This is a genomic window from Ruegeria sp. HKCCD7559 (genome assembly GCF_013110575.1).
Lineage (GTDB): Bacteria > Pseudomonadota > Alphaproteobacteria > Rhodobacterales > Rhodobacteraceae > Ruegeria.
In genome coordinates this window covers 57,672-114,238 of record NZ_WVQU01000010.1, presented here as the reverse complement: position 1 = coordinate 114,238, position 56,567 = coordinate 57,672, and the positions used below count along the sequence as shown (strand labels likewise).

59 protein-coding genes (1 of these 59 only partly in view) are annotated in these 56,567 nt (G+C 57.0%); 48 read left to right on the top strand and 11 right to left on the bottom strand.

Annotation, left to right across the window (positions count from 1 at the left end):
- The 5 genes from GS605_RS19160 to GS605_RS19140 all read left to right on the top strand — a co-directional run.
- The coding region (locus tag GS605_RS19160; protein ID WP_305851969.1) for a cytochrome c-type biogenesis CcmF C-terminal domain-containing protein at positions 1-759 on the top strand (759 nt) is incomplete at its 5' end.
- A gap of 4 nt (positions 760-763) precedes the next feature.
- Entirely contained in the window at positions 764-1,333 is a 570-nt protein-coding gene (locus GS605_RS19155; RefSeq protein WP_170417873.1) for a DsbE family thiol:disulfide interchange protein, read from the top strand.
- Positions 1,330-1,818: a cytochrome c-type biogenesis protein gene (locus GS605_RS19150; protein WP_170417876.1), complete on the top strand. Its 489-nt coding sequence runs from the start codon at positions 1,330-1,332 to the stop codon at positions 1,816-1,818. The genes GS605_RS19155 and GS605_RS19150 overlap by 4 nt, the downstream gene beginning before the upstream one ends.
- The gene (gene ccmI / locus GS605_RS19145; protein WP_170417878.1) at positions 1,815-2,963 is read left to right on the top strand and encodes a c-type cytochrome biogenesis protein CcmI; all 1,149 of its coding nucleotides are present in this window, start codon (positions 1,815-1,817) and stop codon (positions 2,961-2,963) included. The genes GS605_RS19150 and ccmI overlap by 4 nt, the downstream gene beginning before the upstream one ends.
- 114 nt (positions 2,964-3,077) lie before the next feature.
- Positions 3,078-3,536: an ATPase gene (locus tag GS605_RS19140; protein ID WP_170417881.1), complete on the top strand. Its 459-nt coding sequence runs from the start codon at positions 3,078-3,080 to the stop codon at positions 3,534-3,536.
- A 9-nt stretch (positions 3,537-3,545) separates the two neighbouring features.
- Here GS605_RS19140 and GS605_RS19135 read toward each other — a convergent pair whose 3' ends face one another.
- The 3 genes from GS605_RS19135 to GS605_RS19125 form a co-directional block, all read right to left on the bottom strand.
- Complete coding sequence (locus tag GS605_RS19135) at positions 3,546-5,642, bottom strand: protein-disulfide reductase DsbD (RefSeq protein ID WP_170418009.1); 2,097 nt, start codon at positions 5,640-5,642, stop codon at positions 3,546-3,548.
- Between the two features lie 117 nt (positions 5,643-5,759).
- The gene (locus GS605_RS19130) at positions 5,760-5,933 is read right to left on the bottom strand and encodes a hypothetical protein (protein WP_170417885.1); all 174 of its coding nucleotides are present in this window, start codon (positions 5,931-5,933) and stop codon (positions 5,760-5,762) included.
- Between the two features lie 39 nt (positions 5,934-5,972).
- Positions 5,973-6,284: a DUF2933 domain-containing protein gene (locus tag GS605_RS19125; protein WP_255612174.1), complete on the bottom strand. Its 312-nt coding sequence runs from the start codon at positions 6,282-6,284 to the stop codon at positions 5,973-5,975.
- A gap of 374 nt (positions 6,285-6,658) precedes the next feature.
- On the opposite strand from GS605_RS19125, the gene GS605_RS19120 reads away from it, so the two are divergent.
- The 9 genes from GS605_RS19120 (at position 6,659) to GS605_RS19080 (ending at position 13,542) form a co-directional block, all read left to right on the top strand.
- Positions 6,659-7,312 (top strand): L,D-transpeptidase, encoded by a 654-nt coding sequence (locus tag GS605_RS19120; RefSeq protein ID WP_050605720.1) that lies wholly within the window; start codon positions 6,659-6,661, stop codon positions 7,310-7,312.
- 634 nt (positions 7,313-7,946) lie between these two features.
- A complete protein-coding gene (locus tag GS605_RS19115) occupies positions 7,947-8,537 on the top strand; it encodes a L,D-transpeptidase (protein ID WP_170417888.1) in 591 nt (196 codons plus the stop codon).
- Between the two features lie 67 nt (positions 8,538-8,604).
- A complete protein-coding gene (locus GS605_RS19110; protein ID WP_170417891.1) occupies positions 8,605-9,054 on the top strand; it encodes a cytochrome c in 450 nt (149 codons plus the stop codon).
- Between the two features lie 153 nt (positions 9,055-9,207).
- Positions 9,208-9,390, top strand: coding sequence for a hypothetical protein (locus tag GS605_RS19105; RefSeq protein WP_157054267.1), 183 nt, complete (start codon positions 9,208-9,210; stop codon positions 9,388-9,390).
- 60 nt (positions 9,391-9,450) lie between these two features.
- Positions 9,451-10,020, top strand: a complete 570-nt coding sequence (locus GS605_RS19100) for a cytochrome c (RefSeq protein ID WP_170417895.1) — start codon at positions 9,451-9,453, stop codon at positions 10,018-10,020.
- 9 nt (positions 10,021-10,029) lie between these two features.
- Complete coding sequence (locus GS605_RS19095) at positions 10,030-10,929, top strand: cytochrome c (protein ID WP_170417899.1); 900 nt, start codon at positions 10,030-10,032, stop codon at positions 10,927-10,929.
- 39 nt (positions 10,930-10,968) lie between these two features.
- Positions 10,969-12,339 (top strand): multicopper oxidase family protein, encoded by a 1,371-nt coding sequence (locus GS605_RS19090; protein ID WP_170417903.1) that lies wholly within the window; start codon positions 10,969-10,971, stop codon positions 12,337-12,339.
- Positions 12,339-12,812, top strand: coding sequence for a c-type cytochrome (locus tag GS605_RS19085; protein WP_171724989.1), 474 nt, complete (start codon positions 12,339-12,341; stop codon positions 12,810-12,812). The genes GS605_RS19090 and GS605_RS19085 overlap by 1 nt, the downstream gene beginning before the upstream one ends.
- 37 nt (positions 12,813-12,849) lie before the next feature.
- Positions 12,850-13,542, top strand: a complete 693-nt coding sequence (locus GS605_RS19080) for a DsbA family protein (RefSeq protein ID WP_170418016.1) — start codon at positions 12,850-12,852, stop codon at positions 13,540-13,542.
- 37 nt (positions 13,543-13,579) lie between these two features.
- Here the strand turns inward: GS605_RS19080 and GS605_RS19075 are convergent, their stop codons facing one another.
- A complete protein-coding gene (locus GS605_RS19075) occupies positions 13,580-13,777 on the bottom strand; it encodes a heavy-metal-associated domain-containing protein (RefSeq protein ID WP_170417905.1) in 198 nt (65 codons plus the stop codon).
- Between the two features lie 173 nt (positions 13,778-13,950).
- Here GS605_RS19075 and GS605_RS19070 point away from each other — a divergent pair, with 173 nt between their 5' ends.
- The 6 genes from GS605_RS19070 (at position 13,951) to GS605_RS19045 (ending at position 24,409) form a co-directional block, all read left to right on the top strand.
- Positions 13,951-16,461, top strand: a complete 2,511-nt coding sequence (locus GS605_RS19070; protein ID WP_170417908.1) for a heavy metal translocating P-type ATPase — start codon at positions 13,951-13,953, stop codon at positions 16,459-16,461.
- Between the two features lie 15 nt (positions 16,462-16,476).
- A complete protein-coding gene (gene cueR / locus GS605_RS19065; protein ID WP_152460772.1) occupies positions 16,477-16,863 on the top strand; it encodes a Cu(I)-responsive transcriptional regulator in 387 nt (128 codons plus the stop codon).
- A 617-nt stretch (positions 16,864-17,480) separates the two neighbouring features.
- The gene (locus GS605_RS19060; RefSeq protein ID WP_170417912.1) at positions 17,481-19,676 is read left to right on the top strand and encodes an efflux RND transporter periplasmic adaptor subunit; all 2,196 of its coding nucleotides are present in this window, start codon (positions 17,481-17,483) and stop codon (positions 19,674-19,676) included.
- Positions 19,673-22,852 (top strand): efflux RND transporter permease subunit, encoded by a 3,180-nt coding sequence (locus GS605_RS19055; RefSeq protein WP_170417917.1) that lies wholly within the window; start codon positions 19,673-19,675, stop codon positions 22,850-22,852. The genes GS605_RS19060 and GS605_RS19055 overlap by 4 nt, the downstream gene beginning before the upstream one ends.
- Positions 22,853-22,881: 29 nt before the next feature.
- Positions 22,882-23,223 carry a copper-binding protein gene (locus GS605_RS19050; protein WP_170417920.1) on the top strand — a complete coding sequence of 114 codons (342 nt, stop codon included), beginning with the start codon at positions 22,882-22,884 and terminating at the stop codon, positions 23,221-23,223.
- A 565-nt stretch (positions 23,224-23,788) separates the two neighbouring features.
- Complete coding sequence (locus GS605_RS19045) at positions 23,789-24,409, top strand: trans-aconitate 2-methyltransferase (RefSeq protein WP_170417923.1); 621 nt, start codon at positions 23,789-23,791, stop codon at positions 24,407-24,409.
- 73 nt (positions 24,410-24,482) lie between these two features.
- Here the strand turns inward: GS605_RS19045 and GS605_RS19040 are convergent, their stop codons facing one another.
- Both GS605_RS19040 and GS605_RS19035 read right to left on the bottom strand, forming a co-directional pair.
- Entirely contained in the window at positions 24,483-25,880 is a 1,398-nt protein-coding gene (locus GS605_RS19040) for an ATP-binding protein (protein WP_050605707.1), read from the bottom strand.
- Positions 25,877-26,602, bottom strand: a complete 726-nt coding sequence (locus tag GS605_RS19035; protein ID WP_170417925.1) for a response regulator — start codon at positions 26,600-26,602, stop codon at positions 25,877-25,879. The genes GS605_RS19040 and GS605_RS19035 overlap by 4 nt, the downstream gene beginning before the upstream one ends.
- Before the next feature lie 172 nt (positions 26,603-26,774).
- On the opposite strand from GS605_RS19035, the gene GS605_RS21120 reads away from it, so the two are divergent.
- The 9 genes from GS605_RS21120 to petA all read left to right on the top strand — a co-directional run bounded on the left by GS605_RS21120 (position 26,775) and on the right by petA (position 35,153).
- The gene (locus tag GS605_RS21120) at positions 26,775-27,290 is read left to right on the top strand and encodes a calcium-binding protein (protein ID WP_170417928.1); all 516 of its coding nucleotides are present in this window, start codon (positions 26,775-26,777) and stop codon (positions 27,288-27,290) included.
- A 251-nt stretch (positions 27,291-27,541) separates the two neighbouring features.
- Entirely contained in the window at positions 27,542-28,264 is a 723-nt protein-coding gene (locus GS605_RS19025) for a TVP38/TMEM64 family protein (RefSeq protein ID WP_331252139.1), read from the top strand.
- Complete coding sequence (locus GS605_RS19020) at positions 28,261-28,629, top strand: hypothetical protein (protein ID WP_157054266.1); 369 nt, start codon at positions 28,261-28,263, stop codon at positions 28,627-28,629. Before GS605_RS19025 ends, GS605_RS19020 begins: the two co-directional genes overlap by 4 nt.
- Positions 28,630-28,713: 84 nt before the next feature.
- The gene (locus GS605_RS19015) at positions 28,714-29,073 is read left to right on the top strand and encodes a hypothetical protein (protein ID WP_152460765.1); all 360 of its coding nucleotides are present in this window, start codon (positions 28,714-28,716) and stop codon (positions 29,071-29,073) included.
- Positions 29,074-29,205: 132 nt separating this feature from the next.
- A complete protein-coding gene (locus GS605_RS19010) occupies positions 29,206-30,255 on the top strand; it encodes a YncE family protein (RefSeq protein ID WP_170417931.1) in 1,050 nt (349 codons plus the stop codon).
- Between the two features lie 132 nt (positions 30,256-30,387).
- Complete coding sequence (locus tag GS605_RS19005; protein ID WP_170418025.1) at positions 30,388-32,673, top strand: copper-translocating P-type ATPase; 2,286 nt, start codon at positions 30,388-30,390, stop codon at positions 32,671-32,673.
- Positions 32,670-34,004: an APC family permease gene (locus GS605_RS19000; protein WP_255612171.1), complete on the top strand. Its 1,335-nt coding sequence runs from the start codon at positions 32,670-32,672 to the stop codon at positions 34,002-34,004. Before GS605_RS19005 ends, GS605_RS19000 begins: the two co-directional genes overlap by 4 nt.
- The gene (locus GS605_RS18995; RefSeq protein ID WP_170417934.1) at positions 34,001-34,279 is read left to right on the top strand and encodes a DUF2933 domain-containing protein; all 279 of its coding nucleotides are present in this window, start codon (positions 34,001-34,003) and stop codon (positions 34,277-34,279) included. The genes GS605_RS19000 and GS605_RS18995 overlap by 4 nt, the downstream gene beginning before the upstream one ends.
- A 325-nt stretch (positions 34,280-34,604) precedes the next feature.
- Positions 34,605-35,153 (top strand): ubiquinol-cytochrome c reductase iron-sulfur subunit, encoded by a 549-nt coding sequence (petA, locus tag GS605_RS18990; RefSeq protein WP_050605700.1) that lies wholly within the window; start codon positions 34,605-34,607, stop codon positions 35,151-35,153.
- A 292-nt stretch (positions 35,154-35,445) separates the two neighbouring features.
- On the opposite strand, the gene GS605_RS18985 is transcribed toward petA, so the two are convergent.
- Complete coding sequence (locus GS605_RS18985) at positions 35,446-36,696, bottom strand: MFS transporter (RefSeq protein ID WP_170417937.1); 1,251 nt, start codon at positions 36,694-36,696, stop codon at positions 35,446-35,448.
- On the bottom strand, positions 36,683-37,711 hold the full coding sequence (locus GS605_RS18980) for a lysylphosphatidylglycerol synthase domain-containing protein (RefSeq protein ID WP_170417940.1): 1,029 nt from the start codon (positions 37,709-37,711) through the stop codon (positions 36,683-36,685). Before GS605_RS18980 ends, GS605_RS18985 begins: the two co-directional genes overlap by 14 nt.
- Positions 37,712-37,800: 89 nt before the next feature.
- On the opposite strand from GS605_RS18980, the gene GS605_RS18975 reads away from it, so the two are divergent.
- Positions 37,801-38,214, top strand: coding sequence for a heavy metal-responsive transcriptional regulator (locus GS605_RS18975; RefSeq protein WP_170417943.1), 414 nt, complete (start codon positions 37,801-37,803; stop codon positions 38,212-38,214).
- Between the two features lie 284 nt (positions 38,215-38,498).
- A complete protein-coding gene (locus tag GS605_RS18970; protein ID WP_170417950.1) occupies positions 38,499-38,975 on the top strand; it encodes a DUF411 domain-containing protein in 477 nt (158 codons plus the stop codon).
- Positions 38,976-39,186: 211 nt separating this feature from the next.
- Here GS605_RS18970 and GS605_RS21115 read toward each other — a convergent pair whose 3' ends face one another.
- The gene (locus GS605_RS21115) at positions 39,187-39,405 is read right to left on the bottom strand and encodes a GDCCVxC domain-containing (seleno)protein (protein ID WP_237215937.1); all 219 of its coding nucleotides are present in this window, start codon (positions 39,403-39,405) and stop codon (positions 39,187-39,189) included.
- Positions 39,406-39,409: 4 nt separating this feature from the next.
- Positions 39,410-39,841: a hypothetical protein gene (locus GS605_RS18965; RefSeq protein ID WP_253283354.1), complete on the bottom strand. Its 432-nt coding sequence runs from the start codon at positions 39,839-39,841 to the stop codon at positions 39,410-39,412.
- A 37-nt stretch (positions 39,842-39,878) separates the two neighbouring features.
- Between GS605_RS18965 and GS605_RS18960 the strand changes: the two genes are divergently transcribed.
- From GS605_RS18960 to GS605_RS18950, 3 genes are all read left to right on the top strand, one after another.
- Positions 39,879-40,298 (top strand): MerR family transcriptional regulator, encoded by a 420-nt coding sequence (locus GS605_RS18960; RefSeq protein ID WP_170417953.1) that lies wholly within the window; start codon positions 39,879-39,881, stop codon positions 40,296-40,298.
- A 648-nt stretch (positions 40,299-40,946) separates the two neighbouring features.
- Positions 40,947-42,581, top strand: coding sequence for an RcgA family putative transporter (locus GS605_RS18955; RefSeq protein WP_171724987.1), 1,635 nt, complete (start codon positions 40,947-40,949; stop codon positions 42,579-42,581).
- Complete coding sequence (locus tag GS605_RS18950; protein ID WP_171724986.1) at positions 42,574-43,557, top strand: alpha/beta hydrolase; 984 nt, start codon at positions 42,574-42,576, stop codon at positions 43,555-43,557. The genes GS605_RS18955 and GS605_RS18950 overlap by 8 nt, the downstream gene beginning before the upstream one ends.
- A gap of 42 nt (positions 43,558-43,599) precedes the next feature.
- Here the strand turns inward: GS605_RS18950 and GS605_RS18945 are convergent, their stop codons facing one another.
- Positions 43,600-44,115 carry a hypothetical protein gene (locus GS605_RS18945; RefSeq protein WP_171724985.1) on the bottom strand — a complete coding sequence of 172 codons (516 nt, stop codon included), beginning with the start codon at positions 44,113-44,115 and terminating at the stop codon, positions 43,600-43,602.
- A gap of 424 nt (positions 44,116-44,539) precedes the next feature.
- Here GS605_RS18945 and GS605_RS18940 point away from each other — a divergent pair, with 424 nt between their 5' ends.
- From GS605_RS18940 to GS605_RS18875, 14 genes are all read left to right on the top strand, one after another.
- Positions 44,540-44,893, top strand: coding sequence for a hypothetical protein (locus tag GS605_RS18940; protein ID WP_170717111.1), 354 nt, complete (start codon positions 44,540-44,542; stop codon positions 44,891-44,893).
- Between the two features lie 117 nt (positions 44,894-45,010).
- Positions 45,011-45,424, top strand: a complete 414-nt coding sequence (locus GS605_RS18935; RefSeq protein WP_171724984.1) for a thermonuclease family protein — start codon at positions 45,011-45,013, stop codon at positions 45,422-45,424.
- A gap of 593 nt (positions 45,425-46,017) precedes the next feature.
- Positions 46,018-47,367, top strand: a complete 1,350-nt coding sequence (locus GS605_RS18930; protein ID WP_171724983.1) for a DUF1173 family protein — start codon at positions 46,018-46,020, stop codon at positions 47,365-47,367.
- Positions 47,360-47,998: a lytic transglycosylase domain-containing protein gene (locus GS605_RS18925; RefSeq protein ID WP_209227442.1), complete on the top strand. Its 639-nt coding sequence runs from the start codon at positions 47,360-47,362 to the stop codon at positions 47,996-47,998. The genes GS605_RS18930 and GS605_RS18925 overlap by 8 nt, the downstream gene beginning before the upstream one ends.
- 225 nt (positions 47,999-48,223) lie before the next feature.
- The gene (locus GS605_RS18920) at positions 48,224-48,526 is read left to right on the top strand and encodes a TrbC/VirB2 family protein (protein ID WP_171724982.1); all 303 of its coding nucleotides are present in this window, start codon (positions 48,224-48,226) and stop codon (positions 48,524-48,526) included.
- Positions 48,526-48,816 (top strand): VirB3 family type IV secretion system protein, encoded by a 291-nt coding sequence (locus GS605_RS18915; RefSeq protein WP_171724981.1) that lies wholly within the window; start codon positions 48,526-48,528, stop codon positions 48,814-48,816. The genes GS605_RS18920 and GS605_RS18915 overlap by 1 nt, the downstream gene beginning before the upstream one ends.
- Before the next feature lies 1 nt (position 48,817).
- Entirely contained in the window at positions 48,818-51,244 is a 2,427-nt protein-coding gene (locus GS605_RS18910) for a hypothetical protein (protein ID WP_171724980.1), read from the top strand.
- Positions 51,245-51,256: 12 nt separating this feature from the next.
- Entirely contained in the window at positions 51,257-51,436 is a 180-nt protein-coding gene (locus tag GS605_RS18905; RefSeq protein WP_171724979.1) for a hypothetical protein, read from the top strand.
- Positions 51,437-51,460: 24 nt separating this feature from the next.
- Positions 51,461-52,219 (top strand): type IV secretion system protein, encoded by a 759-nt coding sequence (locus tag GS605_RS18900; protein ID WP_171724978.1) that lies wholly within the window; start codon positions 51,461-51,463, stop codon positions 52,217-52,219.
- Positions 52,219-52,605, top strand: coding sequence for a hypothetical protein (locus GS605_RS18895; protein ID WP_171724977.1), 387 nt, complete (start codon positions 52,219-52,221; stop codon positions 52,603-52,605). Before GS605_RS18900 ends, GS605_RS18895 begins: the two co-directional genes overlap by 1 nt.
- The gene (locus GS605_RS18890) at positions 52,602-53,681 is read left to right on the top strand and encodes a type IV secretion system protein (protein WP_171724976.1); all 1,080 of its coding nucleotides are present in this window, start codon (positions 52,602-52,604) and stop codon (positions 53,679-53,681) included. The genes GS605_RS18895 and GS605_RS18890 overlap by 4 nt, the downstream gene beginning before the upstream one ends.
- Before the next feature lie 60 nt (positions 53,682-53,741).
- Positions 53,742-54,479: a virB8 family protein gene (locus tag GS605_RS18885; protein ID WP_171724975.1), complete on the top strand. Its 738-nt coding sequence runs from the start codon at positions 53,742-53,744 to the stop codon at positions 54,477-54,479.
- Entirely contained in the window at positions 54,479-55,303 is an 825-nt protein-coding gene (locus tag GS605_RS18880) for a TrbG/VirB9 family P-type conjugative transfer protein (protein WP_171724974.1), read from the top strand. Before GS605_RS18885 ends, GS605_RS18880 begins: the two co-directional genes overlap by 1 nt.
- On the top strand, positions 55,303-56,567 hold the 5' portion of the coding sequence (locus tag GS605_RS18875) for a TrbI/VirB10 family protein (protein WP_171724973.1). 25 nt of this gene lie beyond the right edge of the window; the window shows 1,265 of its 1,290 coding nt (coding positions 1-1,265); its start codon is at positions 55,303-55,305; its stop codon lies beyond the right edge, outside the window. Before GS605_RS18880 ends, GS605_RS18875 begins: the two co-directional genes overlap by 1 nt.

Here is a 56,567-nt window from a genome sequence, read left to right as displayed (position 1 = left end):
TGGAAGCGGGCGGATTTGCGCGGTGTTCTGTCCCGGCTCAAATGGGTGGCCGGGGTTAGCCTGCTCGTAGCGTTGCTTGTGTGGTATCTGGATACCGGCGGCCCAGCCTTGGCGGTAGTGTCGATCGGCCTTGCGGTTTGGTTGCTGGGCGCTGTGCTGACAGAGTGGGCCAGCCGAATTAAGCTGGGTGAGGCACCGTTGGCCGAGTCCCTGCGTCGGGCCCGCAGCCTACCGCGTTCTCATTACGGCATGGTCGTGGCCCATGCGGGGTTGGCTGTCTGTATGATCGGCTTTATCGGGTCCAGCGCTTGGAAATCCGAGGTCGTGACTTTTGCCGAGCCCGGAACACAGATTGAGATAGCAGGGTTCGACGTGCGTTTTGACGGTGTGGAACAGCTTCGCGGTCCGAACTATCTGTCTCGCGCGGCCACACTGACGGTATTTCGCGATGGCGCTTATGTCACCACGCTTCAACCCGAGCGCAGGGCCTATCTCGTGGCGGGTACCAGTACGACCGAGTCAGCAATTCGAACGACGTTGGCAGGGGACCTTTACGCCTCAATATCGGAACCGGCGGCGGAATCAGAACAGAGCAAATGGACCCTGCGTATCTTGTATGAGCCATTGGTGGTCTGGATCTGGATAGGTTCAGGATTGTTAGCATTTGGTGGTGTCTTGTCACTCTCCGATCGGCGTCTACGCGTCGGTGCACCACGAAAACGGACTGGGCAGAGCTCCGTTGCGGTGGCGGCGGAGTAGGGCAATGAAACGTCTATTTGCACTGTTCCCAATTACGATTGCCGGCATCCTGGGTGCCTTCCTGCTATGGGGACTGAATCCCGATCGCGATCCAAACGAAATCCCGTCTGTTTTGATCTCGCAGCCGGTGCCTGAGTTCGACTTGCCGCCGGTCGAAGGGCTGGATACCCACGGGCTGTCCAGTACCGATCTGGTGGAAAATGACGGGTCAGCTCCGATCGTGGTCAACGTGTTTGCGTCCTGGTGCGTGCCCTGCCGGGCCGAACATGCGGTGCTGACGCGTATGGTACGCGATGAGGGCATTCGCCTGATGGGCATTAACTACAAAGACAAGCCGCAGGACGCGCGGAAATGGCTCGACGATCTGGGCAACCCTTATGAGCGCATCGGTTCCGACCTGGACGGCCGAGCCGGGATCGAATGGGGGATTTCCGGCGTGCCGGAGACCTTTGTGATTGATGGCGCGGGCAAGGTCGTATTCCGTTTTGTCGGCCCGGTGCTGGGCGACGAGGCAATTTCAAAGATGCGCACCGCGCTGGATCAGGCGCGGGCGGCCGGAGGAGAGGCGTCATGATACGTCGCATTGTAATTACCGCGGTCACTCTGGCGATGCTGGTGTCGCAGCCGGCATTCGCGGTTGAGCCCGACGAGATACTTGCAGATCCGGTATTGGAAGAGCGGGCCCGGGCGATTTCGAAACAGGTGCGATGCGTGGTGTGCCAGAACCAAGACATCGACAGTTCTAACGCTGGCGTGGCGCGCGACCTTCGTCTGCTTGTGCGCGAACGGCTGGTGGCAGGCGACACGGACCAGCAGGTTATGGACTTTCTGGTTGCGCGTTATGGCGACTATGTTCTGTTCAACCCGCCATGGAAGCCATCAACTTACATTCTGTGGGTTGCGCCTATCGTCATCCTGGGGCTGGGTGGTATCGCGACTGCAGCGGTATTGACCCAAAATGCGCGCCGATATCGGAAGTCGCGAAAACAAGAGACGGAACGCGGCGCGAGCGAAGAACGGAATCCCGAAAACCATTCACTCACGGAGCCGCACGCATGATCTGGATTATCTTTTCATTCATGGCCGTGGCGGTGTTTCTGACGCTCGCCCTCTCCGGCCTGGGGCGCAAGACCTCGGACTTGTCGAGACGCGAAAGCGCCTCTGCCATCTTTTCCGACCAGATCGGCGAAGTGGAGAAGGACCTGGAACGAGGAATTATCTCAGCCGAAGAGGCCAAGGCCGCCAGAGCCGAGATAGAACGTCGCCTGAAGGCGATTGACCGGCAATCGGACGACAAAGCGATAATGGGCCATTCCGGGCGTGCGCTGATTTTACTTGCCGCGCTGGTAGTTCCAGCGCTCGGAGCCGGTCTTTATTGGCAACTGGGTAGTCCCTACATCCCCAGCCAGCCATTTGCCCAACGCGAGGGGGAGCAGGCCGAAGCCCGTGAAATCGCCGACCTTGCCGTGCGCCTGAAGTCGCGGCTTGAGGCGGATGAAACCGGCGGGCCAACCGAGGGATGGGTGTTGTTGGCTCAGACCTATATGCGTATGGGACGCTTTGGAGATGCCGCAGACGCGTTCGAGGGGTTGCTGGACCGACCCAATGCGAATTCAGCGCTGGTGTCGCAATATGGCGAGGCGTTGGTCTATGCCGATGACGGTGTCGTTACGCCCAAGGCCGATCGGGCGTTTGAACGAGCCTTGGAACTGGACCCATCGAACCCAGCAGCGACATTCTACAAAGCCATTGGTCTGGAGCAGGCTGGATCGCCTGATAAGGCCTATGACCTACTGAAGACGCGGATGGACGCCGAAGAGGAGTTCCGGCCATGGATGGAGAGTTTTGTGGCCCAGCTTAACCGCATCGCCCCGTCGATCGGACGGGCTCCGGTGAATCTGGCGGCTTTTGCCCCTTCCATGCCCGGCCCAACTGCCGATCAGGTGGCGGCGGCCGAGGAGATGTCAGACGAAGACCGGCAGGCCTTCATCCGCTCGATGGTCGAACGGCTTGCGAGCCGGATGCAGGAAAACCCAGGCGATCTGGACGGCTGGATGCGGCTGGGCAACGCCTATTCGGTGCTGGGCGAGACCGACGGCGCCCGGAACGCCTATGGCAGGGCAAGGGATCTGGCGGATGACCTGCCGCAGGGGGATCCGCGCAAGGTGGCAATCGACCGGGCATTGCTGGAACTGGGGGGTTGATTCCCGCAGCCCGGCGTGGATCGGGCCGGCGCCGACTTCGCGCTGATGCCCAGTGAGCCATCTGGAAAATTCCGGTTTAGGCTATCGCATGCCGATCTTTAGGAGGTTGAGACCATGAAAGTTGAAACGTTTTCTGATCTAATTGTCTGGACGCGGGAAATGCATCATTGGCTCGCCGAATGTTTGGCCCACTGTTCGACACAGTCAGAGCAGGAGCTGGCCAGGATGTTGCTTACCTACCTCGCCGATCATGAGGCTGCTCTGGAGAAAATCGTCGATGGTTTCGTGAAACGAGCCGATCCCAAAGCGCTCAACACCTGGGTATATGACTATTTGGGCAATGAGCCGATCGACCCACATCGCGCCTGCGACAGGCCGTTCGCACAGATGAGCGTCGATGAGATCTGCGAAGCGGTCTTCGATCTTCACAATCAGGTGATCGACTTATATCGGTATTTGCACGGGCGTGCCGAGATACCCGAGGCACGCGAACTCTTTCAGGCGATACTGGATATGGAAGAGCACGAGACCATGCGTTTAGCGCAGCAGAGCAACCGCGTCCGGGATATGTGAACTCCGGGGTCAGGATCCGCTTTCCACGGCTCCGCCCGCAATCGGCGCGGCCTGTTCCATCGCGTCGAGAATGGCGTTCGTGGTCAAGATCTCTGGCAGGGCGATGCCTTCGGGGGCCGACGGGCCGTAGACGATGTTGAAGGGGATCCCGAACCGTCCATTGTCCTCAAGGAAACGGGCGATCACATCGTCGGGGCGGGTCCAGTCGGCCTGCATCGGAATTGCTTTGTCCGATTGCAGTGTTGCCAGAACCTCGCCGCGTTCCAGCACCAGCGCTTTGTTGGCCTTGCAGGTCAGACACCAGTCGGCTGTGACATCGACGAAAACCACCTCGCCGCGCGACACAAGGCGGGCGATTTCGGGGCGGCTGAAGGTAATCCAAGGGATCTCTCCGGCTGGTTCAAGCAGCCTGGACCGGTCTTTGCCGGCAATCGCAACCGGTGCGGCAAACGCTGCGGTCAGCGTCAGCAACAGGGCTGTCCAGCGCAAAACGGGTGGCATCATCGTACTTTTCCAGATCAACAGGACCAGAACAGTTGCAGCCAGCACGGTAGCAGTTGCAGCAGTGTCTCCGGCCACCCCGACCATCACCCAGACCAACCAGCCGATCGTGGTCAGCAGTGCCGCCGACAGGGCCCATTTTAATCCCACCATCCAACGCCCCGGTTTAGGCAGAGCGGCGGTAAGTTTCGGGTGCACTGCAACCAGCAGGTAAGGAATGGCCAGCCCGACCCCCATTGCGGTGAAGATCGCCACGATATCCACCGGTCGGCCGGTCAGGGCAAAGGCCACCGCCGTGCCGAGGAAGGGGGCCGAGCAGGGCGTCGCCAGAACTGCTGAGAAGGCTCCGGTCAGGAAATCCCCGACCAGCGACACGCGGCCCTTTTCGACATGGGCAAGCCGGGTGTTCAGCGACTGCGGCAGCGTGATCTCGAACAAGCCCGCGAGGCTGGTTGCAAAAACCGCCAGCACCACGATCATCACCGCAAGGAAAAGCGGATTCTGGAACTGGATGCCCCAGCCGACGGAATAGCCCAGCGACCGCGCCGCAATGGTGATAGCCGCCAACAGCCACATGAATGTCAGGATTCCGGCTGCCGAAGCCAGGAACCCGGCGCGAATCTGAGCCGCAGAGCGGTCGCGAGCCTTTACCGCCGAGGAAAGCTTGATCGAAAGCACTGGCAGTACGCAGGGCATGACATTCAGAATCAACCCGCCGCCCACCGCCAGCAAAATGATCCAGACCAGCGCGCTGGCTGAAGTTTCGGCGGCCGCGATCTCATATGGTGGCGGGGTAGGGGGAGCGTCGGTACGGGGCGAAAACTCGGCCACGCGGTTGGTGTCGGTAACCGTGACGGACAAGGCGGGGGGGTCCTGTGCCAGAGCGAGGACCGGGAACTGCACCCATAGCTGACGCCTGTCGCCAGCGAGCCGGATGTCGGGTGCACCAAACGCGGTGTCACGTCCCATGTCGGGAAAGACATCAGGCGCATCAAAGGGCAGGTCGCTGGTGAAATTCAGCGTCAGCATCTCGGACTCGGTATCCAGGGTCGCGGCGTCGGACTTCATTCCGCTTGTGTTTCCCGTGGTTGGCACCCGCGACAGAAAGGCATTTATAAGCCGGGCCGAGTCCTGATCCCGACCCGTTCCCTGAGTCAGCGACAAGTCCAGCGAAAACTCGACCGGCACACAGATATCGGAACAGATCAGCGTTGTCACAGCGGCCTTCAAGTCAACTGGCGCTCCGGGGTTCTCGAGTGTGACGGTCAGCGGAAAGACCACTTCGTCCTTGTACCCGAAATTCTCGATCCCGAAGGCGCGAAAACGGATCGGCGCGGGCCAGTGAAACTGTACGTCGCTGACGTTTTGCGAGCCGTTCCAAGTGATCTTGGGCGGAATTCCCACCTCACCAGGCGACTTCCAGTAGGTTTTCCAATCTTCGCCCAGTTTCAGATGCAGTCCTGCAGTGATCGTCTTGACGTCAGGCGCGATCCCGTCCTGCGCGGTAATTATGTGTGCGACCAGGGGCTCTGATTCATACGCTTGGGATGTAGCTGCAAGGCTTGTCCCGGCGGAAGTCTGGCCAAAGATTAACCCCAAGATCATAATACATAAATTTAGGAGTGTTCTTGCCATTGCGCGTTGCCATCGGTTGTTTTGCACCCGTCTCTGCCAGATTCCAGCGCTGGAGGGTCAACGAGCCGGAATGTCACATCCCCACGATCAGCTCACGAAACCTTCGCGCCCGTCTTCGCAGATGAAATAGGCCCCGCCATCCGCGCCCTCCCATTGAACCCGGCAACCTTGGGGCAGGGCGTATTCAGGCTGCGGCGGTTGCAGCGGGCATAGTTTAGGGCGTGGTGCGCAAGCCGCCAGCGAAAGAGCGGCCAGCGACATGGCGGCCAACCTTGAGCACCAAAGCTTCATGATTGAAGATTATTGCCGGTGTACTGGGTTCGGTCCGACCGCGGCGTCTGTTGCCTTTGGTCTTTCCGATTCAGATTTGTTCGAATGACAGGATTTTTCCATCGCCTTGTGCATAAAGAAATGGGCTCCGAGGCACAGGATCAACGGTGCGAAAAGACCCAAGGAGTCAGAAAGCCCACCAACCGTCCCGCCGGCGATCAAGTAGAGAGCGATCGGCGTTATCATGGCAATGCAACATACCATCATGCCCCATTTCATTATCTTGCCGCCGCTAACCGGTACTGACGCCTGCGGCGCGTTTGCAGTCTGTTTTTCTTTCACATTCAACTCCAAAATTTGGATTGGAGACCTCTGCTAACGCCTTCCCACGATGGAAGGTCAAGCTGTTTTGGCGCGAAGCGAATTTGACGCTGTCAAACCAGTCCAGCATTTGCTTGGGCCTTACTTGGTGCATAGACACGGCCGGAACAGGGAAGTTTTTAGGGGTATGAACAGCAGGCATTGTCGTCCCGACGCCTGGTGAAGTTTCAGGTTAAACACGAAGCTGCCTAGGTCACTTTAAGCCTTGAAAACTCGCGGGTGGGTCGAAGCGATATCGAACGAATAATTGAATGGACAAATCTTCCCCCGTCGCGGATTGTCTAATCCCCTGGGTACTAACTCCAGACACCAACCAGCCAATAGGAGCGCTATCAATGCTGACCAGACGACATTTTGTTGCAGCCTCGCTCGCCATTTTCTCTCAGCCGGTTTTTGGAGTGACGTCGGCGGCGGCCTCGCAATGGTCGGAGTGGGATGCGCAAGTAACTCCAGCCAATTTTGATCCCGCAACATCCAATCCCTGGGGTTTACACCCACGTTTCCTGCCTCAGCGTGTGCAAACCAATCGACCACTTACTCCGGGTGACATTCATGTCGACGCGGTGGCACGATATCTGTATTTCATCGAAGACGGTGGCACAGCAATGCGTTACGGCGTAGCCATTGCCCGAGGCAATCTTTACGAGCCCGGAGTCTACACGATCAAGCGAAAGGCCAAATGGCCGCGTTGGACTCCTACAGCCGAAATGATTGAGCGCGACCCTGATGAATATGCGCAATTCGCAGATGGTGTGCCCGGTGGGCCGACAAACCCATTGGGATCAAGGGCGTTTTATCTGTTCGAAGGTGGTCGCGACACATACCTGCGAATTCACGGAACGCCTTATCCAAGATCTATCGGAGGTCGCGCAAGTTCTGGCTGCGTAAGGATGGCGATGCCACATATCATCGGGCTTTATGATCGTGTCAGGCCAGGGTCCACGGCTCATCTCTACCCTCCCGAGCGGCTTCTGACCGCGACCAGCTGACAGGCGCTTGTCAGGCGCGCGTACAGATTGGGCGCCCTTCAATAGTCCTAAGTGGTAGGTAGGTTGTTTCAACTGGCCCAACATAGCGATACCAATAGCAACCGTCCTCAGGCATGATTTTCACTGCGTTCAGGTCCTGGCCCGGAGCAGCAATCTGGGCTACGGCGTCAGGAACTTGGGAAAGCGTTCCGGGCTCGCTATCTGCAGATATTGACGTTGTTTCGGTACAAGCGCCGATGAACAAAAGTGCGGCCAGTGCTTGGAAAGCTTTCCTGAAGGACATGGTGTTTAGTCCACTGTGATTGTCATTTGTAGTGCCTGCTACCCTCGCATCGACGGGTGATCACATCAATTCACCAAGAACTAAGCAATTGTTAGCGTTGCTTTTTTGTGTTCGGTTGATTCAAGAAAGTCAGGTTTTGCTTAAAGCAGCCTGGAGTTACGTCCAAGAAAAATTGCTTTTCCACAATGACTTGATGATTTGGGTCCGCCTTCTAAGGAAATATCCCTGCGCCAACGGCAACGACAATTCAGACGAGACATCCCATATGAAATGTCATTTGCGTGTTGACCTTCCAGCGCAGGAACCGGGCATACGAGTTATTTGAGTCGGAAAAAAAGAATAAACTTTGGGATGGCAGGCATGAAACGGAGCAAAGAAGGAAAGGTTGTTACGCGACGTGGAGTGATTGCCGCGTTTGCTGCGACGACGCTTTTTCCAGCACCGGCCGTTTGGGCCCAATCAACGGCAACTGAGGGGACGCGCCGCAATGTTTCCTCATTCCGCGTTGCTAAATGGCAGGACCACTTTGATACGCTTAAGAATGGTGTGATCCTGTCCGATACACAGTCCAAGGTCCTGCAATATTGGTCGGAAGACGAAAGCGTCTACCGAATGTATCCAACCAGCGTACCGCTGACGGAAGACCTTACAAGGCTGGGCTACACCACAGTTACTCGCAAGGTCGAAGGGCCGTCTTGGCGACCGACACCAGCAATGAAAAAGCGCAACCCCGCTTGGCCCGATTATGTGGGCCCGGGTCCGGAGAATCCTCTGGGGACACATGCACTTTATTTGAGCTGGCAATACTACCGGATCCACGGCACCAACGACACGCGCAAGATCGGGAGAAGATCCTCCAACGGCTGCATTGGCTTGTACAACGAGCAGATTGCGGAATTGTTCGAACTGGCCACTGTGGGCACTCAGGTAAAACTGATCTGACCTTGGTCAGGCCGATTTTTTTTGCGCGCGTTGAACCTAAGAACTGACAATCATGTGAAGAACAGAGATGGATAAACTTACACTCTTGATCGGCGGAGTAGTGATCGCAGGCGCCGCCGCGTTCGTCTACAACTTAAATCAGCAACCAACAGGTCACTCGATGACGCCGCCCGATACGTCAGCACTGGAGCAAGGAGACCCAATCGAAAACGTCACTCTGCCGGACCAGCTAAGCGAATTTGCGGCCGTCGGCAAAGTGGCATTCGACGCCAAATGCTCGGCGTGCCATGGCGCGAATGCAACAGGTCTGGAAGGCCTTGCACCACCTTTGGTGCATAAAATCTATGAACCAAGCCACCATTCGGACGAGTCATTTTATGTGGCAGTCCAGAATGGAGTTCGGGCACACCATTGGAAGTTCGGCAATATGCCGCCGGTCGATGGCTTGACCCGTGCGGATGTGAAGGGCATCGTGGCGTATATCAGAGAGCTGCAGCAGGAAAACGGGATTTTCTGAAGGTGACGAGCCGAATGGGCAGTGCAATTCGTTACATCATACTGTCAATGGTGCTGACCATTGGCGGGCTGCTTGTGACGGCCGATTCTGCTCATGCACATGGCAGTGGTTCTCAGCACGTGATTGACCAAACGGACTCCGCGGACGTTGAGCATGTCAAGCAGGGTCATCCCGGACATTGTCATGGCGGAACGATTTGCAACGCTGTTGGTCTATTTTCGATGGGTCCACCACCGCCTGGCCCCCAAGATACTGAACAAAGATACTCGATCCCTCGAGCCCAATACCGGGTTCTCGGTATCGCGGCGTTTGACCCACCACCGCCGCGTGTCCTGATCTGACCAGTCGAATTGCGCTCAACCTGGGCGCGTCGAAGCAGACGACAAGGACAAAACAATGAACATTCTGAAAATGACCACAGGCGTTGCCCTGGTTTCTCTGTTTGCAGCCGCCGCCCTGGCGCATGGTGGCGCAACCGGCATCGTCAAAGAACGCATGGATGGTATGTCCGCGATGAAGGACAGCATGAAGATCCTTACGCCGATGATGCAGGGGAAAACGCCCTACAATGCGCAAACGGTACGAAGCGAGGCCAAGAAAATCGGGCGTCACGCTGGCGAGAGCATGACAAAGCTGTTTCCAGAGGGATCTGATGGCAAACCCTCGGAGGCCAAATCGGAGATCTGGCAGGATTGGGGTTCATTTGCAGAGTTAGCCAGGCAGTTGGAATCCTACTCTGAAGGCCTTGTGCTTGCGGCGGACAACGGGTTGATGATGTCCGGGTCGGGCCATGGTTCGGGCATGATGGGCGGCGCATCCATGATGGGTGGCGGTTCTATGATGGGTGCCGGAATGATGGGCGGCAGTCCAAACCAGGCACAACTTTCTGAAATGCCGGCAGATGGTGTGTTCATGATGCTGAGCCAGACATGCTCGGCGTGTCACACGCAATTTCGGTCGGAATAGGAATGCGTCATGAGACCGATATTCCGATTGGGCCTTGCTGCCGCCGTAGCGGCGTCAGCGGGACTTGTTGCTGTGATGGCTTGGCCGATTGGCCAGCCCTTACAAGCTCTCGACATTCAGGGTGACGTTAACCGCGGGGCGTATCTGGCAAGGGCAAGTGGTTGTATCGCTTGCCACACAGATTTTGCCAAAGGGGGCGCGGCCTTGGCCGGTGGGGTGGAGTTGGATACCCCGTTCGGCACGCTCTTTTCGCCGAACCTGACCACAGATCCCGATCACGGGATCGGTGATTGGACAATCGAGGAGTTCGCCCGCGCGGTGCGTCAAGGCGTATCACCCGGCGGACAACCCTATTACCCGGCCTTTCCTTATCCATTCTATGCCAATTTCACGGATCAGGACATCGCCGATCTCTGGGCCGCATGGCAAACAGTTCCACCGGTAGCGGAACCGTCAAAAGAACAGGAAATGGCGTTCCCCTTCAATCAGAGATGGGGCCTGAAGCTGTGGCGCGCGGCTTTTCTGGAACCACCCCGCACTGATCCCGTGCCGGGCAATGACGAAGTGTGGAACCGGGGCCGGCTACTGGTCGAAGGTGCCACACATTGTGCGGCCTGCCACACCGGGAGGAACCTGGCTGGCGCAAGAAATTCGGACACGGAACACTTCAAGGGAAGTGACTCTCTGCCGGGCGGTGACAAGGCACCGGCCATCGACTTTGAGACCCTGCAAAAGCGTGGTTGGACGGTAGATGATTTGGCCTACGCGTTGCGCACCGGCGTCATGCCTGATGGCGATGTCTTCGGCGGCGCCATGGGAGAGGTCGTAAACTATGGCACCAGCTTTCTGACAGACGAAGACCGGAAGGCAATGGCGACCTATCTGCTGGATGTGCACGACGGGGGGTAATCGAGTGAGAGATCAAATTTTCTTTGGAGGGAAGTCCTCATGAAGCTCAATCGCAGGCAATTCGTTGCAGGCACGTCGGCACTAATCGCAGTGCCGACTATCGGGAGGGCGGCTACCGCCCCCCGAATAATCGAGGCGCGTTCAGGATTGGCACGTGTTGCCCCCGACAGCTATCCTGAAACCGAGATATGGGGATATGATGGCGGTGTTCCGGGCCCCGAAATTCGTGCCCGGCAGGGCGAAACGGTTCGCCGGACACTCCTGAACTCACTGCCTCAGCCTACGGCAATCCATTGGCATGGACTGCGGGTTCCAAACAACATGGATGGGGTGCCGGGTCTTACACAGGAGGCTGTACCAACAAGCGGCGAGTTTCAGTATGACTTGCCTCTGAAGGATGCAGGAACCTTCTGGTACCACTCTCATAACCAGTCAACGGAACAAGTGGCCAGGGGCCTTTACGGCGCGTTCATCGTCGACGAAATGGACCCGCCGGACACGGATCATGACATTACGATCCTGCTGGATGACTGGAGGTTGGGTCAGGACGCCCAAATCGTCGATGATTTCGGCGCGATGCATGACTGGACGCATGCAGGCCGAATGGGAAACTACGTTCACGCACACATATCGCCCATGACAGAAGTTCTGACAAACCAGCGTTTGCGACTTCGAATGGTCAACGTGGCAACTGATCGGATCATGTATGTCTCAGTAGGTGGCGCAAACGGGAAACTGGTCGCTTATGATGGCATGCCTGTAAGGCAGCCAGAGGATTTTGAAACCCTTGTTTTTGGGCCTGCACAGCGAGCAGACTTAATTGTTGATGTCACAGCGGAATCGAACGAAGCCGTTCAAATAACTCTTCACGAACGCGATGAATCGTTTGTCATTGCTGAAATCCCGGTTTCGGGAAGCGGTGCATCCGCAAACCGCGGTGCAATAGAAGCCCTGCCACCCAACCCTGTTTCCTTTCTCGAAGATGTTTCTGACGCTTTGACAATCCCATTAGTGATGGAAGGCGGGGCGATGGGCGGACTGCGTCAAGGCACTTTTAACGGCCAGGTCATGAGCACCAATGAATTGGTTCAGGAAGGGCAGATCTGGACATTCAACGGTGTCGCCGGGTTACCTGAAAACCCCCTTGCTGCCGTTTCGCGTGGCGACATAGTCCGGATTCAGATGCAGAACGACACCGTCTTTCCGCACGCTATGCACTTGCACGGGACGCACTTTCAGGAAGTTCTGCCAAACGGCAACCTAGGGCCGCTGCGGGACACAATCCTGGTTGACCGGATAGAAAAGCGGGAGATTGCGTTCGTTGCGGATAACCCGGGGGATTGGCTGTTTCATTGCCATATGCTGTCGCATCAGGCCGCTGGTATGAAGACCTGGCTGAGCGTGGCATGATGAACAAGAGTTCGGCGAAATGGGTGTCACTGGCTGCTGTAGTGATCATTGTCGCGGTCGCTGGCTGGGGCCTGAGTGGGCGTGCGCAGAACAGTGCATCAGCGGATTCGGCACGTGGTGCAGTTTTGTACGCCGAAAACTGCGCGTCATGCCACGGGGCAAATTTGGAGGGTCAGCAGGATTGGCAAACACCTGATCCGGATGGCGTCTTGCGGGCGCCCCCGCATGACCGAACCGGGCATACCTGGCATCACGGCGACAAGCTGTTGTTCGACTATACAAAGTTTGGCGGGGACCAAACTTTGAAACAGATGGGTGTCGCTGACGTCAAAAGCGGCATGCCAGGCTTCGGGGACACTCTGTCGGATCAGGATATCTGGGACATCCTCGCCTTCATCCAGGAGAGTTGGCCGGATCGGGAACGCAAGCTGCAAGAGCAACGCACCGAAGCAGAACAAACGGAAGGAAACTGATGTGAAACGAATACTTGCAGGCTTAGTCGCTATCGCCATGTCGATTGGCATTCCTATGGCACGCGCCGACGAGCTGTCTGACTCCGATGTAAAACGGCTGGCTCTCGAAGCCATTTTGGAAAACCCTGAGATCATCATGCAGGCGATTCAATTGCTTCAACAGCGCGAGGATCAGGCAAAAGCCGAAGCAATTGGAAGCGTCTTGGAAAATCAGCGTGAATTGCTGGAACAGGATCCGAATGCGCCTGTAATCGGAAACCCGGAAGGCGATGTAACCGTGGTCGAGTTTTTCGACTATAACTGCCCATATTGCAAACGCGCTGCCCCGGTCGTGAAGAACGTAATCGCGGGCGATTCCGATGTGCGAATTGTTTATCGAGAATGGCCCATACTTGGAGAAGGTTCCGACTTCGCGGCACGCGCTGCGCTGGCCTCACGAAACCAGGGAAAATACGAAGAATTTCATTGGGCGCTTATGGCTCTGAACGGTCGTGCCACTGAGGCCAGTGTACTGAAAGTTGTTCGGGAACTTGGCCTGGACGAGGATCAATTGCGCGCAGATATGGAAGCGCCGGAAGTCGACGCGCATATTCAGATTTCCATGGAATTGGCCCGACAGCTTGGCTTCAGTGGCACTCCTTCGTTTGTGATTGGAGATGCGCTTGCCCCGGGTCTGATCACCGAAGATGAAATGACCCGGTTAATCGTGGCAGTCAGAGACGCAAGATAGAACCAAGGGGGCGACAGCATGTGCGCTCCTAAGTTTATCATGCGATCGTGGCTTCGTATCCCTCGGACTTCAGCGCTGCAAGGATATGATCAAGTGAATTGGTGCTTAAGACACGTACCCTGCGGTTTTCCATGTCAAAGTCCAACTGTGCGGAGGAATCCACCGTGGCAACGGCTTTTTCGATAGCTGACTTGCAGTGCCCGCAGCTCATATCCGGGATATTTAGGGTCGTCATGGATGTTTGCTCCTGTGTTCCGTCGTCCCGGCTAAAGTATTCCAGCACAGGAAGGTCAAGTCGTGATTATTGGATCGTCAAAATTAGTGGCAAAGAAAGTCAGCCCCATCCCTTGACCTTCCACTTGCTGGAACCCTTATGTTTCCCGTCAGCAGAACATTGGTGGTGACAATATGACTGAAATTTCACATGCAAGGTTTCAAGTTCAGGGTATGAGCTGTGCGTCCTGCGTAGGGCGGGTTGAGCGCGCGTTGAAAGATGTGCCAGGGGTAGATGCCGCTTCGGTTAATCTCGCCAGCGAAAGCGTTCAGGTCGATTTCCGCGATCCAGCCGATAAAGCGGCCATTGCTGATGCGTTAAACAGCGCCGGATATCTGGCACGGACGGAAGAGGTAACGCTGGATATTCAGAACATGTCCTGCGCATCGTGCGTGGGGCGCGTTGAACGGGCATTGCAAGCAGATGATGGCGTCTTGTCCGCGTCGGTCAATCTGGCCACCGAAAGTGCAACTGTACGTTATGCTGAGGGAGTCACAACACCCGAAGCCATCGCGGCGCTTGCGGCATCTGCTGGCTATCCGGCGAGCCTGCGATCCGCGACGCAGACCGAACCACAAGACCGCAAAGCCAAAGAGATTCGCCAATTGGCCCGGCGAACAAGCTTTGCCGCCTTGCTCGCTTTGCCGGTCTTTATCCTTGAAATGGGCTCGCATGTTATTCCGGGCATGCACCACCTGATAGCGAGCACGATCGGCATCCAGAACAGCTATTACCTGCAATTCCTTCTAACCACGATCGTTCTTTTTGGGCCAGGTTTGCAGTTCTATACTAAGGGATTCCCTTCCTTGTTCAAAGGCGCGCCGGACATGAATTCTCTGGTGGCTCTGGGCACTTCGGCGGCTTATGGGTTCTCGCTTGTTTCCACCTTTGCGCCGGGTGTTCTTCCCGCCGGAACCGCAAACGTCTACTACGAGGCCGCAGCGGTGATCGTGGTTCTCATATTGCTGGGGAGGTTCCTCGAGGCGCGCGCCAAGGGGCGAACTGGTGAAGCGATCCGAAAACTGGTCGGTCTGCAGGCAAAAACAGCGCGCGTTGAGCGCGACGGATCGGTTGTCGAGCTACCGATCGAGCAGATCGTTGTAGGGGATATTGTGCACGTTCGACCGGGCGAAAAAATCGCGGTGGATGGTGCCGTAGTGACCGGCGCGTCATATGTCGATGAAAGCATGATCACCGGCGAGCCGGTTCCTGCCGAAAAGACCGAGGGCGCAACTGTGGTCGGCGGAACAGTTAATGGCGCGGGCGCATTGACGTACCGGGCTGAAAAGATCGGCGCAGACACTATGTTGGCCCAGATCATTCAAATGGTCGAACAAGCACAGGGTGCCAAGCTTCCGATTCAAGGCTTGGTTGACCGCATCACGCTGTGGTTCGTGCCGGTAGTGATCGCTGTGGCCGTAATGACTGTGCTGGTTTGGATGTTGTTCGGACCCGATCCTGCGCTCAGCTTGGCGTTGGTAGCCGGGGTTGCGGTACTGATCATTGCTTGCCCCTGCGCCATGGGGTTGGCCACACCCACCTCAATCATGGTCGGCACCGGCCGCGCGGCCGAGATGGGTGTCCTGTTTCGAAAGGGCGACGCCTTGCAAATGCTGCAGGAAACCACCGTTGTTGCGGTGGACAAGACGGGGACCTTGACCGAAGGGCGTCCGGAGCTGACCGACCTGATTGTGGCCGAAGGATTGGCCGAGGATGAGGTTCTGCGCCTTGTTGCTGCCGTTGAGGTCACATCCGAACATCCGATCGCCACGGCCATCGTGCGCGCGGCTGAAACCCGTGGTCTGGAGCTTTCGAAGCCAGAAGACTTCACGTCGATCACCGGTTACGGGGTAAGCGCCTCAGTCGAAGGCCATACAATCCTGATCGGGGCCGACCGCCTGATGAGTCGCGAAGGGGTTGAAATGGGCGCGTTGTCTGATCGGGGCGCTGAACTCGCAATCAACGGAAAGACTCCACTTTATGCCTCCGTAGACGGAGTTATCGCAGCCGTCATCGCCGTGGCGGACCCAATCAAGACCACCACGCCAGACGCAATTGAAGCTTTGCACGGACTGGGGCTGAAAGTAGCGATGATTACCGGCGACAATACCGCTACAGCCAAATCCATCGCGGCGCAGCTTGGCATCGATCATGTCGTGGCCGAGGTTCTGCCAGAGGGTAAAGTATCCGCGTTGCAAGATCTGCGCTCAAATGGCGGAAAACTGGCCTTTGTGGGTGATGGCATCAATGATGCCCCCGCTCTGGCGGCGGCTGACGTAGGAATTGCGATCGGGACAGGCACTGACATCGCCATCGAGGCGGCTGACGTCGTTCTGATGTCAGGCGACCTGACAGGCGTGGTCAACGCCTTCGATATTAGTCAGCGCACCATGCGTAACATCCGCCAAAACCTGTTCTGGGCTTTCAGCTACAACACGCTGCTCATACCGGTTGCAGCGGGGGTGCTCTATCCGTTTGGCGGCCCGTTGCTGTCGCCGGTTTTGGCTGCAGGTGCCATGGCGCTGTCCAGTGTATTTGTCCTGACCAACGCGCTGCGGTTGCGCTGGGTTAAGCCGATCAAAGTTGGGCGAGAACAGATCTCGCAGAATGAAGAGCAGGCGCTGCGATCAGCGCCTGCTGAATAGAATAGGAGAACCGCTGTGAATATCGGAGATGTAGCAGAACGTTCGGGTCTGCCTGCCAAAACCATCCGTTATTACGAGGATATCGGATTCATCAAACCCAGGCGCAGTCTGAACGGGTATCGACATTTCGACGAAAAGGAACTGCACAAACTGGCCTTCATCGGGCGGGCCCGCTCATTGGGCTTTACCATTGAGGATTGCCGTTCACTACTGGCGTTGTACGAGGACAAAGAACGCGCAAGCGCGGACGTGAAGGATATCGCCAAACAGAACCTAAAAGAAATAGATGCCAAGATCGCGGACCTGAAGGCCATGCATGCTACACTGTCTCATTTAATCGATGAATGTGCCGGAGACCACCGTCCCGACTGCCCGATCCTGAAGAACCTCGGCCAAACTTAGATGCGCTCATCGTATGAACTGCCTCCTATTTTGGCAGTTTGTTACGTGTATTCGCGGGAATCCGCTTCATTTCGATACAGCGCACCAACTCACCTGTTTTTTCCTCCGACTGGCTTGAACACTCGTTACGTTCGTCCTAACTGCACGGGATGAAGTGGAAGTTTTTCTCAGTGTTGCGAATGACGTTTCTGACATGCGTCTGCTTGGCGATGACCTTCGTCGGCACTGTTGTGGTCGCGAGCAGTGACGTCAAAAACAGTAGCACCTCTGAGCCTCACGGCGTTTCAATGGCTGCAAAGTCATCAGACTTCAAACACGACCATAGCGGTTTGCATCCGACGACTGGCCAAATCCACACGGATAGCCACGTAAATCACAGCGGAGAATGTCATTCCGGTATCTGTTGTGTTGGCGAATATCCGACCCACGTAGGACTTGCGGTTTTGGCTGAAGCTTTTGGCCAGAAAAACCGTAACATGGATTCCGACATCCACAACTCTCAAGCGCCTCTGACGCCCGATCGTCCTCCACAAATCTCCTAACATCCACAGGCCCGTCAGCGCGGGTTTTCATGTTGTTTCGGTTCGAGCATGCACTGCGACCGTCAGGAGATTATTATGCGTGGAAGATATGCGGCACTATCAGTACTTGCCTTGGCGATTGGCCTGGGTGGAGGTGTCTTTCTTGAAAGACTGTACCTGAATCCAATTGATCAGGGCCAGTCGAACGAACCAGAGGTCCTTTATTGGGTAGCACCGATGGATCCGAATTTTCGGCAGCCTGGACCTGGAAAATCGCCGATGGGTATGGACTTGATCCCGGTTTATTCTGGGCAGGAACCTACCGGCGACCCTGAAGAAGTCACCCTGAGCGCTGCGGAAATCAACGCAATTGGTGTGCGAACTGCGGTTGCACGCATGACTGATATCGAACCTCGCATCGAAACGGTGGGTTTCGTCGGCTTTGACGAACACCTGACCAATCACGTTCATACGCGTGTTGAAGGTTGGATTGAGCAACTGAAAGTTCGAGCGGTCGGTGATCGCGTTGAGAAGGGGCAAGTTTTATTTGAACTCTTTTCACCACTGATCGCAGCTGCGACCGGCGATCTTGTACGCGCAGTCGAAGCTGGTGACCCGCGGATTTTGGACGCGGCGCGCAATAAGTTGATCAGCCACGGTATGTCCGCTCGTCAGGTTGCTGAGATTGAGGCGGGCGGTGAGTTGGTTCGAAATGTGGAAATTGAGGCACCTCAAAACGGTGTCGTCATAGCTCTGAATGCCGCCGATGGCATGTACCTGCAGCCAGGCACGCTTGCTTTTTCGGTAACCGATCTTTCTGAAGTATGGCTGATCGTTGATGTATTTGAACGAGATATTGCACGTTTGTCGGAAGATATGCGCGCGATAGCAAGGTTCGAGCACCTACCCGGTCGCACCTTCGAAGGCGACATCGACTATGTTTACCCTGAGCTTGATCCGCAAACCCGAACTCTTCCCGTAAGGCTTAGTTTCGATAACACCGACGGCGTGCTGCGGCCGGGCATGTTTGGCAGTGTTAGCCTTATACCGGATGAAAGCCGAAATGTTCTCACTGTTCCATCAGAGGCGTTAATTCGTACCGGTTCGGCGGAACGCGTCATCTTAAAAACAGGCGATGGTACTTTTCGCCCGAGACTGGTGACTACAGGTCTTCGAGACAGTTTCGGCGAGGGGGGTCGAACAGAAGTTCTGCAAGGGCTTGAACCTGGTGAGGAAGTTGTCGCATCCGCACAGTTTCTAATCGACAGTGAAAGTGCTTTGAGCGCCGGTTTCACCCGAATGGCACCAACGGATACCGAACCAGCACGCGGGGCAGGCACCCTGGTTTCACTCGATGCCCAAAATCGTATGGCAACTGTTCGTCACGATGTTCTCGAAAGCCTCGATTGGCCCGCAATGACTTCGCAGTTTCCGGTGAGGTCTGGTGTTTCGCTCGACAGCTTGAGTGCAGGCGACGCAGTCGCTTTCGTGATCGCACGGGGTGCGGATGGGCTTCTGAGCCTGATGGAGCTTGCACCAGACGATGGTATTGCCGGAACTGGTGCCGGAATCGCGCGCGCCGTCACTTCAGACGGCAAATTGACGCTTGAGCACGGACCGATCCCCGAGCTCGGTTGGGCCGCCATGACAATGGATTTGCCTGTTGTAGGAGTAGATCTCACTACCGTGCCAATCGACATGCCAATTGAGTTTGATCTGGCTGAGGGAGAAGGGGGGATGTTCTCGATTGTGGCAATTCGCGAAGAGGGCTCGCCGCCGACGGATTCCGTTGAACCCGAAGAAACCGACACGCCTTCTGCTCCACCGATTGTAGTCACCGGCACGATCAACCTCGTTAATGCTGAGGCGGGAACGGCAACCATCACTCACGGGCCGATGACTGAGATTGGCATGCCCGGAATGACCATGGATTTCCCATTAGAACCTACATTGGACACAAGCATGCTCGAAGTCGGTTCTGAAATGACTCTGACTTTCGCGCGTGCAGATGGCATGACAATGGTGTTGGCTGCGGCAACGCCTATTGCACCGCCACTTCAGGTTTCTGGCCGGATTAACAGTATCGACCCGAACGCGCGTACCGCGAACGTAACACACGGTCCGATGACTGAGATCGGCATGCCGGGCATGACCATGGATTTCCCGGTTGCGGAGGGGATTGAGGTTTCTAACTTGCCTGTAGGGATTGATGTTTCTTTGATCCTTCGCCGCAATCCCGACTTTTCGATGACGCTGTTAGAGGTCGCGCTTGATGGGAGTGTTACGCAGTGATCACGGCCATCATTCGTTCTTCGCTCGCCAACAGGTTCGTCATCTTGGCCCTCGCATTCATGATAGGAGTTGCGGGTATTTGGGCCATTCGTGAGACGCCGGTTGATGCAATCCCGGATCTGTCGGATGTCCAGGTAATTGTTCGCACGCCATATCCCGGGCAAGCGCCTCAAGTTGTCGAAAACCAAATCACATATCCACTTGCGACAGCCCTATTGGCCGTACCCGGTGCAAAAGACGTTCGCGGGTTCTCGTTCTTTGGAGACAGCTTTGTATATGTTGTCTTTGAGGACGGGACGGACCTCTACTGGGCTCGGTCGCGTGTGCTCGAATACTTGGGCCAGATTACCGGCAGCTTACCTGAGGGCGTGTCACCACAACTTGGCCCTGATGCGACTGGGGTCGGGTGGATTTATCAGTATGCGCTGGTTGACAGAACCGGAAATCATGATCTGGCTCAGCTCAGGACTCTGCAGGATTGGTTTCTGAAATACGAATTACAAGCCGTGGAAGGCGTCTCAGAAGTCGCCACCATCGGCGGAATGGTCAAACAGTACCAGGTCGTCGTCGACCCAAACAAACTACGTGCCTATGACATAACACTTGCACAATTGAGGACGGCTATTCAGGCGGCCAACCGCGAGACGGGCGGCAGCGTCATTGAGATGGGGGAAGCCGAATTCATGGTCAGGTCCTCGGGCTACATTGACGAATTGTCAGACCTTGCAAGCGCGCCGTTGATGGTCAACGACCGTGGCGCCGCTCTGACGCTTGGAGACGTCGCTGAAATCCGTCTGGGGCCGGAAATGCGGCGCGGTGTCGGAGAACTCGACGGGCAAGGAGACGCGGTTGGTGGAGTAGTCATTCTGCGATGGGGTGGGAATGCGTTGGCAACGATCAAAGCGGTGGAGGCGCGCATCGAAGAGTTGCGCTCAAACCTGCCGGAGGGGGTCGAAATCATAACGACCTACGACCGATCTGGTGTGATCGAGCGTGCTATCGATAACCTCCAGAAGAAACTGACGCAGGAATTCATTGTCGTTGTTCTTGTGTGCGCGGCTTTTCTACTTCATCTGCGGTCATCCCTCGTAATTCTTCTGTCGCTCCCTCTGGGAATCTTTGCCGCATTTATTCTGATGAAGGCGCAAGGAGTAAACGCAAACATCATGTCGCTCGGCGGCATAGCCATCGCTATTGGTGCGATGGTCGACGCATCGATTGTGATGATCGAGGCGATGCACAGGCGGTTGGAAAAAGAAAAGCTCACAGCAGAGAACCGATGGCGGATTGTGCAAGAGTGCGCTTCTGAGGTGGGACCAGCCCTTTTTTATTCTCTGGCGATTATCACGGTTAGTTTTTTGCCTGTTTTCGTTCTGGAAAATCAGGAAGGTAGGCTCTTCTCGCCACTCGCTTATACCAAAACCTACGCCATGGCTGCAGCCGCCATCCTTTCGATAACGCTGGTTCCGGTCTTGATGGGTTACTTTGTAAGGGGGCGTATTCTACCGGAGCGAAAAAATCCGCTAAATCGCTTGGTTGTGTTCGTGTACCGCCCATTTCTGGACGCGGCAATTGCCTGGCCATGGGCAACAACACTGTTGGCCGGCGTTCTGGTGACGTCCATGTGGTACCCGTACCAGAGAATTGGCTCTGAATTCATGCCCGAGTTGAACGAAGGTGATTTTCTCTACATGCCGAGCTTCTACCCCGGGATCTCGACGGGAAAAGCCCGTGAGGTACTGCAGCAGACCAACCGCCTGATCGCGACCGTGCCAGAAGTCGAAACTGTTCACGGTAAAGTTGGGCGTGCGGAGACTGCAACCGATCCAGCACCTCTAACGATGGTGGAGACCACAATCCAACTCAAGCCGGAAGAAGAATGGCGCCCCGGCATGACAATGGAGAAAATCCGGAATGAGCTCGATCGTATCGTTCAGGTTCCGGGCGTTACAAATGTTTGGATCCAACCTATCAAGAACCGCATCGATATGCTTGCGACAGGTATCCGTACTCCTGTCGGTGTCAAAATATCCGGCACCGACTTGGAGGTCATTACAGATATAGGGATCGAAGTAGAGCGTGCGGTCGCTGATATTGATGGAACGGCTTCCGCCTACGCAGAGCGACCTGTTGGCGGGCGTTTCATCGAAATCGACGTCAAACGAGATGCCGCCTCCCGATACATGATGAGTGTTCGAGAAGTTCAGGACGTAGTGCAGACCGCAATTGGCGGTATGCAAGTGTCGGAATCTGTGGAGGGGCTGGAGAGGTTTCCTATAAACCTTCGGTACCCTCAGGCATGGCGAGACAGCCCGGAACGGCTCGAAAATCTTCCTGTCGTCACGCCGTCGGGTGCTCATGTGCCACTGTCCGCTCTCGCCGATATTCGAATAGTTGACGGGCCGGGAATGATACGATCAGAGAACGCTCGACGAACTGGGTTCGTGTTCATCGACATCGCGGGGCGCGACCTGGGCGGCTATGTGGCCGAAGCACAAGAGGTGGTTACAGAAAAGGTCGACCTGCCTCCAGGTTACTCGCTGACTTGGTCAGGGCAGTATGAGTACATAGAGAGAATGCAGGACAGGTTGACGATCGTTGCTCCTGCAACCCTGCTAATTATCACGCTCATGCTTTTCTTGGCGTTCAATCGGGTGATTGAGGTCGGGATAATTCTTGCGGCGCTCCCGGTCGCATTGGCAGGTGGGGTTTGGTTCTTATGGTATCTTAACTTCGATATCTCAATTGCTGTGCTCGTGGGCTTCATCGCGCTGGCGGGAGTTGCCGTGGAAACAGCGATTGTCATGTTGTTGTACCTCAATCTTGCTTGGGAGAAACGTCGAGGGCTGGCGCAATCGGAACAGCGAAAGCTGACACGTGACGATATCGAAGACGCGGTGTTCGAAGGAGCCGTTCTTCGGGTTCGGCCGAAGGTAATGACTGTAGCCACGATCTTTGCAGCACTGATACCCATCATGTACGGCACCGGTACAGGCTCTGAAATCATGCAGCGGATCGCTGCGCCGATGATTGGGGGCATGGTGACAGCGACCCTTCTTACGCTTTTTGTCATTCCCGCAATATTCGTGATTTGGAAACGGCTCGCGCTCAATCGCGTGAACCGAGAGATCTCCCACACGATCCAGGAAGTGCCCCCTGCGCTTCCGGCAGAATAATACCCACAACCTTGAAACAGGAGCATCTGATGAAAACTTTGACTGCAATTTTGGCCCTATTGGCCGTGTCTACAACATCCGGCATCGCGCAAACGAACCACGGCATGGACCATTCCAACATGCCCATGTCTTCCGAACAGATGGAAGGTGCGGTCCACGCAAAGGCTTTGGTGAACTCAATTGGCGACGAAACCGCTAACGTCAGCCATGATCCGATCCCCGAGATCGGGTGGCCCGCGATGACGATGGATTTGCAGCTTCTTGAGAATGCCCAGATGATGGGTGAGATCAGCGCAGGTGACGAAGTCACACTGATGTTGGTCAAAAGCGATGATGGTATGTATGCGATCGGCGCGATCATGAAAAACTGAGTCTGTTGATGCGGCAGCTATTCACCAATGATGTGATTGTTCGCCGTTTCAACGACTGTAGGAAATTCTATGAACTAAGAGAAATGGAGTAGGAGCCACTCAAGAACCAAATCGTATTTCAACGATCTGTGGCTCTGCTCATAAGTTATCAGTCCATTGTCGGTTAAAGGCGCTTTAAGCAATTCGTTGACTGATTGAAGCTCCAAAGCTCAGAAAATCTTCCGGCTATACTGATTGAACAGAGCAATCCAGGCAAGCAGTACACAAACTGCCAACGCTTCGGTATCTCCGGCCCGCGCCACTGCAGTTAAACTGCGCAAAATTCTGGAGCTACTTGCGCAGCCCAGTGGAAATCTGACCGACAAGCAAATCCCACCTAAAACATTTCACAATTGGAATGTGTGTACTACATTGTCGCCGAGATGACTTCACGCGGCCATTCAACGGACCAGCGTCGAATTGTCTGGGGCGTTGCCTTGTTGGTTTTTGCTTCAGTCGAAAACGCAGCGCGGAGCGGTCAAAATGAGGATATCTCCAGGGCGACGACTTGGGAAAACGATACGACATGACAGCTAACACAAGAGAGCACTGGGACGATGTCTATGGCGAGAAGTTTGACACCCAATTGAGTTGGCACGAGGATGATCCAGAGATATCGCTTGAACTCATCGAGTTGATCAGAGTGTCTAAGCCTTCATCCGTCATCGACATTGGTGGAGGTACATCTCGTCTTGCTGGAGCGTTGCTTGCGAAGGGGCTCCATGACGTGACAGTTCTCGATCTATCGCAGGTCGCGTTGGACACGGCCCGGGAAAGGTTGGGGCGCGCCGCTGAAACAGTCACTTGGATTTCTGCAGATATAACTTCTTGGGTCCCCGATCGCAGATATGACGTCTGGCATGATAGGGCGGTTTTTCACTTTCTCGTGGATACATCGCAACGCGCGGCCTATCTGGAAAGCGTGAAGAAAGGGGTAAAAATTGGCGGCCATGTGATCATTGCTACGTTTGCACTTGATGGGCCGGAGACTTGCAGTGGTCTCCCTGTCGCCCGCTATAGTCCGAGCGATATCGCCGTGCTTTTTGAGGAACACTTTGAACTCGTCGCGCATCGCCATCACCTGCACCAAACCTCTTGGGGGGAAAGTCAGTCTTTCCAGTTCAGTGTTCTCCGCCGCTGCGTTTGAGCCCACACCTGAAACTGGCCCAAAGCGGTACGCTTCCAATAAGCTTTCGGGGCATGCCGATTGTGTTCACAAGTTACGTTTGGCCCTCAAAAACTGGCAGAACCACCTTAGCGCACAAACCGCCAGTTTCCCCGTTTAGCAATTCTATCGTGCCACCGTGCGACTGGATGATCGTACGTGCGATCGACAGCCCCAAGCCGGTTCCGCCAGTCTCTCGCGAGCGGGATGTTTCAAGCCGCACGAATGGGTCGAATACCGCATCGAGCATATGCTCGGGGATGCCGGGCCCCTGATCCTGGATCAATATTTTTGCCTCATTCCCCTCTTGCATGACTGAGACGTTGGCCCGGGCACCATACCGGCAGGCGTTTTCAATGATATTGCGCAGAGCTCGCTTCATCAGCATCGGCCGAAGCGTGACGGCCGGATTGTCTGCGACCGATACTTCAACCGTGTCACCGGCTTGCACAATGTCTTCGGTCGTTTTGGTTACGAATTCACCAATTGGGACGGTACTGGAAGGTTCGCGCGTGGCCACGCCCTTGGCAAATGACAGGGTGGAGTCCACCATCTCCTGCATTTCCTCGATGGTCTCGATCAGATGGTCACGGGTCTCCTCTTCCTCCACCAGTTCGGCGCGAACCCGCAATCCCGTCAGTGGCGACCGCAAATCGTGACCCAGCGCCCCCAATAGTCTGGTCCGATCGGCAACATAGCGAGTCAGCCTATCACGCATATGGTTGAACGCCTGCGTCAAATCTCGCACCTCGGTCGGACCAGAAACCGTCAGTTCCTGGACGTCTTCACCGCGACCAAACTGGTCTGCAGCCAGTGACAGGCGGCGCAACGGGCCGGTCAGCCGTGTCAGTAGAAACCAAATGGCTGCTCCAAGAATTAAAGTTGCAGTGAAACCGAAGCTGACGAAGGACTGCAAAGGCCATTGCAGAGGAGGGTTATGGAACCGGGTATCCACGTTGAGCCATTGATCGGTCGTCAGAGCGATCGACAGCTGCATTTCAATTGCGGAAACGTGATCACGCATCATTGCCATGTGCATTTCAGCCATTGTAGACGGAACACCTTCAACCGGCAGCATATCGGGAGAGAACTCATGCAACTCTACCCGGATGGGACGGTTTTCATAGCCTGGCAGAATTCTGCGGATTGTGTTTTCGACCGTCCCACCAGCGCTATGTCCGGTGTGATCGACTGCGGGCGTATCTGTAAGGCTGAAACGCACCAGTGGAGAACTTGCCGCCCGCAGGATCGCGTCGTGCATCTCGGGTGGAGCTTCTTCAATCAGCCGCGCGATGTTTGCGGCGCGTCCGGCGGTTTCCAGGCCAAGGGCCATGTGCACTGCCATTGAGCGTTCGTCGACGAACAGCCACAGGCTGACCAGTTGCGCGGCAGCCAGCGCGGCGATGATCAAAAGGATAAGCTGACCGCGCAGACTTTGGGCAAAGGCTTTCATCCCGTAAGCTCGCTCACGTCGGTCGACAGGCAATAACCGCCACCTCTTATCGTGGTGATGAGCTTCGGCCGCGTTGGGTCAGCTTCGATCTTGCGACGCAAGCGGCTGACCTGGTTGTCGATCGTACGGTCGAACAAGTGCGGGCTGCGGCCGGCGGTCAAATCCAGCAGTTCGTCTCGCGACAGGAGTTTGCGGGGCCGCTGCAGGAATACGGCCAGCAGCCGGACATCGGCGGTGGTCAGACTTTCTTCGGCCCCTTCGGCGGATATCAAGGTGCGACTGTCGGCATCCAGAACCCAGCTTCCAAAGGCGATCCGTTTGCCGCTCAGATCGCCAGCCGGGGGGACGGTGGTTTCGGAACGCCGCAGGATCGCCTTGATCCGGGCCAGCAATTCACGTGGGTTGAATGGTTTGGGCAGGTAGTCATCGGCGCCGATCTCTAAACCCACGATACGGTCGGTGTCATCGCTGAGGGCTGTCAGCATCAGGATCGGCGGGCCACCGGCCGCGGACAGGCGGCGACAGACCGACAATCCGTTTTCGCCCGGCATCATGATGTCGAGTACGATAAGATCAATCCGACCGGCCGCCAGTCGTGCGTCCATCTCGGTTGCGTCGCGCGCGGTACTGGCGCGCAACCCATTCTTTTCCAGATAGCGGCTGACAGCATCACGGATTTCGCGGTGGTCGTCGACAATCAAGATATGTGGTGCTTCAGTCATGGCGCAATCATAAGCCCCGGCGCGGTACAAATCCCGGCTTTTTTGTATCCCTTTGTATCAGTTGGGCGGGCTGCGACACAACGATACAAACCGGGTTGAGCAGGGGGGTGGTGGCGCGACCGAGGGCGGCCATATGCTTTGTGTAGAAACAAAAACCCGAGAGGTGAAAGTCATGAAACGTACCTTCACGCTGGCCGCTGGAGCCATTGCCGCGACTTTGATGGCGCTGCCCGCGCTTGCCGCCGGTCAGCATGGCAGCAGCGCGCAGATGCAGGGCCATGAGGGCGGCATGATGCAGGGTGCGCCCGGCGGCATGATGGGCGATCACGCAGGCATGATGCAAATGATGGTGAAAATGCATGGCCAGATGATGGGCGGCAACTGGCTGGCGGTTCTGGACATGGACGAGGACGGTCGCCCGAGCGAATCTGAGATCGCCGAAGGTCTGAAGGCCCGGATGCAGGCGCATGACGTCAATGGAGATGGCAACCTGTCGATTGATGAGTTCGAAGCGCTGCATTCCGGGATGATCCGCGAAACCATGGTGGACCGATTTCAGCATCTTGATGCCAATGGCGATGGCGTTGTGACCACAGGGGAAATCGAGAAAGGCGCAAAGACGATGTCGCCGAAACACGGCATGAAGGCCTCGAAACCTGTGACAAAGGCTTCTGAAACCAACAACTGAAACGCAACCGTGTAGCCGGGTCATCGCACTCGGCACAAACCACTGAGGAACAAAGCGATGATGGGCTATGGCGCTGGAATGGGGTTTGGAATGATCTGGATGTTGCTGATCGCAGTGTTGATCGTTCTGGCGATCGTAGCGCTGATCAAATACATCGCTAAGTGACCTCGGAATCCGTCACTCCCGTTTAGGGGTGGAGGGCTATGTCATAGGAGGAACGAAAGCTGGAGGGCCTGCACAGCAATAGCCGTTTGGTTTTCATCGCGGTTTTGATCGCGTTGCTGATCGCCACCATCTGGTTGTGGCTGTCTGGCGCGTTGGACGCAGGACTATCGCGCGAAGTCATTACTGCGTGGGTGGATTGGGCCGGCCCGTTCGGACCCGTTGTCATCATCGGCTTCATGACAGCCGCAGTGGTTGCCAGCCCAATCCCCAGCGCTCCGATCGCTGTCGCTGCCGGGGTGGCATATGGGCATGGGCTGGGAACCGCATTGGTTGCTATCGGAGCGGAGTTGGGGGCGCTGCTGGCGTTCCTGATAGCCCGTTGGTTGGGGCGCGACGCGCTGCGCCAGTGGTTCGGCGACAAGCTGGACTTGGGGTTGCTTGGATCGCAGAATGCCCTGATGTTGACCGTGTTCACCAGCCGCCTGATGCCTTTCGTTTCTTTCGACATGGTCAGCTATGCCGCCGGTCTGACCCGACTTCAATTTTGGCGGTTCGCACTGGCCACCTTGGCTGGACTCCTGCCGGCCAGTTTCGTTCTGGCCCATCTGGGCAGCCAGATTACCGAAACCGCGACAGGCGGCACCAGCCTTGCGGTTATCGGGCTTGGGCTGTTGACGGGGGCGCCACTTATCTGGTTGGCTTGGAAACGCAAGATGCCTGTTGGCTCTTCAGACCACGAATTGAGCCAGATCAATGCGACCGGTCCAAGCGGCCCTAAACTGTTGGAGAATGGAGGAAACCCTAAGTGATCCGCGCACAATGGATATCAACTGCGACACGGACGGCCCGAGCCATGGGCCGGCTGCAGGTCCTGTTGATCTGTGCGTTGGTGGTTTCGATGCTGATCTCTGTTGTGCCGTCCCATGCCGGGCATGACATCGCGAAGGCCGCCACCCAGGCCGAGCTTGTGATCGATGACAGCGGTGGGTATCCCGCGTCTCATCCATCAGAAGAATTAGACTGCTCAGTGCACCCGGGCTGCTATGCGATGGCAGTTATGGCGGCACCTGAATTGCTCTCGATGCGTATTGCTACGCCCGTGGCGCCAGAACGGTTCCGGCCACGCGCAAGCCTGCCGGTCGCACCACTACCACATCCGCCAAACCTGTCCTGAACGTGACCGGCAATGGCTCCGGAATCGCTCCGGGGTCTTGCCCAAGCCGTTGATTGCGGCCCAACTCAGTTCAGGACACTTACCATGCTTACCATTCTGTACTTTTTCGTCACGGGCGTGGTGCTATTCGCACTGTTGCGCCTGACCTGTGGCCCCTGTGTGATGGGGACACAAGAACATCATCCCGGTGTTCCGGTGACAACCCTTGGCTGGGCGCTCAGCCTGTTTCTGGCCGCAACCTACCTGCTGTGCGTGGCCTTTGACCTGATCTTTCCAAGTTTTGCCATGTACCGGGCTTGGATCGGCCTGATGCCCGGAATGACTTGGCTCAGCCTGCCCTCATTCCTGTTGGGACTGTTATGGGCGTTTCTCTACGGCTGGTACGCCGCGTTGCTGTTCGGCGGACTGTTCAATGTCTTTGCGGCTCGCACAAAACTCAACTGATTGAAAGGACAAAGCCATGAAGGCCATCGCTCTGACCCTGCTTTTGACGCCCTTCCTGATGGCCGTCATCTACCGGATTTTTCTGCACGTGCCCGCCAATGCGCGCGTTTCAGTTGACGAAAGGAAACCTAAATGACCCTGTTCAATCTGGCCGCAGGCCTGTCCGTCGCAGCTTTGACTGCGCCTTCGCTCACGCTGGCGGCAACCGTGTTCATTCCCGAAGGCAGCGCGGACTCGGTTCTGGTGATCGACTCCGAAACCGGCAAGACCGTCGAGCGGCTGCCGAGGCTCGTGGCGGTCCATGGGCTGGCCGGCGCGCCCGGCTTTAAGTACCTGGTCGCGGGCAGCTACGCAGAAACCGAGGCCACAACGCCACCAAAACCCGAAGGTATGTCCAAGGATGAACACGCTGCGCACCACGCCAAGCGCGATGTCACTGCGTTGCCCAAAGACAAGGGGCGGAGCCTGCTGACGATCCTTGATGCGGAAACACGCGAGGTCGTCCGCCAGATCGAGGTTCCAGGTGCGGTGCATCACACTGCGGTGTCGCCCGACGGGCGGTTCGCGGTGGCGACCCATCCGGGCGGTGACGGTATTTCGATCGTCGATCTCGATAAGCTCAGCTTCCTTGGTTTCGTAGCAACCGGGCCAATGCCCAACTATGCGGTATTCGCGCCTGACGGCGACAGGGTCTATGTCACCAATACCGGCAATGGTACACTTAGCGAAGTGGATGTCGTCAAAGGCTTCGTCGTACGCAACATGCCCGTCGGCGAAGGCCCTGAGCATCTTGTACTTAACGCCACCGGCAGCGCCGCCTTCGTAGCCGACAGTGATGGTGGCAAGGCCTTCCGCGTAGATCTTGCCAGCGGTTCTGTCACCGAAACCTATGACATTGGAGGCGAGTTGCACGGGATCGGCCTGTCCGACCGCGAGGGCGTACTGTTCGTGGCCGCCAAAGGCACCGACCGGTTGTTGTCGATTGATCTTGCTACGGGCAAACAGCGCTCGACCAACCTGTCACCGGCACCTTATCACCTGACGACCATACCGAACTCAGGCAAAGTGATGGTATCAAGCCGAACCGAACCGAAGGTCTGGATCGTCGATCAAGTCAGCCTGACGGCTATTACCGAAATGCCGATACTGGGTGAGGGCCACCAGATGGTTGTTCTGCCCTGAAGGACTGTGCCCGGCATTGCGTAATTAAACGGCTCTACGACCAAAGCTTAAACCAGGGAGCAGAACATGACAGAAGACCACGACATCAGAATCCACGCGAACGGCCCGACCGAGGTCGCTTACGTCTGCCCCATGCATTCTGACGTGCGTCAATCTGGGCCCGGCGACTGTCCCAAATGCGGGATGCACCTTGTGCCCGAGGGCGAGGTGGATGCGCATGCGCATCACCACCATTCCGCGCATCATGGCGCGACGGACGAGAACGGTGAATATGACATCGTTCCGACAGGCTATGACGGACCCGTATATACCTGCCCGATGCATCCGCAGGTGCGGCAAACCCATCCCGGGTCCTGTCCACTCTGCGGCATGGGGTTGGAGCTGGAAAGCGCGGCGATGGTGGACGAGGGGCCGAACCCGGAACTGGTGGATTTCACCCGGCGCCTATGGGTAGGTGCGATTCTGACGCTTCCACTTTTGGTTTTCACGATGGGCCCCTACGTTGGGCTGTCTGGTGTGCGAGAGATTTTTGGTGAGCGAACAACCCTATGGATTGAACTGATACTTGGCACTCCGGTTGTTCTTTGGTGCGGTTGGCCATTTCTGGAACGAGGGTGGAATTCGTTTCGCACCATGAACCTGAACATGTTCTCGTTGATTGCCATGGGGGTTTCGGCCGCGTGGCTGTTCAGCGTTGTCGCCGTATTGATGCCCCACATATTTCCGGACGGTTTTCGAGATTCAGAAGGCCATGTTGGGGTCTATTTCGAAGCGGCCGCAGTTATCGTTACACTTGTTCTGCTCGGGCAGGTGATGGAACTGCGGGCACGCGAAGGCACAGGAAAGGCAATCCGCGCTTTGCTGGACATGGCCGCAAAGACCGCCCGCATTATCCGCCCTGACAGCAGTGAAGAGGAAATTCCGCTTGAAGAAGTACAGGTAGGTGACCGCCTTCGCGTACGCCCCGGCGACAAGGTGCCAGTAGACGGCATTGTACTCGAAGGGCGCTCATCTGTTGACGAAAGCATGATCTCTGGCGAACCGGTTCCGGTCGAAAAGGTACAAGGCGAGCCGGTCACAGGGGCCACAATCAACGGCACCGGTAGCCTTGTGATCGAAGCAACCCGAGTGGGCTCTGACACAATGCTGTCCCAGATTGTCGAAATGGTGGCCAACGCGCAACGCTCGCGCGCACCAATTCAGAAATACGCTGACAAAGTGGCGGGCTGGTTTGTACCGGCGGTCATAAGTATAGCTGCGCTGGCCTTTATTGCATGGGCAATTTGGGGACCGGCTCCGGCGCTCTCCTACGCCTTGATCGCAGCGGTGTCGGTACTGATCATAGCTTGCCCGTGCGCGCTTGGCCTGGCCACTCCGATGTCGATCATGACGGCCACGGGGCGCGGGGCGCAGGCCGGAGTGCTGATCAAAAATGCCGAAGCGCTGGAGCGGTTCGAGAAGATCGATACTTTGATCGTCGACAAAACTGGCACGCTGACCATGGGCAAGCCAAAGCTTGTGGCTGTATTACCCGAACCTGGCCATGACGAGGTCGAGGTGCTGCGGCTGGCCGCAACGCTGGAGAAGGGCTCGGAGCACCCGTTAGCTGAGGCAATCGTCACAGGAGCCGAGGAACGTGGCGTAGCCCTGTCCGACGCCAGTGACTTCGAGGCGGTGACTGGTAAAGGCGTGAAAGGCACGGTGGATGGCCGCCCCGTCGCGCTCGGCAATCTGAAACTGGTCACCGATCTCGGACTCGAGGCGGCCGAACTGACGGCCAAGGCCAATGCGCGTCGGGATGACGGCGAAACGGTGATGTTCGTGATGCTTGATGGTTCAGTGGCGGGGTTGGTCTGCGTCGCCGACCCGGTCAAGGAAACAACACCAGCCGCACTCAAGGCGCTGCACGAACTGGGTTTCCGGATCATCATGGCGACTGGCGACAACGAACGCACTGCAAAGGCGGTGGCCGAACGTCTGGGTATCGATGAGATTCGAGCCGACGTACTGCCCGAGGACAAGGCCCGCATAATTCGCGAACTGCAGGAGAAAGGCGCAAAGGTCGCCATGGCGGGTGACGGAGTGAACGACGCACCCGCGTTAGCGCAGTCCGATGTGGGCATCGCCATGGGGACCGGTGCCGACGTGGCGATCGAAAGTGCAGGCTTCACGCTGGTCAACGGAAGCCTTGATGGCATCGTGCGCGCCCGTAGGCTGGCCCGCGCTACCATGCGCAATATCCGGCAAAACCTATTCTTTGCCCTGATCTACAACGCCTCGGGCGTTCCGGTGGCGGCGGGTCTTCTGTTCCCGCTTTTCGGCATCCTGATCAGCCCGATGTTTGCGGCCTTCGCTATGAGTGCTTCATCGATTTCAGTGGTGTTGAATGCGCTGCGATTGCGGGGGGCGAAGATTTGAGCACGCACGAGCATAGTACCCACGGCGCCAGTGGCGCGCTGAAGCCCGGATCAATCTCGCTGACCGGAGCCGTCGCCATGGGGACCGGCGTGATGATTGGCGCTGGGATCTTTGCACTTACCGGACAGATCGCCGGGCTGGCGGGGCCATGGTTTCCGCTGTCCTTCGTGGTCGGGGCCGTGGTGACGGTTTTCAGCGCCTATACCTATATCGCCATGTCCAACGCCTGGCCCTCATCAGGCGGCATCGCCATGATCCTGACCAAGGCATATGGGCCCGGGGCGGTTGCGGCGGCGGCCTCGCTGCTGATGGCACTGTCGATGGTGATCAACGAAAGCCTCGTCGCGCGTACTTTCGCGACCTATGCGCTCCGCCCGTTCAACATCGAGAGCGGACCGCTGGTGTCTTTGGTCGCTGTTGCGCTGATCGTCTTTGCCTATGCGGTGAACCGGTCGGGCAACCGGTCGGTGGGGTTGTGGTCGATCATCATGTCGGCGCTCAAGATAGGCGGGATCGCAATATTCGGCATCGCCGCACTTTGGGCTGCGGGCGGAACCTGGCAGGTTCAGGGCTCGGAACCGGCCGCGCCGCTGGGGTTCGTCGCCTCGGTAGCCCTGTCGATCCTCGCCTTCAAGGGCTTTACCACCATCACCAACAGCGGGGCCGAGATCGTCGACCCGCACCGCAATGTCGGGCGCACCATCATGATCTCGATCGCGATCTGCGCGGTGGTCTACCTGCTGGTCGCCCTTGCCGTCGGTGTCAGCCTGCCGCCCGAGCAAATCCGCGCGGCGCAGGACTATGCCCTGGCCGAGGCTGCCAGGCCGGTGCTGGGGCAGGGCGGGTTCTACCTGACCGTGGCGCTGGCGATGGTGGCGACGGCCTCGGGGCTGATCGCCAGCGTTTTCGCTGTGTCCCGGATGCTGGCGATGCTGACCGACATGAAGATGATCCCGCACAGCCATTTCGGCATGACGGGCAGCATCCAGTCTCACACGCTGATCTACACGGTCGTGATTGCGGGCCTGCTTGCGGTGTTGTTCGACCTGTCTCGCATCGCCTCGTTGGGGGCGTTCTTTTACCTGGTGATGGACATGGCGGTGCATTGGGGTGTCTGGCGACGCTTGCGCGGTCAGATCAAAGCCCGTGGATGGGTCTTGCTGACCGCCCTGGCGCTGGACTGCGTAGTCCTGACCGCGTTCACAATACTCAAGCTGCGCTCCGACCCGATGATCGTAGTATATGCCGTTGCTGGCATCGGCTTGGTCTTCGTCTATGAGCGCATCTTTCTCAAACAATGGATCATCGAAAAGGAGACAAATCAGCTATGACCCAATCAAATTTCGACGAAACCCGCGCCACACAGGAGACGACCGAAAGGGTCAGCTCTGACGTAACGGCCGAAGCGCCCAAAACCGAAGATCAGACGGCCAACGGTGCCAAGCGTAATTGGCTCCCGGTTGTCATTGCGATCGCGTTGGGCGCCGCTGTTCTGGGCTGGGAATACCGCGAGACACTCTATCCTTTGCTCAGTTCTCCGTTGCTGTTCTTGCTGGTCTGCGTGGGCATGCATTTCTTAATGCATCGCGGCCACGGCAAACACTGAGAACGGCGCCCTGTATGGCTGGCGGCTTTGCGGCAAGAACACTGCGCAACAAGGAGCAGCAACGGCCAACTGATCAGAACAAATTTGTAACACAATAAGGAAGGGAAATTGCCATGTTAGCAAATCCAATTCGGAGAGCAGCAACTGAACTGCACCTGACGGCCGGTGCACTAACTGTAAAGGCATTGCACGGTGACACCGACGAAGATCACTCTGATGAATAGGGAATGGGGCATCGCGGTGAAGAAGAGGACCAAGGCGACTGATCCACCTCGTCCGAGTCCTATAATTCGATGAACCCGTCCTGACGCACAGGAGGAACAATATGTCTGAATTTTCTGAAAGACAGGCACCTTCAGAGCCTGAAACTCGGCGCGATTTCTTATACTTCGTCACCGGCGGTGCCGCCATCGTGGCCACGGGCGCGGCGGTCTGGCCACTTGTTAACAGCATGAACCCCAGTGCAGACATCTCCGCCCAAGCCGTTGTCGACATAGATCTTGAAGGTGTCGGACCAGGAACGAGGATCACTGTTAAATGGAAAGGCAAGCCGATCTTTATCGACCACCGGACTAAAGAGCGGATCGCGCTGGCGATAGCAGAAGACGATGCACCAATGATCGACCCGCAACCTGACGCCGAGCGCGTACAGCGACCGGAATGGCTGGTAGTTATTGGCGTTTGCACCCATCTGGGATGCATACCACTCGGGCAGGGCGGCAGCGAACCCACCGGAGACTGGGACGGTTGGTTCTGTCCGTGTCACGGTTCACATTACGACACGTCTGGCAGAATTCGGAAAGGCCCCGCGCCCCGCAACCTCGATCTGCCCCCTTACGAGTTCGTCACCGACACACGGGTCAAAATTGGGTGACGGCGCGGTGAACTTTGTTCAGAGGCGCGTGCCTCACCAAGTTCGTTTGTCAGTCCTCGAATATCCCTCGATCAGCGCCGCGATGCTATGTGGCGGAATTCGACATGTACCCCGCTTTCTGGAGTTTTCGAGAAGAGACCTCGCCGTCATGTTCTGAACGGAACAATTCTAATCGCTGCGCTCAACGTTTTCTGCTTCGCCCATGTTTAGACATGCCATCTTGCCTTTTGACAGGATCGCATCTGAATTGCGGGTTGAGAGGAAACGCTTTGGTCCTGAACAAGGTGCTATTTCAACCCCGTGTCAGCCGCGCGGCGATCGCGACCTGTCCCAGCGCGGCCAGGATCGCAGCGATGAACACGGCTTCGATGGCGATCATGCTGACCACCACACCGCCCACAAGCGGCGCCAGCGCCGCCGGGGCCGCAAAGCTGTTGAACCACGCGGAATAGGCCGGGCGGCGGTCGTCGGGCGAGATCTCCAGCAAATAGCCGAGATAGCCGATGGTCACCCCGTTCATCATCGCGCCGATCAGGAAGAACAGCACCGCGAAACCGGTCAGCCCCGAACCCGTGACCACAAGCAGCAAAACCAGCACCGGAGGTCCGAGACGCACCAGTGCCACTATCCCCAGCAGGCGCAATTTGCCCGCCTGGTCTCCGATGTGGCCCCAGAGCGGATTCGAGGCCAGCGCGCCGACAGTCTGCGCCGCCAACAGCGTTCCGACATCCGCCGCCCCGAGGCCGCTGCGGCTGGCGGCAACGACATAGAACGGCAACGCCATCAGCGTCGCTGCACCAAGCCATTGGAAGATCAGGAACAGCCGGAACCGGTGGTCCTGCCGCAGCGTCGAGAAACCTTCGCGCAGAAATCCAGACAGATTGGCAGGACGGTCCCGTGGCGCCCTTGCAGCGGTAGCGGGCTCACCCGCGGAGACAAAAAGCGTCGCAGAGACGATCATCAGCACCGCGCCGAGCCAGAAGATCAGCGCATAGGCCCTGAGCGGCGGCATCACGTCGAGCGCGTGTCGCAGAAAGCCCGCCACCAGAACCGCCAGAACACCGCCGCCGAAAAAGCGCCAGGCCAACATCCGGCTGCGGCGCTCGGACGGGATCGCCCGGCCGACGATGTCGTTGTAGGGCACCGCGACCACGCCGCTGACAAAGGCATAGACCGTCCACAATCCCAGCATCCCGAGCGCCAGCGGAACCGGAGGCCAATCGACCTGAGGCCAGTCGGCCCCCCACCACAGAAGAATACCGATCATCGCGACCGTGATCGCCCGCCCATAGGCACCAAGGGCGTAGAACGGCATCCGCCGATCGGTGCGCTCGGCGAGGTAGCCCACCGCGAACTGGGGCAGCAGCCAGCCAAGACGCAGGACCGTGCTGGCATAGCCCACGGCCAGCGCGCTACCGGTCAGCATATGCACCAGACTGGCCACCACCGTCGCGCTGTCCACCGCCGCCGACCCGCCCTGAAACACCGCACCAGCACCGGCGATGCGCCAAAATCTCGTGTCTTCGGGATTACGCCTTGCCATTCGCCGCCTCTGCCTCCGCCCGGGCGCGGCGGATGTCGATGCCGCTCTGCCACAACACCGTCAGGCCGATCCCGACCACCAGAAGGATCGTCAGCACATAGTTGAACAGGATCATCAGAAGGGCGGTTTCGTCCGGAACGCCAAGCACCTTGAGCGCGAACCCCGCCCCAAAGACAAAGCTCGCCGGGATGCGCACGAAACGACCCAGAACCATGGCGAACCCGGCAAACACCATCAGGAACAGGTAATCCCACGCGCTCAGCACCACGCCAACCGCCAGCCCGGCCCACAGGAAATGGGTTGTCGCCACCAGCTTACCCGCAATGGCTGCGGCAATGGCGGCGACGCGGCGGGCCCGTGCCTGTGGCCAGACGATCCCTTCACCGAGCGCGGTGCGCAGATACGCGCCATCGGCCCCGATGCGGGCGGCAGCCCAGTCGAAGAGTCGGCAGACCAGAGGGTCCTCGCTCAGAAGTGACGCGCGGAACCGGAACAGAACCCAAAGCAGGCTGCCGAAAAGCATCAGGTTCAACAGGCCCGCAACGCTCAATCCCAGCCGCAGGTCACCCTCGATCTGTGGAATCTGGCCGGCGGCGGCCACCGCTCCGGCAAAAAGGGCGAAAACGACGCCGTCGAGGAACCGGGCGATGATCGCGGTTGCAAGCACGGTCGCCATCTTCAAGCGGTCGAGCCGGGCAACCAGCCAGGCCCGGACCAGCGGGCTGATGCCGAGCGGGACAAGGACATTTGCGCCATAACCTGCCAGTAGCGCCCCCGTCAGCCGCAGGGTGCCGACGGGTTTCACGTCGAACAGGATCTGCCGCCACTTCCAGCCGCTCATCAGCTGCTCCAGCAGGATGGTGGCGGCAAGAATCGCGATCCAGAACATGTTGGCTCCGCGCAGGCCCTGCAGAAACAGCGCAAAATCGAGGCTGCCGTAGAGCGCAAACACCAGATAGAGCGCCAGGGCGGAGCCGAATATCGGCAGCAGCCACCGTTTCAGGAAGGTCCGCATTTGACATCCTCGCAACTACCAAGACCTCAATGTTTTAACCTCCGTATCATGATACGGTGTCAAGATGACGGTGACGGAGGGAGACTGCGATGCAACCACTCAAGATCGGCCAGGCCGCGCGCGAGACCGGGATAGGCGTCGAGACGATCAGATTTTATGAAAAGAAGGGCCTTGTCACTCAGCCGCCGCGCCCAATTGACGGCGGCGCGCGGGACTATGGTGGTGACACGCTTTGGCGGCTGAAATTCATATCCGGCGCTAAGAAGCTCGGATTTTCGCTGGCAGAAATCGCGGAAATTTTGGAGTTGCGCACGGCACCAAATACCGAGTGCGTCGCGATGCAGGCCAGAGCGCGCAAAAAGCGGGACGAAATTCAGGAACGGATCGAAGGGCTTGCACGGTTGAGGAACAATCTGGACGAGCTGATCGCGGCGTGTCCGGGGCGTGGTGGAATTCAGAACTGTTCGATCGTGGGCGCCATAGAACGCAGCAGTGAGAAATAGGCGCAATTCCGGCCTTGAACGGAGGGTAGCGGCGTTGCTTGCGAACCGGGTTATTGCCAAGCAGGACCCAGAACGGCAGGTGCAGCGAAAAAAGGAGAGCGAGGGTTCCGCTTCCGAGCAGAGTTTGCGCCAGATCATTGTGAGAAATCCCTGCGTCGCCCAGAAAGCCATATCTGATGAGTGTCGGAGGGTGACGGACAAGTCGGCCCTGTAAATGCGGTCCAGCTTTTATCCTACCGGTGCGATTTTATATCGGTTTAAGACAAGTTTACCCAAGAGGGAACATGACAATGAATAACCTGAGCCGCCGCCGCTTGATGCAAGGAGCCGCGGCAATTGCGTGCAGCGCGGCGCTTCCCGCCTTCGCGAAAACCGGTCCCTCAATCCATGTCCTGAAGGATCCGAATTGTGGGTGCTGCGGATCGTGGATCAAAATCATGCGGGCGGAAGGTTTTGAAGTAGGCGTGGAAAACAGTGCTTGGGAGGCCTTGAACGCTTACAAAACCGCCAATGGGATTCCGGAGGGCATGATGTCATGCCACACGGGTCGCGTGGAGGGCTACATGATCGAAGGACACGTCCCATCCGCTGACATTCGGCGCCTGCTGGGCGAACGCCCGAATGCTGTCGGACTGTCGGTTCCGGGAATGCCTTTCGGCTCACCGGGCATGGGGCCGGAAAGTGAACGCGAAGCCTTCGACGTCTTTCTGATCCGCAAGGATGGAACCACAGAGGTGTTCGCCAGCTACCCGGCCGCATAATTTCCCGATGGCGCTGGCAAGATCCTGACAAACACGGCGCTCGCTTCTGCTGCCTGGTTTACGTGACATTCTTCACGGCAAACCAGTTGATCCGTGACTTCACGCCTGCCTTGTCCTACCGGGCAAGTTCCAGCCTACGGTGAAAAAATACCTGCGTCCGCAAAGCCTGATGACCGGCTTTGCGGACAAAACCGACATCCCGGTCGCCGTATCAACCGCAGCATTTGTCGCCCGCCTGAATTGGCGGGCATGGGGCCGATCCGTAGGAACAGTAGACGCAGCAATCGCCGGGAAGTGGCTTCAGGACTTTTCCGCAAGATGTGCATTCGTAGAACCACTGGCACGCGTCTGTTGGCATCGTTTCAGGCCTTGAATGTCCACATTCCGGGCAGATGATCGTGCTGACAAGGTTCGGGTGCTTTTCACTCATGGCGTCACATCAAGGTTATCAGGAAATCATTTATTCGGATTTCGTTGAGCACGATAACCCAAGCGATGGCCGTCAACGCAAAACTGCCTGTCAGCCACCATTTGAAGCGGTCGAGCGAACCACGGCGATACGCGACGATGCCAGAGAGAAACAGCAGGGCCGTCGAACCGCCGAGCACGTAATAACTCGCGGCGGCGATCTTGCCGAATACGGCCAGCCAGCTCCCTCCCAAGCCAAGCAAAATCAAGGCCATCGGCAAGATGCAGCAGGTCGCAACGCCAAGTGCGGTAAACGATCCAAGAAAGCTTGCGCCAACAAACTTGCTCATGGTCAGCTTTCTCCGGCTTTGACGAACTCGAGCGGAAGCCGGTTCGACTTCCTCGATTTTTGCTTCGCGCGGTATGTGAAATTCGACATCATGACCGACAACATGCACCCTGTAGTAGCTACAGGTTCAAGGGAAAGGTCATCACATGATTGCGATTGGCGAAGCGGCGAGATTGACCGGTCTGTCGGTCGAGACGATCCGCTACTACGAACGGGAAGGCATAGTCGAGAAAGCCGGTCGAACCGCCTCGGGACGCCGCGCATACACGGAACGGGAAATCTCCGAGCTCAGATTCATCAAACGCTGCCGCGATCTTGGCTTTACCATTCAGGGTGCATGCGCACTTCGCGAATTGTCCAAAGCGCCCGAGCAAGCTTGTCGTGACGTCGAAGACGTCGCAACAAGACATCTCGACAACGTCAGGTCAAAAATCGCCGCCCTCCAACGGTTGGAGCAAGCACTGGCAGAACTTGTGCAGACCTGCACCGAGGGTACGGCCTCATGCCCCCTGCTAACGGCGTTGCTCAACGAGCCTATCGCCAAAGAAAAAATAAACGACACCTAATTGCAACGCCCGGAAAGGATCGAATCTGGCCAACTCAGTTTGCGGAAAGACTACAATGCGGCTCAAATCCGGCTCGCTCATCATTACCCACCCCATGCCCGAACTCTCTGCCTGTCCTCATCGCAGGCGAGAGTGACATTCCTGAATTGCTCATGGGTGACATTTGAGCTTTGCGGCTACAGATTGCGGAAGCATAAGCGAAATTATGTGCAATTGGCGCCTCTTACCTTTGTAGCCGTTAAAAGGACCAGTTTCTTAAAGACGAAGGCGTGCGGAGGGAGAAAGTTCCACCACCTTTAATCCGCTGTTTGACGCGACACTTACCTGCCCGTTGTCCCATGCGTAGACGAGCGCCACTGTTTTGCCTGTATGGGCGTCTTGCACCTCAATAATCGGTTCGCCTCTTTTTGCGCGCTCGCTTGGTTGCTGTGACTGCATTTTCGTTCCTTGGTATCCTGCAGGTCCATTCCTCAAACCCCAGCGTCAAGCGAAGGGTAGGGGACTTTCGACTGTTCGATTTTAGCGACCCGCCCCAGAAATCGAAGCGGGATATTGCTCAACTTATAGCTGAGTATCTCGGCTCGTTGACAATCGCACGAAACGAAACGACACAGGACGAAATGGAACGAAACGAAAGCGTGGAAGCCATTGACCAAGCGAGGGAAATATTTTGTTCCTCCGCCGAACAACGGCAGCGACATCAAAGAACTCTTTAAGTACTTGATGTCTGTCGGCGCTGGTCTTCCGACCGATGAGTCCGGACTACCAGTCGGGTCCTGGACGCCAGAACTTCTTGCCAGCACAATCTCGCAGTTCGAATCCAACAAAACGGGTGTAGACCTGCGGACCGTTCAGCATTGGTTTCAGGACAATGACAAAGGCATTAGCGCAGACAACATTCATTGGCTGGCGCGTGTATTCGGCTGTGACGATCCTGACGCCATCGCCGCGTGGAGGGCAGAACTCAATACCGCCAACAGGCGTTTGTCGACAAAGCGAAGAGAGATGCGGAGTGCTCAAAAGCGTGAAGCGAACCTCTCTGATGGTGCTTCCCAGAGCGGCGACCAAGCTGCGATTGCGACTACAGAGAACCGCCATTTTACATTGGAACCAAAGCGGATACCTGGACTGGCGGGACGAACGGAAGCGGTGTTCAGTGCTCGTTCTTCATTGGGCTTGCCTGCCGTCGTGTTCGCCGCCGCCACTGCATTGGGGCTGATGTCGTTTTCATTGAACATTCACAGCGTTCTTTTCGAACTTCCGACTGGTACGACAAAGCAAGTCGGGTTTTTGTGGGCACCGAATTGGACAATTGTTTTCCTCATACTTCTGCCAATCTACTTCGCCGTGTTGATCCATATGTTAAAGCAGTGGAAGGAAGAATGGCGACCTGACTTAGTGACTAGGTTGAAAACCACATCACCAAGCAAAAGTTGGGCAAGCAGGGTTACAGCAATGTCCTATGTCTGTTGGGCAGTGTTTGTTGTGACCGTTTTGATAGCCTCAGCTTTCAACTGGGTGGAAACATACCTGATCCCGTTGCTAACTGGGAACGCAGGGAACTGGCCGGTGGACTGGGGGAGAATTGCGATCTTCCAACCTGATCTGGTTTCAGTTCCGAACGCCGTTGTTTTCTCCGGGCTCGTCTTTCTTCTGAATGCTTTTGGGTCCTATCTGTTCTTTGCCGGATTGATCGTCCTCTACACGCTCACCGATGATGTCGTCGATTTTTCTGCGAGCCTCGCCCACGATGGGGCTGAAGAACAGCGGCGGTGCCTGGCAAGGATCGGCGACGCCCTGATTGTTGGAGTTTTCCGGTGTTGTTCATTGGGCCTGATGATCACCATCTTGATGAAGCTTCAGGCCAGCTTCCTGCTCTCGGACAGCAGGGAGATTGTTGGATGGTTGGCAGCCGATCTGCGAGCCCCTTTTCGGAGCAGCGGCCCGCATTTTAACGGATACGGCTTCCACCAGAATGTGCCGGGTTTCTACTACAGCTTCTTCTGTCTTCTTGTGATTTTCGCAGTGTTTGTGATCTGCACGGCCAGAATACGGAAAGCGGTTACCAGCCTGGGGCTGCTGAATGGCGAGAATGCGGAAAGCTCATCCTTGATGGCGATGTACGGGGTCCTACTCCTGTTGACGGTGACCTATATGCTCATTGGTGTGTTTCCCGGCTTCACAATCCTAATGATTGCCGCCCTGGCCTTGGCTGCATGTTTCATTGCTCGACCCACCCTTGCCCGACCGCATGTAAAAAAAACGAGAGAACTAGATGCTTAAAACGAATGTTTTGGAAAATGCCCCCATTCATCCTGAAGTGGCGGAAGGTCCATCAGATGTGCGCGCCTATTGGGCTCATGCCGATGATAATGTTCGTCTCAGGGTGGCCCACTGGCCGACAGATGAACCATCCAAAGGTACTGTCTTTCTGTTTCAAGGGCGAACGGAAAACATCGAAAAATACGGACGAACCGTCGAGTATCTTCATTGCGCCGGCTACACTGCGTTCGCGGTTGATTGGCGCGGTCAGGGACTTTCCGAGAGGCTCGCCGAAGATCCGATGATGGGCCATGTCGTCAGATTCTCTGACTACCAGAAGGACGTTGCGGCCGCAGTAGAAGCGGCTAAGTCTCTCAATCTGCCTCAGCCTTGGTACCTCATTGGGCACTCCCTTGGCGCATGCGTCGGTCTGCGTGCGATAATCGAAGGTCTTCCAGTTTCAGCATGCGCGTTCACAGCCCCCCTGTGGGACATTAACTTACCGACACTGCAACGACTCGGAGCATGGCCTCTGTCAGGCGCGTTTCAAGCTCTTGGAAAAGGTGCCACCTATGCCCCCGGTACCCGTGGCGAGAGCTATGTGCTGACAACGGATTTCGACGACAACCGACTGACACATGACCCTGGTATGTACCACTATTATCAGAACGTTTCGGAATCTCTGCCTGACCAGCAGATTGGCGGACCAAGTATGTCTTGGTTGTTCCAGGCCCTCAAAGAAACTCGAACACTTTCTAAGCTGAAGTCTCCTAGCATTCCGTGTCTCACGTTCTGTGGCGCTGAGGACGAAATCGTCGCAATCCCCGCAATCAAGGAAAGAATGGCAGGCTGGCCCAATGGGAAACTGGAGCTGATGCAAAACGCGCGCCACGACGTCTTGTATGAGGTGCCAAGTGTTCGCGAAAACGTGTTGGCTCAAATTTGTGAGCTTTTCGGCTCAACAAACAAAGACATGCCGATAGCGTCGACCTCATAGGCCGTGTTTCGGCCACGAACAGACAGCTAGCGTGTGTGTTCGCTAGTAAGGCACGAGCAAATAGTCGTAGCGGCCAAAACTGTCCGACCACTCCACACCAACACCGCGGAAGTAGCTAGGACATTGTCGATACAAGGGGAGCCACGCAAGACGCGGACCAGGTGCACGGTCGGACCAGCTGAAACTGGCGTTGTCGTCATATGTGCCGATATCCATATCCAAGCGGGTTTCGCAAGGCCCTTCGCGTTCACGTACTTTGTAGCTGTAGTGACGGACGTGCCACACCCGTATGGACCGGACCACATCGAAATCGGGAGAGGCTAAATTCACGTTTGTCAGCGTGGGCTCGGGAAGGGCAGGGGACCCAGCACCGACAGTTGCCAACAGCGTCTCGTTTGTTTCGAGGTTCATCCTTTCCGATGCATTTGTAATATCGCTCGTGGGCCAAGAATTCGCAGTAAAACTAACCTCTACAATTTGAGAGGTATTGTTATCGCTCCCGGGTAGTTCTGGAACCGGGTTGGCGCTTGATGATTTGATGGCTTCGAGGCGCTGCATGGGTGACATGCCAGTGGAACCTGATGTCACTCCCATTGGGCATCGCCAGAGTTGAAGCGGCGGTTCAACTGGCAAGGGGGTGATCCGCCGGATGAACTCGGCTCGAGCGGCATTGCAATCTGGTGAACTCGGCCACCCTCCAGCAAGGCATAAGAAGATCGCACAGTCGATTGGGTAGGCGTCTACAGGAGCGGTGAAACCTAGAGCGATAGCTGATGTGCATCCCAGTAGCTTCAGTCGAAACATGGTGTGGTCCTTTCGAGGAGCAGTAATTTCATGATCGTTTGCGCTGAATTCTGCAAAAACGTTAGATCACCTTATTTTCTGTTTTGCAAATTTAAAATTTTGCAGTATTGAAATTACCAGATCAGAACTTTCGGAGAATTCGAAAGAATGTAAGAAGTCGTCCCATAGGGGGACGACCATGCCGCACAGAAAGAACTTTCCATTGATCACCCAAGGTGAAGCACGAGACCTTGATGCATCTGGTAAGGACTATGAGTTTCGGTATGACCTAGTCGAGCTGGGGCAAAATGGGCGTCCGCAATACATTTGCATCTACCGCTATGACGGAAAGGATAACGTCCTCATCTCTGAAAGGGCGACGTCGCAAGGGGTTGTTCCCCGAAGACTGTCATTGTTCCCGGGCCTCTTCAATTTTCACAGCCGGTTTAGGCAGGGCAGTGACATTACTCTGCACAATGATCTCACCATCACGACAGATGGTGTACGGGGGCAGATCAACCTGGATTTCGACAAGGAAGAAGACGAGGACTGAGGTCGCGCCGTTTTCGAGTTGTCCTAAAAACCGAAGTAAGCAGGTCCAGCTAGCTGGAACATTAGATCAAGTCTTGCGCCGATCTGGCATTGCGATCCCACTGGGAGGGCAAGCCAGGTGAAAAAGCTTCTTTATATGGCGGCTGTACTGCTCGGCGCAGCAATCCTGGCAGATCTGGTTGGGGCTCGAAAACCGACGTTGAAGGTGTCAGCCTCTGACGTGCTCGTCATTGACGGCGATACGATTGACCATGGCGATGACCGCTACCGGCTTGTTGGTTTCGATACCCCAGAGACCTACCGACCACAGTGTGCTGCCGAAAAGGCACTGGGTTTGAAAGCCAAAAAACGGCTCACTGAACTCATCCAAACAGCCGGGCACATCTATCTCGAAGCTGAAATTGACGTCGACAGGCATGGCCGCTTTCTGGCGGTTGGCCGTGCAGGCGGAAGTGACGTTGGAAAGACTCTGATTTCTGAGGGTCTTGCACGACCATACAGCGGCGGCAAACGCCAGTCCTGGTGCATCTGATTGGAGAATAGAATGCTGCAAGAGGAAGGAAACTAATCGAGCAAGGAACGGTCCTGTCGGTTGTTGGCGCAATCGACAGGACCAGAAACGCCCCAAGCCCGGGGCATTCCCCAAACATCAAGAGAGAACCATAAGCGATGAAGAATACAGCAACCCTCGATGCTGCTCCTAAAAAGGACAGCATTTGCGCCGGAGTCAATGCCCTGGGTCCGGAACGCAATAACGACTTCTGAACGGTCTTCAGGGGTCCGATAGGCGTGCGCTCTACGCAACAACCGCACCTCATAAGACTTATTATGTAAAAACTGTTGACCTAATTGGGAGAACGGAGAAGTGATGGCCGTGACATTCGACACCATCAAACTCATACCAGGCATTCTTCTCGCCAAACTCTCTTCGATGCATGTGGTGCTACACCGAAGAGAGAGCGTGGCGAGACCCAGATGGGACTGCATCCACCACATAACCGGAGCCCACAACACAGCGAGCTCGGCCTCTTCAAAGCTACCGAACGCAACCCTTTCAAACCAATACGAAAACAAATCCGATCACGGATTTGTCAACACGCCTCAGAGCATTCTGGAGGCGCCAGAATGACCCTTTTTCTGAATCACAAACCGCTGGTGGTTGATAGCAAAGCGGGACAACGCGCCCTGACGGCTGCGCACAGCGCCGGAACGCGCGTTGAATGCCGGTGCCGGATGCCCGCACCTGAGATGTATATCGCGGCGACCGCTGGCAAGTTCATCGTTAAACGGATGCCGTGCACCGGGTCAGATCATGCGATTGATTGCCCGTCCTTCCTGCCACCTGAAGAACTCTCGGGACTGGCACAGGTCCAGGCATCGGCCATCACCGAAGATCCTGACGATGGCACCACCACGCTCAAGTTGGGCTTCCCTCTGCGCAAGAACAGCAAGAGCCGCACCGCCCCCGAACAGACCGCCGCAAAACCCACAGAGGCCAAGGTTGCGCCGCGCAAACTGACCATCACGAGCGTGCTGCAATTCCTCTGGCATGAGGCGGACCTGGGCAAGTGGTATCCAAAGATGGAGGGCAAGCGGTTTTGGGGCGTGATCCATCATGCGCTGCGCCGGGCAGCGTCAGGCAAGATCGTCAAAGGGCAAGATTTGTCCCGCGTTCTCTTTGTGCCGGAATACTTCAAACCTGAGAACAAAGCGGAGATAGCGGCCAGACGGAACCGGGTCTTTGCCAACCTGCGGCCAGCGGGTCGCAGCGCAACCCCGTTTGGCCTGGTTGTCGCAGAATACAAGGGCAAGGAAACGACGCCACACGGGGCGAGGTTCATCTTCAAACACGCCCCCGATTGCGCATTCTTTGCCGATGAAGATCTGTCCAAGAAATTCGATAAGGTGTTTGGGGAACAGCTGCTGCTTCTTGAAGCGATGGGGTCCGGTCATGCCATCCTGATAGCCAGCTTTTCTATCGCAAAGGCGGGTTATCCGGTTCTGCATGAAATCGGCATGATGCTGGTGACGGAGAACTGGATTCCGTTTGAAGGCATGCGCGAACTGGAAGTGCTGAATGCGCTGACCGAACAGAGCCGCGCGTTTCAAAAGCAATTGCGGTTCAACCTGCCGGTGGACGCACCGATCGCATCGGCTGTGCTGCTGGATACGACAGATCCAATTGCCGTTTTTGTTGCCGATAATCCCGACGATGCCGGGGCGCTGGCGCTCCTCACCAAAGCCTCTGAAGAAGGCCGGTATGCGAGCTGGTGCTGGATTGACGATGGGCCGATGAGCCCGTTCCCGGATCGTGGCGCGTCCCCCTCCAGCCATCACTCACGAACACCGGAGGGGGGCGCTGCCGGTAAGAGTGTGAGGCCATCACCGGCAAATGAGCGCCGCGCATCGGGCGATGAGCGCGACACGATCTGGGATAGCCCCATTCTTCCTAAAGGAGCAAGCGACCATGGCTAAAGCCACATTCTTTGCTCTTGCTTTTCTATCGACAGTAGCAGCCCCGGCATTCGCCCAGAATGACGAGGCCGCAATTTGTGCGGGCCGTGATGGCCCGCTGCTGAGTGGTGGGCGCTTGCTGTGTGTGACCGCCCCCGCCCGCACCTGCCTGGAACCGTCATTCCGGGCAGGTGCAATGGTTTGCCTCAGATATGAGGAAGGCGGCAACAATGAACAGGTCGTCTCAAGGAATGCAACCCCGCGCGCAAAGGGCGAATGGGCTGATGAAGCGGAGCGCGCCGCCAAACGCCACGGTGTTCCGGTGCCGCTGTTTCATGCGCTGGTGCATCAGGAAAGCCGCTGGAATACCAACGCGGTCAGCCCCAAAGGCGCGCTTGGCTTAGCCCAGCTGATGCCGCCGACTGCCGCCGCCCTTGGGGTAGATCCGCATGACCCGGTGCAGAACCTCGATGGCGGCGCGCGGTATCTCAAGGCCATGTTCCTGAAGTTCGGCACATGGCGTCTGGCGCTCGCCGCCTACAACGCCGGGCCCGGAGCCGTCGAACGCTATGAGGGCGTTCCGCCCTTCTCTGAAACCACCCACTACGTCGCAACCGTTCTCGAAGGGGCCGGGCTTCCGCCCGACGCCTGAACACCCCAATCCAGGGAGACCAAGCCGAATGATCCGATTTCCAGGCAGATTGCGACAGAAGGCAGAGGCAGTGCTGGCGCGCTTCAGCCTCCCGTGGTGGGTCGTTTTGTGGGTCTGTTTTTGATCCTTACCAACCCCGTCACGTTGCTCATTCTGCGTCGTGTTTTCAACTCAGGTCAGTGAGCCCCACAAAACCCCGCCGTTAAACCCAAGGAGGCTATCTATATGAAACGCAACCCTCAAAACGTCGCTTTGCTGACCGTGCTGGCCCTCGTGGCGTTCAGCAGCCCGGCCATGGCGCAGTCCTTATTTGATGCGCCGGTGTCCATCCTGACCCAGATCCGCACCTTTGTGACCGGCGCCAATGGTATTCTGCTCGGGGGCGCTGCCATTGCGCTGGCCGGTATCTCGGCCGCCAGCCCGCGCGTGCCGGTCACATGGGGCCATTTCTTTGTGATCCTCGTCGTGTTGGGCATCTTCTACGGTGCGTTTGGCATTGCCGAAGCCATCCAGGGCTTTGCGACCTGATGAGCGATGACAACCGCATATTCCAGGCGATTACCCGGCCTTCAGAGAAGGCCGGGATGCCGATGACGTTTCACATTGTGGCGCTCAGCATTCCCCTGATGACGTTCATCATGACGCAGGGCTTTGTGGGCTTCTGGGGATTGTTCGCCATCGCCCCGTCTTATGCCGCTGCCCGCTGGATTGTGAGCGTCGATCCGTACCTGCCGGATCACGTGGCGACCATGGCCGACTGCAAACTGTTCACCCCAAACAAGCCCTTCTGGGGCGGCAATTCTTACGCCGGAGACTGACATGAACATGCACCCCGAGATACGAAAGGCCATGCCATCTGCGCGCCGCGCCGCGCGTGAGGTGCCCGCCACCACACATATCCCGTTTGTGCGTTTCCTGCAGGACGGGACATTCACCACCCGCAACGGTGATCTGGTGGCGGTGTTGGAACTGAAGGGGTTCATCCACGAAACCGCTGACCGGGCCGCGATCAAAGCCGCCAATGACACATTGGCCCGGTTGGCCTCCAGCTTTGAAGACAATCGGACAGCGTTCTATAGCCATATCATCCGCACCAAAGTGAAGCTGTCCGACACGCTACCCCCTGTAAACGGCCCCGGCTTTTCCGAAGACCTGGATCATCACTATCGCGCCCAACTGGACGAGGACGAAACTTATCAGCTGCGCCATTTCCTGACGATCGTTCGCCGTCCTTACTCCAGCGGCAAGCGGCTGTTGGATGCCGGGCTGCGGTCTTTCCGCGCGGCAGCATCAGACCCGGCTACCACGGCTGCTCGCACCAAGAACCGCAAGGCTCTGCACATGGCAACAGAACAGGCCATGCGGGATCTGTCGGTGTTTGGCGCGCGCAGGCTCACCGGAACAGAGGCAGATCGCAGCCGCACGCTGTCATTTCTCTCGATGCTGCAAAGCGGGATTTGGCAAAAGGCCCCACCCGTCTGGACCCATTTGGCCGATGCCGTTCCGAATGGGCGCATCACCTTCCGCAAAGACCATGTTCACAACCTGTCGCCGGGTGGGGACAAAGATCGTTTTGCGGCTGTCTTTGCGGTCAATGCTTATCCCGAGCGCTCGAAATACTACATGTTCGATGAGCTTCTGGGCGAGCGCTGCGAGTTCATTGCAACGCAATGCTATTCGCCGATGGACCGCGTGTCGGGCGGCACCAAAATCCGTGATGCCAAACGCGGCATGGCTGATGCAGGCGATGAGGCGGAGTCGCTGCAGAAAGATCTGAATGAGGCGCGAGACGCGGTTGCCTCCCGTGCCATGTCCATCGGGCGGCATCACTTCACAGTTTCTGTTCTGGGTGACACGCGCGACGAGATGGAAGATGCGGCGACGCGTGTGAACTCCTGCCTGACGGGCGCGGATTTGCGCACGCGGCGCGAGGATATCGGGTTAGAGGCGGCCTGGTGGGCGCAGCTGCCCGGTAACTTCGCCTATCAGACCCGCAGCAAAAAGCGCCTTGTGTCCGACAAGAACTTTGCCGATTTCGCCAACTTGCATTCCTGGCCGACGGGATCGCGGGAAAAGTTGCGCTGGGGTGGCCCTGTGGCCGCGTTCCGAACGCTGGGCGGTACGCCTTATTGGTTCTCTTTCCACCGCGAAGGCTCTGACAAATCCAAGGGACCAGGAACCACAGCCATCTTTGGGGCGACGGGTGAAGGCAAAACCCTGTTGGCGAACTTCCTGATGTCCAGCTGTTACCGCCTGCCCGAACACCCGCACCTCATTGCCTTTGACAAAGATCGAGGATCAGAAACTTTCATCCGGGCGATTGGCGGCACATACCTTGAGTTGAAATCCGGCATGAACCTCGGCTTTAACCCGTTTGCGGTTGCTACCGATGAGGTTGGGATCGAATGGCTGGAGGGCTTCATTCAACGCCTGACCGGCGCGGACAAACTCACCCCGGAACAGGAACGGCGGATCGCTATTGGTCTGCGCCGCCTTGCATCGAGTGATCCCACCCTGCGCACTTTCTCTGATTTTGCCGACACGTTGCGGTCTGTGGATGATGCGGACGCGCCTGTCCAGCTGCTCGATGCGCTCAGCAAGTGGTATGGGACCGGCAGTCGCGCTTGGCTGTTTGATAATGCAGAGGACAGTTTCAGCCTGGATCAAGCCGTCACCGCCTTTGACATGACGGCACTGCTGAAAGCGTCGGATATCCGCCTGCCCCTGTTGGATTACCTGTTTTACCGGATCGAGCGCAAACTGGCCGAAGGCAAGCCGCTGATCATCATGGTGGATGAAGCCTGGGCATTGTTTGACGATCCCCGGTTTGGGCCGCGCATTCAGGACTGGATCAAAACCATCCGTAAACTCGATGGCATTCTGGTGTTCATGACGCAGGAGACATCAGACGCAGCCAAATCCTCTATTTCGGACACGCTGATCCAGTCGACGGAAAACCGCGTCTTCTTTGCCAACCCCAAAGCGGATCGCAAAACCTATGTTGACGCGTTCCGGCTTACTGAGGCCGAGTTCAGCGCTGTTTCATCCATGCCACCAAAATCCCGTCTGGTGCTGATCAATGACGGAGACGGGTCAGCCGTGGTCTCGACGCGCCTTGAGCTTCCCGAGCAATTCTACCGGGTCTTGTCCGCCACAGGGGACAGCGTTGCCGAGATGGACCAGCTGCGTGCCGAGTACGGCGAAGACGGCTGGCGCGATGCCTTCATGACCCCCAAAGCCCCTTGAGGAGACCCCCCAATGATCCGCAAACTTGTTTTCGTTGCCTTTAGCCTGCCGCTTCTCGGAGCCTGCACCATTACCGGTGATGCTCTCGATCCGCCCCGCGAGCTGAAGGCCAATTGCAATATCGCAGACGCAGAACCGGTCCCTCAGACTGGCCTTGCCACCACACCGCCGCTCAGCATCGGCAAAATCTGACCCCTCCTCTGAAAGGACGAGACAATGAAGACCATTCTCCAAAACACCGCTGCAGTTGTTGCCCTTGCACTGGCCGGATTTGTCGGGACAGCCGACAACGCCCACGCTCAGGGTGTGCCAACCTATAGCGTCACGGAACATGCCGAACTGATCGCGCTGCTCAATTCGAGCGGCGAAATGGTTGGTCTGAACACGCAGATGCTCGACAATGCCCAGTTACAGCTGAATGAACTCCAGGAACAGTTGCGCCAGGCGCGGGCAACCCACAACGCGATCACTGGTGCCCGCGACACCATCGGAAATCTGTTTAATGGAGATATCACGCCACGCAAGCTGTCCTCGTCCCTATCAACACTCTCCATGACCGGCAATTCGGTAAACAACCGCCTGAGCAACCACATGGAAGCACTGAAGGTCGATTTCCAGCCGTTGAGCGGGCTGCAGGCGCTGGGGCGTTCGGCGGAAGATCCAGCCACAAGGTCACATGATCTGCTCTCCGGTTCGAGCATGGCAGGGCTCGCAATTGCCGAGGAAGGCTTTGCCGGGGCCGGCGAAGCGATGGAGCGCTATGACGGCTACCGTGAGCAGATTTCCGCGACCGAAGATCTGAAAGCTAGCATTGATCTGAACACACGCATAGCGGTTGAGAACGGCATGATGCTCGCCACTTTGTTGCAGACCCTCTCTGCTCAAGGTCAGCTGGACGCCGCAATCGTTAACCAGCGTCTGCGCGGTTCGGATATCGTCGCGCGTCAGGCGTACAGACCTGAAGGATCAAACTGATGCGCTTCCCCACCTCCACCCTCCTCATCGCAGCTACCATCGCCACTACTTTGGCGGCGGGACAACCGTCCCTGGCTTTGACGGCAGACGAAAAGCGCGAACAATCACGCCTAAGCAAAGCATGGAATGTATCTATCGCGCGCAAAGCGGCTGAAGTGAGGTTCGCTTTCGCTGATAAATGCGAAGCCGCATTTGCTGCAAACGAACCCATGCCGAAACCAGATGTGCGTATCACGGAAGAGGTCGAAATTGACGAAGACCTGATGGGCATGACTGTTGAGGAAATTTCTGACGAGTTCGGGCTCGCATCTGACGCGCAAAGGGCCTCTCAGAAATCCATGAACGATTGCATCCTGAAATACAGAAAAAGGAATGATGGATCATGAGCATCAGAGATTTCCTTGTTGGCACCGATCAGAGTTTTGACAACATTATCAACGGTGGGTCGCAGCAGGTGTTTCAGGCGCTTGCGACCCCCAGCGCCCAATTCCTGACATTGCTCGCCGGGGCTGCATTGGCGGTCTGGGCGGTCACGGCGGCTTACCGGGGCAGCTTCTCGCTTGACGGCTTTATCACCTTCGTTTTCCGATTTTCACTGTTCTATTTGGCGGTGTCCGGCGGCGCGCTCTGGACCCAATACATTTATCCTTTCATCACGCAATTTCCCGTCAATGTCGGCAACACAATCATCAGCGAGTTTGGGGGGGATGGAGACGCTGGCAGTATCGCCTCCGCCTTTGCCAATGTGGCGGAGGTTTCGTTCAATAACATTGTAACCGCCATGGGGTCTTACGGTGTGACGGATTATATCGCGGGAGATGCCCTTGGCGTGCTGCTGTTTGCATTGTTGGCGGCTGCTGCAATCCTCGCGATGATCGTGATCGCTCTCGCCCTGCTCGTAGCATCCAAGGTTCTGCTGGCAATACTTCTGGCGATCTTCCCGGTGCTCGCCGTCTGGGCATACCTTCGTAGTTCAGCGGAAATATTCAACGGGTGGGTGCGCGGCGTGACCATGCTGGTTCTGTTTCAGGTCCTACTCTTTGGCGTCATGGGCATAGCACTGGCAGCAACCGAGAATGTATCGGACGCGGTGACAGCAGGTGTTCAATCTGGCGCTGACATTCCGTTGGAAATGTTCAAGCTCGCAGGCATCAGCGGGATCACAGCCGGGTTGCTGCTGATCTGTCCGATGATTGCGCAGCGGATTGGCGGCGCAGCATTGAGCCTTGGTGAATCGCAGGTCAAGGGCGCTGGTCTGACCGGAGCAAAGCTCTTGGGCGGTAGGCTCACAGGTGGCCAGTCCGGTGGCAACAACCTGGGCGATGTCTCCAACCAACGCGCAAGTGCGGCGAATGAGGCCGACAGGCCATCCACAACAGAAGCCAATAATCAGCGCATTCGCGACTCCGTAAGGCGCGGAGCCGAACGCATGGCAGAAGACGCACGACGGCGCAGAAGCTGATCTAAAATTTTCCAAAAAACCGCTGGCGGGCTGGCCCCGCAACAGACGAGGAGTCACCAGATGCAACATGCAGCAGCAGATTTAAGGCCCGATCCGCTCAATCCTGACGGGCAATATCAGGGCGCTCCCCTGCCCGATACAACCACCATTCATGACGGTCATGATCGCTGGGAAGATGAACTGTATCTGTCCATGCGGCGCAGGGCACGAAATGCCTATATCGTCGGAGGGATCGGTACTCTGATCGGGGTTATGGGCGTTGCGGCCGTCATGGGTCTGGCTCCGCTCAAACAGGTTGTGCCCATCACAATGACCGTCGACAAACATACCGGCCTGGTCAATGTGGAATCGCGCCTGGGCAACCTCACATTGGATGATGACGAGTATGTCACCCAAGCGCTGTTGTTCCAGTACGCCCGCGACCGGGAAACCTATGACGCGCACGATCAGCGCGACCGCCTGAACCTGGTCTATGGCCAGACATGCGGCGGCGCGGCTGAGGATCTGGCGGCGCTCTACAACGAAGAAAACCCTAACAGCCCAATGAACATCTACGGCAGCTATGGGCGTGTGGATGTCCGCATTCGATCGGTCACACTGAACAATGGAAACTCGGCCACGCTGCGCATGACGAAAAGCGCACGGGCGCAGCAAGGCGCACCCGTCTCGGAGCGCAATTTCGTTGTGTCCATGGGGTACGAGTTCGACCGCACCGGAAACATGACGCTGGAAGAACGCTGGGAAAACCCGACCGGCTTCTGCGTCACCAATTACCGACTGGATGAGGAGGCGCGATGATGCTGCGTTTGATTTGCACTGTGGCAGTGATGATGTCGCTTGGCGCGGCCTCTGTCTCAGCTGAACAAAAAGGACGGGGTACCCGCACGGACGCGCGCGTACGCACCCTCGTGTATCACCCTGACGAGGTATACAAGATCGATGTGTCGCGGGGTTATGCTCTCAGCATTCACCTCCAGGACGGTGAACAGATGGTCGATGAAGTTCGGGGCGATCCGAAGACCTGGGACTTTATCCCTCTGACCGCTGGCAACGGCTTTGTCCTGAAGGCCAAACATGCCACCACGCAGGCGAGCAACCTCATTCTGCAAACCAACCTGCGCAGCTATGTGTTTCTCCTTCAGGCGCATGAAGCCGGGCCACCGGACAATGTCGGGTTTCTTTATCGGTTCAGCTATCCGGATCAGAAAAAGCGTTACAAGCCCCGGCAGGCTGGCAATATCCAGACTGCATTCAACACCACCGGACGGCCTGCCAATCTGCAATACAGTGCAAGCGGTGACAGGTTGTTGCGGCCGGAAGTGGCCTTTGATGATGGGCGCAAGACCTATCTGCGCCTGAAACAGCAAAGCGTGCGGCCTGCCGTCTTTGCCATGGACGCCAAAGGGCGCGAACGTCTGGTCAACTCAACGGATCTGGCAGATGGCACCATTGTTGTGACCGGTGTTTATCCGCGCCTGATCCTGCGCGACGGGCCATATGTGGTCTGCGTGTTCAACATCCCTCTCTATGAAGTCGACCAGAACCGCGACCCGAAAAAGCCCCGCAGGGTTTCGTCGTCAACGTCACAGCGCAATTCACGTCAAGGTGGGGAGAACCGCTGATGTCCGAGAAAAACAAACTGCTTGAAAACCGCATCGAAGGCTCTGAGGAAGAAAAAAGCGGTCTGAACCTGCCCATGATCCTCGGCATCGGTGCATTGGTTGCCTTTGTTGGCCTGTTCCTCTGGATCAATGGCGGCGGGGATGACACCGGCCGAGGCGGCAGCATCATTCCCGAAGTCAACGAGACGCCGGATCAGCGCAATCAAGGGGGCAGCCTATTTGGAACCGTGCCAACGGAACCAACGCCCCAGGTCGAGCAAGAGCCTGACCCACGCGTTGCCATTCTGGAGGCTGAGCTGGCCGAACTGCGCGAGTTAATTAAAGCGGCGCAGGCCGAGGCGCCTGTTGAGGAGGCCGCCCCACAAGCGCCCGCCTCGGATCTGGATGCAGCGACCCTCGCAGCGCTCGAAAAACGCACCGAACGGCAAGAAAAGGCCCTTGAGGCATTCCTGAAAAAGCTGGAAGAGGATCGGCTTGCGGATGAACGCCGGCAACGGGAATTGCTCGCGCGGATTCAAGCGAACAGGCAGATTGCAGAACCTGGCCAAGCGTCTGAAGCGGCACAGCAAGGCGATGCGGTACAGGATGCCGTTGCGGCTGAAGAAGACCGGTTGACCCAGCCTTTGACCAATAGCCTTGGACGCAGTGCTGCTGGGGCGGGTGCTGGCGGCAATGCGAATAACAGTACGGGCAACGACTTCCTCGATGCCGCTGCGTCTCGTACCGTCCAAACGTCGCGGGCCACGCAGCTGCAGGTTGTCCATCGTCTGATCACACAAGGCACCATGATTCCGGGCGTTCTGGATACAGCAATATCGTCCGATCTTCCCGGTGAACTGAAAGCCACCATAAGCCGGGATGTGTGGTCAGCGGATGCGACCACGATCCTGATCCCCAAAGGCTCAACGCTGATTGGTGAATATTCGTCGGATATCTCTCTTGGTCAGCGCCGGGTTCTGGTGGCCTGGAACCGGGTGATCACGACGGATAAGCGTTCCATCATGATTGGCTCGCGCGGCGTCGACGGTCTGGGCCGCGCCGGTCTGACAGGCAATGTGCAGCACCACTTTGGCCTCAAGTTTGAAGCGGCGTTCTTCATCTCGATCTTTTCGGGGATTTCCAGCTTCGGCAATCGCACTCTGAGCGAGAACGATCTGTCCACAGGAACCGATGGCTTTGCGAATTCCGGTCAGGATGCCTTTGAAGAGTACCTGTCGATTCCGCCCACGATCTGGGTGAATCAGGGCGAGAACATCAACGTGTT

What these genes read in the sequence shown, in the direction of transcription:
- GS605_RS19115 (WP_170417888.1), top strand. Translation starts at nt 7,947, where the DNA reads ATGGCAGGCATGAAACGGAGCAAAGAAGGAAAGGTTGTTACGCGACGT.
- GS605_RS18970 (WP_170417950.1), top strand. Translation starts at nt 38,499, where the DNA reads ATGACAATGAATAACCTGAGCCGCCGCCGCTTGATGCAAGGAGCCGCG.
- GS605_RS18905 (WP_171724979.1), top strand. Translation starts at nt 51,257, where the DNA reads ATGATCCGCAAACTTGTTTTCGTTGCCTTTAGCCTGCCGCTTCTCGGA.
- GS605_RS19045 (WP_170417923.1), top strand. Translation starts at nt 23,789, where the DNA reads ATGACAGCTAACACAAGAGAGCACTGGGACGATGTCTATGGCGAGAAG.
- GS605_RS18880 (WP_171724974.1), top strand. Translation starts at nt 54,479, where the DNA reads ATGCTGCGTTTGATTTGCACTGTGGCAGTGATGATGTCGCTTGGCGCG.
- GS605_RS18900 (WP_171724978.1), top strand. Translation starts at nt 51,461, where the DNA reads ATGAAGACCATTCTCCAAAACACCGCTGCAGTTGTTGCCCTTGCACTG.
- GS605_RS18945 (WP_171724985.1), bottom strand. Translation starts at nt 44,115, where the DNA reads ATGCAGCGCCTCGAAGCCATCAAATCATCAAGCGCCAACCCGGTTCCA.
- GS605_RS21115 (WP_237215937.1), bottom strand. Translation starts at nt 39,405, where the DNA reads ATGAGTGAAAAGCACCCGAACCTTGTCAGCACGATCATCTGCCCGGAA.
- GS605_RS19005 (WP_170418025.1), top strand. Translation starts at nt 30,388, where the DNA reads ATGCATTCTGACGTGCGTCAATCTGGGCCCGGCGACTGTCCCAAATGC.
- GS605_RS18895 (WP_171724977.1), top strand. Translation starts at nt 52,219, where the DNA reads ATGCGCTTCCCCACCTCCACCCTCCTCATCGCAGCTACCATCGCCACT.
- GS605_RS19085 (WP_171724989.1), top strand. Translation starts at nt 12,339, where the DNA reads ATGAACAAGAGTTCGGCGAAATGGGTGTCACTGGCTGCTGTAGTGATC.
- GS605_RS18930 (WP_171724983.1), top strand. Translation starts at nt 46,018, where the DNA reads ATGACCCTTTTTCTGAATCACAAACCGCTGGTGGTTGATAGCAAAGCG.
- petA (WP_050605700.1), top strand. Translation starts at nt 34,605, where the DNA reads ATGTCTGAATTTTCTGAAAGACAGGCACCTTCAGAGCCTGAAACTCGG.
- GS605_RS19075 (WP_170417905.1), bottom strand. Translation starts at nt 13,777, where the DNA reads ATGACGACCCTAAATATCCCGGATATGAGCTGCGGGCACTGCAAGTCA.
- GS605_RS19040 (WP_050605707.1), bottom strand. Translation starts at nt 25,880, where the DNA reads ATGAAAGCCTTTGCCCAAAGTCTGCGCGGTCAGCTTATCCTTTTGATC.
- GS605_RS19105 (WP_157054267.1), top strand. Translation starts at nt 9,208, where the DNA reads ATGTCAAGCAGGGTCATCCCGGACATTGTCATGGCGGAACGATTTGCA.
- GS605_RS18890 (WP_171724976.1), top strand. Translation starts at nt 52,602, where the DNA reads ATGAGCATCAGAGATTTCCTTGTTGGCACCGATCAGAGTTTTGACAAC.
- GS605_RS19135 (WP_170418009.1), bottom strand. Translation starts at nt 5,642, where the DNA reads ATGATCTTGGGGTTAATCTTTGGCCAGACTTCCGCCGGGACAAGCCTT.
- GS605_RS19090 (WP_170417903.1), top strand. Translation starts at nt 10,969, where the DNA reads ATGAAGCTCAATCGCAGGCAATTCGTTGCAGGCACGTCGGCACTAATC.
- GS605_RS19095 (WP_170417899.1), top strand. Translation starts at nt 10,030, where the DNA reads ATGAGACCGATATTCCGATTGGGCCTTGCTGCCGCCGTAGCGGCGTCA.
- GS605_RS18885 (WP_171724975.1), top strand. Translation starts at nt 53,742, where the DNA reads ATGCAACATGCAGCAGCAGATTTAAGGCCCGATCCGCTCAATCCTGAC.
- GS605_RS19150 (WP_170417876.1), top strand. Translation starts at nt 1,330, where the DNA reads ATGATACGTCGCATTGTAATTACCGCGGTCACTCTGGCGATGCTGGTG.
- GS605_RS19035 (WP_170417925.1), bottom strand. Translation starts at nt 26,602, where the DNA reads ATGACTGAAGCACCACATATCTTGATTGTCGACGACCACCGCGAAATC.
- GS605_RS18985 (WP_170417937.1), bottom strand. Translation starts at nt 36,696, where the DNA reads ATGGCAAGGCGTAATCCCGAAGACACGAGATTTTGGCGCATCGCCGGT.
- GS605_RS18975 (WP_170417943.1), top strand. Translation starts at nt 37,801, where the DNA reads ATGCAACCACTCAAGATCGGCCAGGCCGCGCGCGAGACCGGGATAGGC.
- GS605_RS18950 (WP_171724986.1), top strand. Translation starts at nt 42,574, where the DNA reads ATGCTTAAAACGAATGTTTTGGAAAATGCCCCCATTCATCCTGAAGTG.
- GS605_RS18980 (WP_170417940.1), bottom strand. Translation starts at nt 37,711, where the DNA reads ATGCGGACCTTCCTGAAACGGTGGCTGCTGCCGATATTCGGCTCCGCC.
- GS605_RS19015 (WP_152460765.1), top strand. Translation starts at nt 28,714, where the DNA reads ATGCTTACCATTCTGTACTTTTTCGTCACGGGCGTGGTGCTATTCGCA.
- GS605_RS19070 (WP_170417908.1), top strand. Translation starts at nt 13,951, where the DNA reads ATGACTGAAATTTCACATGCAAGGTTTCAAGTTCAGGGTATGAGCTGT.
- GS605_RS19110 (WP_170417891.1), top strand. Translation starts at nt 8,605, where the DNA reads ATGGATAAACTTACACTCTTGATCGGCGGAGTAGTGATCGCAGGCGCC.
- GS605_RS19050 (WP_170417920.1), top strand. Translation starts at nt 22,882, where the DNA reads ATGAAAACTTTGACTGCAATTTTGGCCCTATTGGCCGTGTCTACAACA.
- GS605_RS18920 (WP_171724982.1), top strand. Translation starts at nt 48,224, where the DNA reads ATGAAACGCAACCCTCAAAACGTCGCTTTGCTGACCGTGCTGGCCCTC.
- GS605_RS19080 (WP_170418016.1), top strand. Translation starts at nt 12,850, where the DNA reads ATGTCGATTGGCATTCCTATGGCACGCGCCGACGAGCTGTCTGACTCC.
- GS605_RS19060 (WP_170417912.1), top strand. Translation starts at nt 17,481, where the DNA reads ATGCGTGGAAGATATGCGGCACTATCAGTACTTGCCTTGGCGATTGGC.
- GS605_RS21120 (WP_170417928.1), top strand. Translation starts at nt 26,775, where the DNA reads ATGAAACGTACCTTCACGCTGGCCGCTGGAGCCATTGCCGCGACTTTG.
- GS605_RS18925 (WP_209227442.1), top strand. Translation starts at nt 47,360, where the DNA reads ATGGCTAAAGCCACATTCTTTGCTCTTGCTTTTCTATCGACAGTAGCA.
- GS605_RS18915 (WP_171724981.1), top strand. Translation starts at nt 48,526, where the DNA reads ATGAGCGATGACAACCGCATATTCCAGGCGATTACCCGGCCTTCAGAG.
- GS605_RS19140 (WP_170417881.1), top strand. Translation starts at nt 3,078, where the DNA reads ATGAAAGTTGAAACGTTTTCTGATCTAATTGTCTGGACGCGGGAAATG.
- GS605_RS19120 (WP_050605720.1), top strand. Translation starts at nt 6,659, where the DNA reads ATGCTGACCAGACGACATTTTGTTGCAGCCTCGCTCGCCATTTTCTCT.
- GS605_RS19155 (WP_170417873.1), top strand. Translation starts at nt 764, where the DNA reads ATGAAACGTCTATTTGCACTGTTCCCAATTACGATTGCCGGCATCCTG.
- GS605_RS19100 (WP_170417895.1), top strand. Translation starts at nt 9,451, where the DNA reads ATGAACATTCTGAAAATGACCACAGGCGTTGCCCTGGTTTCTCTGTTT.
- ccmI (WP_170417878.1), top strand. Translation starts at nt 1,815, where the DNA reads ATGATCTGGATTATCTTTTCATTCATGGCCGTGGCGGTGTTTCTGACG.
- GS605_RS18910 (WP_171724980.1), top strand. Translation starts at nt 48,818, where the DNA reads ATGAACATGCACCCCGAGATACGAAAGGCCATGCCATCTGCGCGCCGC.
- GS605_RS19130 (WP_170417885.1), bottom strand. Translation starts at nt 5,933, where the DNA reads ATGTCGCTGGCCGCTCTTTCGCTGGCGGCTTGCGCACCACGCCCTAAA.
- GS605_RS19010 (WP_170417931.1), top strand. Translation starts at nt 29,206, where the DNA reads ATGACCCTGTTCAATCTGGCCGCAGGCCTGTCCGTCGCAGCTTTGACT.
- GS605_RS18960 (WP_170417953.1), top strand. Translation starts at nt 39,879, where the DNA reads ATGATTGCGATTGGCGAAGCGGCGAGATTGACCGGTCTGTCGGTCGAG.
- GS605_RS18940 (WP_170717111.1), top strand. Translation starts at nt 44,540, where the DNA reads ATGCCGCACAGAAAGAACTTTCCATTGATCACCCAAGGTGAAGCACGA.
- GS605_RS18995 (WP_170417934.1), top strand. Translation starts at nt 34,001, where the DNA reads ATGACCCAATCAAATTTCGACGAAACCCGCGCCACACAGGAGACGACC.